Source organism: Flavobacterium laiguense, assembly GCF_003097655.1.
In the GTDB taxonomy this organism is placed as follows: Bacteria; Bacteroidota; Bacteroidia; order Flavobacteriales; family Flavobacteriaceae; genus Flavobacterium; species Flavobacterium laiguense.
The window spans coordinates 115,344-173,014 of the sequence record NZ_QCZH01000003.1 but is presented as its reverse complement, the minus strand read 5'-3'; the positions used below and the strand labels follow the sequence as shown (position 1 = coordinate 173,014).

Sequence of the window (57,671 nt, the reverse complement as noted above, 5' to 3'; positions counted from 1 at the left end):
ACGTCAGTAATACTGCTGGAATAATCTTTAAAATTAAAGGTCTTATCTAAACTTCCATCGTTATTCAATCGGATAAGGCTTTTTGTATTGTTATTTTCTTCAATAGCATTATTATGCATTAATAAAATTTTCCCGTCTACCTGAGGTAAAATTAAATAACCGTTCGGTTGGGAGTTTTGTGCATATATTTTCACAGTTGGATCTAACTTGAAAGTTGGATCATATTCGCCGTTTTGATTAATTCGGCATATATTTCGGACCACGTTATCATTATAAGTGGTGATATTTCCAACTAATAATATCTTTTGGTCTAATAATACTTTTGATTTAAAATCATAATGTTTGGAATAAGCCAGCCCATCGCGAAATAGATTCGGGCCTGAATGTGGATTAAAAGTTAAATCTATACTTCCATCAGCATTTAATCTATGAATACCTGCTCTGGTTAAACCTTGACTGTCTCTAAAGTTAGCACTAACAATTATTTTACTTCCTTGAAAATATAATGGACTTCCTAGTGATATTAAATTGGAGTATTTAAACGTGTTGTCTATAGTTCCATCATTACTTAAACGAATGAGAGTTCCATCATTAAGAGTAATGATAATTTTATTGTCATTTTGAAGGTAAGCATTTTTTACGTTAGAACTTCGACTGTCTAATGACTTTAATGTAGTATCCAGAGTCCCGTTAGGGTTTAATCTCACAATGTAGTAAGAAACAGTTTGGCCATTGGCAACAAAATTACATCCTACAACAACTATTTTTCCGTCGGACTGAACAATTACATCATTAATAGCACTATTATCACTTTGTTGAAAACCATTGGTGATAAAATGCTGTTTAGGATCAACAGTGGTATTAACTTTGAATGTAGTATCAAGTTCACCATTGCTTTTAAATCGTGCAATTTTAGGGCCAGTACTGACGATATATTTCCCATCACTTTGTGTAGTAATTGTATCAACTGATCCAAATTCTAAAACAAAAGAAGTGTCAACACTTCCGTCTGCATTTAATCGTACACAACCTCCAACAAATTTACCATTAACGTTGCTAATCCTTCCAATAAGGATAATTTTCCCATCCTCTTGATAAAGTATATCTTTTACCCACAGACCATATACAGAATTACTGGTTATTACGGGAGTTGTAAAATTGGTATTAATTGTTCCGTTTGAATTGAATGACTTTAATGTATAATCGTAGGTAAGCGTTAAAAAACTACCATCTGGTTTTGCAAAAATCTGGATGCTTTTATTAGAAAAGGAATCTTTTGTGTTAAAATTTGTATCAATGCTGCCATCAGGGTTAAGTAAAAGCACACTATAATCGGAACCAGGATTTTCAAAAACAGTCAATATTTTGCTACTTGCAAGTAAAACTCCGCCAGTCCCAATGTTTTGATGGTATATACCTGCATCTTTGACATTAAAAGTGTTGTCAAGTTCTGGTATTTGCGCCATTATTTTTAGACTAGATAATAGAAGTAATACGTAAAATTTTTTCATAATTAATTGATATGTTTTTTTTTTTTCAAAAATAAGTTTTTATTCCAATAAATCTTATGTTTATATGTTATATCTTTTATTATATGACAAAAAGGATATTTAATAAAAATCCCTCAGCTCCTAAAACAAAAAAACTGCAAAGTGTTGCCACAATGCAGTTTTAAAGATTTTAATTATGTTTATTCGTGTACCAACTCGGTTTGATTTCTAAAAACGAGTTCGTTGTCGAAGGCATCGAGTAAGATGATGCTGTCGGGTTTTACTCGACCGGCGAGGATTTCTTTGGAGAGTTGGTTGAGGACGTCTCTTTGAATTACTCGTTTTACGGGTCTGGCACCAAATTGAGGGTCATAGCCTTTCTCGGATAGATAGGCGATGGCTTCGGGTGTGGCGTCCATCGTGATGCCTTGTTGGGCAAGCATTTTGGTCACGCTTTTGAGTTGTAATCCTACGATTTGGGCAATATTGGCACTGGTCAATGGCGTGAACATTACGATTTCGTCGATACGGTTGATGAACTCGGGGCGCACGGTTTGTTTCAATAATCCGAGTACTTCGATTTTGGCGATTTCGGTGGCGGCTTCGACACTTCCTTTTAGATTTTCAAATTTCTCTTGTATGATTTCGCTTCCCATGTTGGAAGTCATAATGATAATGGTGTTTTTAAAATCGGCTAGACGTCCTTTGTTGTCGGTCAAACGGCCTTCGTCGAGTACCTGCAACAAGATGTTGAAGGTGTCTGGATGGGCTTTTTCGATTTCATCCAACAGAATCACGGAATACGGTTTTCTACGCACAGCCTCGGTCAATTGTCCACCTTCGTCATAGCCCACGTATCCCGGAGGCGCACCAACCAATCGGCTCACGCTGTGGCGTTCTTGGTATTCGCTCATGTCGATTCGGGTCATGGCGTTTTCATCGTCAAAGAGGTATTCGGCTAGTGCTTTGGCGAGCTCGGTTTTTCCCACTCCTGTTGTTCCCAGGAAAAGGAAGGTTCCCACCGGTTTTTTCATATCCTGCAATCCGGCACGGCTTCGGCGCACGGCGTCACTCACGGCTTCGATGGCTTCTTCTTGTCCCACAACTCTGTGGTGCAATTCTTCTTCTAGATGCAAGAGTTTTTCGCGTTCGCCTTGTAGCATTTTGGTCACTGGAATTCCGGTCCATTTGGCTACTACTTCGGCAATATCTTCACGGGTTACTTCTTCTTTAATCAACGAAGTTCCCGATTGGTTTTCTTGCAATTGTTTGGTAAAAACGGCTAGTCGCTCTTGGGCTTCTTTGATTTTTCCGTAACGTATTTCGGCTACCTTACCATAATCGCCTTCACGCTCGGCACGTTCGGCTTCGTATTTGAAGTCTTCGATTTCGGTTTTCACGTTTTGGATGTTATCGACTACTTCTTTTTCTGATTTCCATTTGGCGTAGATCTCGTTTCGTTCTTCTTTGAGATTAGCCAAATCCATTCCGAGTCCTTTGAGTTTACTTTCGTCTTTTTCGCGTTTTATGGCTTCAATTTCGATTTCCAGTTGCATTATTTTTCGATCCAAAACATCGAGTTCTTCTGGTTTGGAGTTGATTTCCATACGCAGTTTAGAAGCGGCTTCATCCATTAAGTCAATGGCTTTATCCGGAAGGAAACGATTGGTGATGTAGCGTTGCGAAAGCGTTACGGCAGCAATGATAGCGTCATCCTTGATTTGTACTTTATGGTGTGTTTCGTATTTTTCCTTGATTCCTCTGAGGATTGAAATGGCACTTTCGGTATCGGGTTCTTCGATGATAATTTTTTGGAAACGACGTTCGAGTGCTTTGTCTTTTTCGAAATATTTTTGGTATTCGTCTAGAGTGGTTGCTCCAATTGCTCTCAATTCGCCACGCGCCAAAGCCGGTTTCAGGATATTAGCAGCATCCATAGCGCCTTCACCACCACCAGCTCCTACAAGGGTGTGAATTTCGTCAATGAATAATACGATGTCTCCTTCGGCAGCGATGACTTCTTTGACTACCGATTTCAATCGTTCTTCAAATTCCCCTTTGTATTTGGCACCCGCAATTAAGGCTCCCATATCAAGAGAAAATACGATTTTGTCTTTCAAATTATCGGGTACGTCACCATCTACAATACGATGTGCGAGACCTTCGGCAATGGCGGTTTTACCCACTCCGGGTTCACCCACCAGCATTGGGTTGTTTTTGGTTCTTCTTGTCAGGATCTGCAGTACGCGTCGAATTTCTTCGTCACGCCCGATTACGGGATCTAGTTTTCCGTTTTTGGCGAGTTCGTTGAGGTTTTTAGCGTATTTGTTCAAAGAATTGTAATTCTCTTCGGCAGAGGCAGAGGTTACTCGCTCGCCTTTGCGCAATTCTTCGATAGCGGCTTTAAGTCCTTTTCCGGTTACCCCTTGGTCTTTTAGGATTTGGGCCACTTTGCTTTTGGAATCGAATATGGCCAGGATCAAATGTTCGACAGAAACGTATTCGTCATTCATTTTTTTGGCAATGATTTCGGCTTCGTTCAAAGCAGAATTGGCTGTTCTGGAAAGCTGTATTTCACCTCCCGAAACTTTTGGAAAACTCTGAATAGTACTGTCTAAAATTTGAAGAAACAATGGTACATTGACGTTGAGCTTTTTCAAAATAAACGGAGCCACATTCTCGTCAACTTCGAAAATAGCTTTAAAAATGTGTTCGTTTTCTATTTGCTGTTGACCCAAACTCTGAACCAATTGCTGCGAAAGCTGTATGGCTTCCTGCGATTTAATGGTAAATTTATTAATGTTCATGACTAAAGGTTTTATGTTTTTTTTATATGTTTAATAACTAACTTTGCAAACTAAATATCAAATTATATTCCACTATAAATTTACGGACAATTTGACGTTTGAATGATGATTTTCATCATATTATAAAGACAAAAAGACATAAAATACGACAAAATGAGTATATTTAATTCCTTATTCGGTAATTCCGAAGAAAAGAAAGAAACAACAAGTAAAATCAATTGGATTCCACTAACCAACTTAGGTCAGCTAAATGAGATTGTTGCTTTATCGAATGAAAAACCAGTAGCGATTTTCAAACACAGTACTCGTTGTAGCGTGAGTAGGTTTGCATTGAAACAATTTGAAAATCAATTTGATTCGGCCGATGCAACCGATACCTATTTTTTGGATTTGATTGAATACCGTGATGTTTCCAATGAAATTGCGAGCCGTTTTCAAGTGGTGCACCAATCTCCGCAACTGTTGTTGATAAAAAATGGTCAATCGGTTTATGATGCTTCGCATAGTGATATTGATGCTGAGGAATTGAAGGGGAGGATGTAGAAAAACACCAGAATTAAATGATGCTGGAGATTTTCGCCACAGATTACACAGATTCAAACGGATTGATTTTATTTAAAAAAGCCACGAATTCACGAATTAAAATAATATAATTCGTGAATTCGTGGCTTTTAAAATTGTAATGAATTTGTTAAAAAGCCAACTTCATTTTAGCTTTTATCTCCTCCAAACACAAATTATTGATACTTCCTTCATGGGTATGTTTGGTCTCTTTTGGAGATTGATACGTTCCGTTTTCCAATTGCTCGGCAACGGCTTTGTAGGCATCCCTAAAAGGCATTCCTGCAACTACCATTTCGTTTAATGTATCAACCGTAAAGAGATAATTGTATTTAGGGTCATTTAAAATATTGTCTTTTACCGTAATGTCTTTGATAGAGAAAATAGCAATATCCAAACAGGCTTTTAGGTTTTGAATTGCAGGAAACAACCCTTCTTTCAAGAGTTGTAAATCCCTGTGGTAACCGCTTGGGAGGTTATTGGTAATCAAAGTGATTTCATAAGGCAAGGCTTGGATTTTATTGCATTTACCACGAATTAATTCAAAAACATCGGGGTTTTTTTTGTGTGGCATAATACTGGAACCTGTGGTAAGATGCGATGGCAAACCGATGAAGCCAAAATTCTGACTCATATACAAACACACATCCATAGAAAATTTAGAAAGGGTGGAAGCCACACTGCTCATGGCAAAAGCAACCGTTTTTTCTGATTTTCCTCGGCTCATTTGTGCCGCAACCGAATTGTATTTTAAGGTTTCGAAGCCCAATTCCTGAGTAGTGAATGTCCTGTTGATAGGAAACGAACTTCCATAACCCGCAGCAGAACCCAATGGGTTTTGATCCACAATTTTCAAAGCGGCATTCAGCATTGTGATATCATCAATCAGACTTTCGGCATAAGCAGAAAACCACATCCCGAAAGAGGATGGCATTGCAATTTGAAGGTGCGTGTAACCCGGCAACAATACATTTTGGTGTTTTTCTGCCGATTCCATCATTAAGTCAAAAAGCGTTTTTACCTGCTCTTTCAATTCTTTGACCACATCTTTCAGATACAAATTTACATCGACCAAAACTTGATCGTTGCGGGAACGTGCGGTGTGGATTTTTTTTCCGGCATCGCCCAGTTTTACCGTCAGTAAATATTCGATTTTGGAATGTACGTCTTCAAAACTGTCCTCAATTTCGAAATTTCCGTTTGCAATGTCTTTTATGATTTCGTCTAATGCCAAGACCAAAGATTCGGTTTCAACATCTGTCAATAGACCAATTTGCCCTAACATTTTGGCGTGGGCAATGGAGCCTAAAGCATCGTATTTGGCCAAAACCAAATCGAGTTCTCTATCGTTTCCTACCGTAAAATGTTCGATTTGTTTGTCGGTTGGTATTCCTTTTTCCCAAAGTTTCATAAGATATTTGTTTTTTGTTTCGCAGAGTTTCCCAAAGGAAGCCTAAAGATTCACAAAGTTTCTATTATTCCAAAAGTTTTCTTGTTTCTCGATTGCCCTAGCCCCGATTGCTTCGCCAGTTCGCTGTCGCTCGTGTGAAGCGGAAATCCTTTTTGTGCCGTAGCGATAGCGAAGGAACAAAAAAGATTGCAGCGGATAGCGGTCCCGATAGCTATCGGGATAGCTCCTGAAAAATATTATTTTATTTCAAAAAGTCCTCCAGTATTTTGATGTACAATTGGATTCCTTCTTCGATTTCGTTTACATATATAAATTCGTCTGCCGAGTGAGACCGCAATGATTCTCCAGGGCCTAATTTCAAGGATTGACAGCTCAAAACCGACTGATCCGAAAGGGTAGGCGAGCCATAAGTCGTTCTTCCCAATGCGATTCCGGCTTGCACCAAACCGTGCGAAACGGGAATGGAGGAGGCGTTTAAGTGCATCGAACGCGGTGTGATTTGAGCGGTTAGATTCTTGTTGACAGTTTCTAAAATTTCGACATTGCTGTAACAATCATTGACGCGAATATCGACTACCAAATGGCATTCGGCGGGAACTACGTTGTGTTGTTTTCCTGCATTGATTTGGGTTACGGTCATTTTTACGGGACCTAAAACCTCGGATACTTTTTCGAATTGATAGCTATTGAACCATTGAATAACAGACATCGCATTGTAAATTGGGTTATCAAGGTTATTGTGAGCCGCGTGACTGGCGGTTCCTTTTACAACGACATCGAGTACCAATAATCCTTTTTCGGCAACGGCCAATTGCATCAAAGTAGGTTCTCCCACGATGGCGCAATCCAACTCGGGTAAATGTTTCAAAACACTGTTTAATCCATTTTTCCCACTGCTCTCTTCTTCGGCAGAAGCGACCATTACAATATTATGGGAAAGGTTTTCTTTGGCATAAAAATAAGCGAAAGTCGCCATAAGAGAAACCAGACAACCTCCTGCATCATTGCTTCCCAATCCGTACAATTTACCTTCTTTTTCGATGGCTTTAAACGGATCGTTGGTATACCCCTGATTGGGTTTTACGGTATCGTGATGGGAGTTGAGTAATAATGTAGGTCTTGATTTATCGAAATGCTGATTGTAAGCCCAGATATTGTTGTTTTCCCGTTCGAAAGGAATGTTGTTTTTGCTAAACCAATCTTCAATTAAAAGTGCTGTAAGATCTTCTTCACTCGAAAAGGAAGGAGTTTCGATTAGAGATTTTAATAACGCGATGGCTTCTTGTGTTAGGGTTTCTATGTTTTTCATGTTTTTCTTCTGAGACCTGTCAGGTTTTTAAAATCCGACAGGTCTGTTCTAGCTTTTTATAATTCAATGCTTGTGTGTATAACTTCAGCATTTTGTAACATTCTGTGGTGTCCAATTTTTATTTTTTGTACGCCTTTGGACAAACTGTTGAAACAATTGTCTAATTTAGGAATCATACCGGAATGTATGGCTTTTTCGGCTTTTAATTTGGTGTACAATTCGTGATTGATTTGTTCGATTACCGAGTTGTCATCCTCTGCATCGTACAAAACCCCCGGTTTTTCGAAGCAATAGGTTAGGGTAACTTCAAATATTTCGGATAAGGCAATAGCCAATTCACTGGCAATCGTATCGGCGTTGGTATTTAATAATTGCCCATTTCCATCGTGTGTGATGGCGCAAAAAACGGGAGTTATTCCGCTTTTTAATAACGTTTTCAATAAAGGGGTATTCACTTTTTGCACATCGCCTACAAAACCATAATCAATTGTGGGGTGGTTTCGTTTGGTTGACAGAATCAAATTACCATCGGCACCCGAAAAACCCATCGCATTGGTGTTATTCGCCTGCAATTGAGCCACTACATTTTTGTTGATCTCCCCAGCATAAATCATCACTACTACATCTAGCATAGGCTTATCAGTAATGCGGCGTCCGTCAATCATTTGTGGAACTAATCCAATACTTTGCGCCATTTTGGTAGCCGATTTTCCGCCACCGTGAACGAGAATTTTGTAACCTTCAATTTTTGAAAAATCGGTAAGGAATTGTGCCAGTTCTGTTGGATTATCGATGATGTTGCCACCTATTTTTATGATTGATAATGGAGTCATAATGATTTATGATTGTTGATTGCTGATTAACGATTTTAGATTTGTGATCACCGAAGTGTCTATTATCTATCCGTCTATCATCTATGTTCTATTTTCTTTTCTCTAATTTTTTCAAAATCTTCTGTAAAACCAATTGAGCCGAATAGGTTCTGTTATTGGCTTGTTCAATCACGATCGAATTTTCGCTGTCAATCACTTCGTCTGTTACAATTACATTACGTCTTACTGGCAAACAGTGCATGAATTTGGCATTATTGGTCAGTTTCATTTTTTCGGCAGTAATCGTCCAATTGGGGTCGGAATTGGTGATTTTACCATATTCTTTGTAATTGCTCCAGTTTTTGGCATAGATAAAATCGGCGTTTTCAAAAGCTTTATCCTGATCATACTCGATTTTGGAATCTTTGGTGATTTCAGGATTCAATTCGTAACCTTCCGGGTGCGTAATCACAAAATCCATTTCGGTTTGCAACTGCATCATTTCCACGAATGAGTTGGGTACCGCTTGCGGTAACGCTCTAGGATGTGGCGCCCATGATAAAACCACTTTTGGTCTGTGTTTGGTTTTGTGTTCTTCCATCGTGATTGCATCAGCAAGGGACTGCAGTGGGTGTCCTGTAGCGCTTTCCATATTTAGAACTGGCACGGTTGCATATTTTAAAAAACCACTCATTACCGTTTCGGCATTGTCTTTTTCTTTGTCTACCAAACCTGCAAAAGCTCTAATGGCAATAATATCGCAGTATTGAGAAACTACTTCGGCAGCTTCTTTGATATGTTCCGAAGCACCTTGGTTCATGATGGCTCCGTCTTCAAATTCCAGTGTCCAACCTTCGCTGGTAAAGTTCATCACCATAACGTTCATACCCAAATTCAAGGCTGCTTTTTGGGTACTCAAACGGGTTCTCAAACTCGAATTAAAAAACAACATTCCCAAGGTTTTGTTCTTCCCTAGTTTTTGATTTTTAAGCGGATTTTTTTTGATTTTCAATGCTTGTGTCACCCATTTTTTGAGGGAGTCGATTTCTTTTATGGAGGTGTAGTTCATAGCTTTTTTGTTTAGTTTATTCGTTTATTGGTTTAATCGATTAACCGAATTAACGATTAACCAAATGAACATTTTTATATAATCTTTGTAAAAGCAATTTCATTATTTAAAGCTTTCAACATAAAATTATCTTCTAGTCCATTTACAATCCAAGTTTCGATATTTGCGGCTTTGGCAATGGCCGCCGAATCAATTTTGGATTGCATACCGCCTGTTCCGTGAGATGATTTTACATCACCAATTTCTTTTTGCAACAGTGATAAATCGGTTACTAATTGTATAGTTTCCGGTACTTCATCATATATAGACGACTTGGTATAAATTCCGTTGGTATTGGTGGCGATAATCAGAATGTCAACGTTTAGTAAAACCGCTGCCAATGCCGCCAATTTATCGTTGTCTCCAAACTGTATTTCATCTGTTGCTACAGTATCATTTTCGTTGATAATCGGAATGTAATTGTTTTTTACCAATACATTGATGGTGTTTACGATGTTGACTTTGGACTGTTCCTTTTCAAAATCAGAATAGGAGAGTAGGCATTGTGAAATATGCAAACCCAAATCACTGAAATTTTCGTGGTAAATCCGCATCAAATGAGGCTGTCCAATGGATGCCAAGGCTTGTTTGACAAAGACTTCCTGGTCGTTATTGTCTAATTTTACAAATTGTTTGGCTGCAGCAATCGCTCCAGAACTAACAATGATGAATTCATATTCATTTTGTAAAGCAGCTATTTGCATCCCAATATCCTCAATTTTTCCTCTCGAAATATGATTGGTTTCTTTGGTTAAGGTGTTGCTACCTAACTTTAGTAATATTCTTTTTTTAGCCATTTTTATTTTTTTAAACCGCTTTTAACTACAAAGGGCACAAAGTTTTTAATAATTGAAACGTTTAAAAACGCAAAGGTCACAAAGCTTTGTGTCAATATTTTGAAATCTTTTTTCTTTGTTCTTTCTTCTTTAATCTAAATTCTAAATTCTAAAATCTGTAATCTTTTCACCGAATCTGTCCATCACCATAAATGTACCATTTATTGGTCACTAAATGCTGTAATCCGATGGGGCCTCGTTGGTGGAGTTTGTCTGTGCTTATCGCTAATTCTCCGCCAAGACCAAATTGCCCGCCATCTGTAAATCGGGTAGAGGCGTTTTGATAGACTGCTGCGGTATCTACATTTTCCATGAATTCTTGAGCAACTGCATCATTTTTGGTGATGATGGAAGCCGAATGTCCTCCACAATATTTGTTTATTTTTTCAATTGCTTCTTGATTGGAATTCGTAACTCCGATTACAATTTTATAATCCAAAAATTCTTCATACCATATTAAATCATTCTCAATGCAATCTACCTGCGTAGCTTTCGCGAAAGCGGCATCTCCTAATAGGATTACATTGAATTTCTTCAATTCGGTTACTAATTTTTCAGCAAATTCTTCCCAGTTTGGTAAATTAGTGTCGATTAATACTTTGTCTAAAGCATTACAAACCGAAATATTCGATGTCTTTCCATTGATAATAATAGAAAGTGCTTGATCTAAGTTCGCTTCCTTATCGACATACACAAAATTATTCCCACGACCGCTAACAATTACAGGGCAAGTAGCGTGTTTTTTGACAAAAGCAATTAGATTTTCGCCACCTCTTGGGACAATTAAATCTACTTTTTGAGTTGGTTTTTCCAAAAAGGCTTGGGTTTCGTTTCGGTCGTAATTGAGATATTCCACCCAATTCGTGTCTATATCATTGTCTTTTAGGGCTTGATGCCAAAGACTCACAATCGTTAAATTGGAACGTAAGGATTCTTTACCGCCTTTCAAGAGGATTTTATTCCCCGATTTGAAAGCAATACCTCCTGCTTCAACCGTTACGTCCGGTCTTGATTCATAAATAATCAATATCGTTCCGAAAGCCGATGTTTTATTGGTGATTTTGATGCCATTTTCATGTACAAAATGAAAGCGTTCCTGACCCACAGGATCTTCTTGGGCAAACAATTGACGCAACGAAAGTATCATGCCGTCAATTTTGGCATCATCTACAAGCAAGCGTTTTCCCATCGCCAAATCATCGCCTTTATAGTTCTCAAGATCTTCCTGATTGCTTTTTTTGATGTTGGTTCTTTCTTGTTCGAGCAAATGGGCCATTCGATTCAGAACTGCATTTCTTTTTTGTATGGGTAATAAATGGCTCATTATCTATTTTAGATTTTAGAGGTTAGATTTTAGAATTAAAAACTATGCTTTCAATTCCGCTAAGCTTTCTTTCAAGGCTACAATGAATGTATCAATAGCTTCCTTTTTGATGGTCAAAGGCGGAAGGATTCTCAATAGATTTTTATTGTTGGCACTTCCTGTGAAAATAAGCTTTTCAACTATCAGTTTTTTACGCAAAGGACCTACTTCAAAATCAAATTCCACGCCCAGCATTAATCCTTTTCCTTTCACTTTGACAATTTCAGGAACTTGTTTGATGGCTTCCAAGAAATAAGCGTAAACGTCATTTACATTGTCTATCAGTTTTTGATTTTCGATTACATCCAAAACGGCAATTCCGGCGGCACAAGCAAGGTGGCTTCCTCCAAAAGTTGTTCCTAACAATCCGTGGCTAGCGGTGAATTTGGGTGCAATCAGGATTCCGCCAATCGGGAAACCGTTCCCCATTCCTTTGGCAAGGCAAATAATATCCGGTTTGATGTTGTGCTGTTGAAAGGCAAAAAACTTTCCGCTTCTTCCGTAACCTGATTGTACTTCATCCAATATTAAAACTACATCGTATTGATTACACAATTTCTCTAATCCTTGGAAAAATTCGGTTGTTCCTTCATCCAATCCTCCAACTCCTTGAATTCCTTCGATAATTACGGTACAAACATCCCCTTTTTTCAATTCGGATTCTACCAAATCAATATTGTTTAAAGGCAAGAAAGTAACGACTTGTTGCGCATTGATTGGGGCAACAATTTTTTTGTTATCTGTTACTGCAACCGCTGCCGAGGTTCTTCCGTGGAAAGAGTTTTCAAAAGAAATTACTCTCGATTTTCCGTTGTGAAAAGAAGCTAGTTTCAATGCATTTTCATTGGCTTCGGCTCCAGAACTGCACAAGAATAAGCTGTATTCTTCACAACCTGAAAGTTTGCCTAATTTCTCTGCGAATTCCACTTGCAATGGATTCTGAATTGCATTCGAATAAAATCCGATATTGTCCAATTGATTTTTCAATTTGGCTACATAATCAGGTTGGGTGTGTCCTATGGAAATTACTCCGTGGCCACTATATAAATCTAAATATTCTACACCATTTTCATCTGTAATTGTGCAATCAAGCGCTTTTACAGGAGTGATGTTGTATAAAGGGTAAACGTCAAATAAGTTCATTTTTTTTTGGTTATTGGTTGATAGTTGTTGGTTGTCGGTCAAGTTTGCTGTTTCTATCAACAATCAACCGATAACCATCAACTTTTATTAAAACCCGCTTGGTTTCAAATGCAATCCTGTACTTTCGTCCAATCCAAACATCAAGTTCATGTTTTGAATGGCTTGTCCCGAGGCACCTTTTACTAAATTATCTATTACCGAAGTAATCAAAATCCGATTTCCTTTTTTCTCTAAGCTAATAATGCATTTATTGGTTTGAACCACTTGTTTCATATTGATGGCTGTAGTGGTTACGGTTACAAAAGGTTGGTCTTTATAAAAGGATTCGTATTTGGCTACTATATCTTTCAGACTTTCGCTGCAAGTTGTATATAAAGTGGCGAAAATTCCTCTTGGGAAATTACCTCTGTTCGGAATAAAAAGCAATTCGTTTGTGAAATCATTTTGCAATTGATGCAAACTTTCTGAAATTTCGCCCAAATGTTGGTGATCAAAAGCTTTGTAATGCGACATATTATTGTTTCTCCAACTAAAATGTGTCGTTTCTGATGGGCTTACACCTGCACCGGTACTTCCCGTTGTGGCATTGATGTGTACCTCTTCTTTTAATAATTTGGCATCCGCCAATGGTAATAAAGCCAACTGAATAGCAGTAGCAAAACAACCTGGATTGGCTATGTAATTTGCATTTTTAATCGCTGCTTTATTCAATTCTGGTAAGCCATAAATAAATGTTTTACCTTCGAATGTTTCGTCTTTGTTCAATCTGAAATCATTTCCAAGATCAATGATTTTGGTAGGACTCGCAAATTGGTTTTCTGCCAAAAATGTTTTTGATTTTCCGTGTCCCAAACACAAGAAAACGACATCTACATTTGGGTTCACTGTATCAGTAAAGTTCATTTCGATATCGCCCAACAAATCGTGATGTGCTACTGAAAGCGATTTTCCTGCATTGGTGGTGCTGTATACAAAATCGAGTTTGGCATTGGGATGAAACATCAATATCCTGATGAGTTCGCCAGCTGTATAACCTGATCCGCCAATGATTCCAATATTAATCATATTTTTTTATTTTTAAAACGTACTATTAATTAGTGTTTTTTATATTTTTTTAGGTCGATTTGGATAACTCCAAAAATTCCCAATATTCGCTCTTTAGCCCCGACAGAAGGGAAAATCCTTTTGTCTCGTCTTCAAACGAGACAAAAGATTGGAATGATGGCGGGAACCCATACCTCCAGAAAATGCCTAAACTTTCGCTCCTGACAATTCTTTTAAATAGCCAAATTAATCTTGTGTCAATTTGTTTACAGAGGAGAATATGTTTTGTGCATTCCCCAGAATTTTGATAAATCCTTTGGCATCGTCAGACGTCCAAGCGTTGTTCATTTCTCCATATTGTCCAAAACTAGTATTCATCAAGTCGTTTTCAGACTCAATTCCGTCAAGCGTAAAGTGATACGGTTTAAGCGAAACTATCACGGTTCCGTTTACCGTAGCTTGAGTGTCTTCGAGGAAAGCCTCGATGTTACGCATTACAGGATCTAGAAACTGACCTTCGTGAAATAACATTCCGTACCAGTTTCCTAGTTGTTCTTTCCAATATTGTTGCCATTTTCCAAGAGTGTGTTTCTCTAATAAATGGTGTGCTTTGATGATGATTAAAGGTGCTGCAGCTTCAAAACCAACTCTTCCTTTGATTCCGATAATCGTATCACCCACGTGAGTATCTCTGCCAATAGCATACGCGTTGGCTAATTTTTCTAGCACAACGATATTTTTTGTTGGAGCATCAAGAACACCGTTGATTCCCACTAATTGTCCTTTTTCAAATTGAAGTGTTACTTTCTCTTCGCCTGTTTTTTGCAATTGCGAAGGATAGGCTTCACTTGGTAAAGCTTGGTTGGAGGTCAAAGTTTCTTTCCCACCTACGCTAGTTCCCCAAAGTCCTTTGTTGATAGAATATTGTGCTTTTTCCCAAGAATAGTGCACGCCGTTTTTAGATAAATAATCCACTTCTTCCTGTCTAGAAAGTTTTAAGTCTCTGATAGGAGTGATGATTTCAATTTCGGGAGCGATGGTTTGGAAAATCAAGTCAAAACGAATTTGGTCATTTCCTGCACCTGTACTTCCGTGAGCAATGGCTTCGGCACCTACAGATTTGGCATATTTTATGGCTTCAATCGCTTGAAAAACTCTTTCAGCACTTACAGATAGGGGGTAGGTGTTGTTTTTTAATACATTACCATAAATCAGATATTTAATGGCTTTGTCATAATATTTATCAACGATAGTCAGGTTGGCGTGTTTGGCGCTTCCAAGCTCATAAGCTCTCTCTTCGATTGCTTTTAGTTCTTCGTCGTCAAAACCACCAGTGTTGATTAATACAGTATGAACTTCGTATCCTTTTTCATTTTTTAAATATTTAAGACAATACGATGTGTCTAATCCTCCGCTATATGCTAATACTACTTTTTTCATTTTTATATTTTTTTATTTGCTTTTTAAAGGCAATAATTTAATTTATTTATTTGGGTCAACTTTTTTTAAAAATAAAGCTTGTTTTATTTCTTTCAATCTATTCAATATTTTCACATTGAATGGATGTTTGGGTGGGTCTTTTGGTTTCTCTTTTGGATCGTAAAGCATACCAGTGCACAAGCACAATTTGTTGTCTTTGCTTTTTAGTATCTCATAATTGGTACAGGTTTGACATCCTTTCCAAAAACTAGGATCTGTAGTCAATTGTGAAAACGGTACCGGCTTGTACCCCAAATCCGAATTGATTTTCATAACGGCTAATCCTGTAGTGATTCCAAATACTTTTGCATCTGGATATTTTTGCAGCGAATAGTCAAATACAAATGATTTTATTTTTTTTGCTAATCCCAAATTTCTATAATCAGGATGTACAATTAAACCAGAATGAGCCACAAACTGACCGTGTTGCCAACTTTCGATATAACAAAAACCGGCAAAGATTCCGTTATTAAGTGCAATTACCGCATCTCCAGTTTCCATTTTTTTCTGGATGTATTCTGGTGTTCTTTTGGCAATTCCAGTACCTCTCAATAGGGCAGATGACTCTATCGTATCGCATATTTCTTGCGCATACTTATAATGTTCTTCCTGAGTTACTACAATAGAAATATTCATTTCAAAAGTTATATTTTAGGTTAAAAAATGCACTGTAATCAAGTTTGAAATGTTCTGGTTTAGCACTATCAAATATAAGATAAATACAAGAAAGAACAATCCAATTAGTTGGGTTACAGATAGATAAATTTTGTTTGGTGCTATTTTTTGGATGTATAAATCCAAATAAAAATGGAAATAATTTCAAAACGATAAAATAAAGGAATGAATAAATATATTACTAATACACTTTGGAAGCTATAGTTATAGCGTCCGTACTTCGGGAGAAGTCGTAGGTGTGATTATCCGAGAGATAATAGTTATATATGTTCCTGTGTTTTTCATTGGTGCAAATCTACAATTATTTTTCAAACCAAATATTAAATTTTTTGCAAAAGTCAAATTTTTAACAAATAAGGCTATTTTTGTATTAAAAAAGAAAATTCACGAGTTTAATGGTTGGTTTCGGTTGATTTTTTCTTTTTTATTGAGCTAAGAAACAGTTTTGAGTTAGGAATTGAGTTATTAGAGGTGACCTTCAATAGAGGAAGAGTTCATAAATATTGGGATTTGATTGATACCTTTTATATTTTTGATATTCCCGAGGGATTTTAAACTAATCTTTTTATTTGTGAAATTTTAAAAGGACTGTTCGCATTTCTTAACCCAAGTCAAGGAAATTGGAAAATGATGCAATTACATTTGTGAGGTTAAATAAACAATCCTTACATGAAAGCAATAGTTTATACACAATACGGTATTCCGGAGGTTCTACAACTGAAAGAAGTGGCAAAACCAATACCAAAACAAAATGAAATTCTGATAAGAGTAAGAGCTACGGCAGTCAATTCGGGTGATGTGCGATTACGAAAAGCAGATCCTTTTGCCGTTCGATTTTTTTTTGGACTTATGAATCCTAAAACCCCTATTTTAGGCAGTGTTTTTTCAGGTGAAATTGAACAAGTAGGTTCATCTGTTACACTTTTTAAAGTTGGCGACCCAATTTTTGGACATACGGACATGAGTTTTGGTACTTATGCCAACTATAAATGTTTTCCAGAAAATGGGTCAATAGCTTTAAAGCCCATAAATATAACCCATCAAGAAGCGGCTGTAATTCCGTTTGGGGGAGTTGCGGCATTACATTTTCTCAAAAAGGCATCCCTACAACAAGGGCAAAAAGTGCTTATTTTTGGCGCATCAGGATCCGTTGGAACGGCCGCTGTTCAACTTGCAAAGCATTTTGGAGCGATTGTAACAGGAGTTTGTAGCACTGCAAATATTGATTTAGTACAATCATTAGGAGCCGACAAAGTGATTGATTACACCAAAGAAGATTTTACTAAAAACGGTGAAACTTATGATGTGATTTTTGATACTGTTAATAAAATAGTAATTTCAAATAGTGTAAAGTCGCTTACTATAAATGGGAAATTGATTTTAAGTGCCGCTGGAATTTCAGAAATATTTCAAGGCGTTTGGGTATCAATGACCAATAGCAAAAAAATAAAAGTTTTGACCGGTGTAATAAGCCACACGGCAGAAGATATTCATTTTCTAAAAGAACTTATTGAAGTTGGTCAATTGAAACCTGTCATTGATAGAACCTATTCCTTAGAGCAAATTGAAGAAGCACACACTTATGTTGAAAAAGGACATAAAAAAGGGAACGTATCTATTACTTTGCAGTCATTATAAAGCGTTACCACAATTGAACAAGAGATATTAATTAACAATATAAAAATTTGAAAAGTTATGACGGATAGAATTACAAATTTTAGAATAATAGAAAAACCTAAAAAAGAAGAATACCCAGAATATTCAGAAATGTATATGGAGCTATTAAAAGATGATGGAATGGTACTTCAAAATATGAAAGACAGTTACATAAAGATTAAAAAATTTATTTACGAATTACCTGAAGAAAAGCTGTATTACAGATATGACAATGGAAAATGGACCATTAAAGAAATTTTGGTTCATATAATTGACGACGAAAGAATATTTGCATATAGAGCTTTAAGATATGGTAGAAATGACAATACTCCATTACACGGTTTTGAAGAAAATGATTATGCAAAATACTCTTACGCAAATGACAGAAGTTTAGATAGCATTTTTGAAGAATACGAGTCTGTTAGAAATGCGACATTAACATTATTTCAAAACCTGCCAGACGACGCTTTTATGAGAAGCGGTGGAGGGATTGACGATGACGGAAGCATTATTAATATCAGAACTGTAAGGGCATTGGCGTATCATCTTGCAGGTCACGAGTTAAGACACATTAAAATAATAAAAGAAAGGTACTTACATTTATCAACCGAGGAAGGGATTATATAAAAAAAGCATAATGAAAATTTATATACAGAAAAAACAACAGCAAATAAGTGTTTGTTAAATTGGAAGATTTAATACTTAACATCCGAAATTCTAACTATTATTTGAGTTTGTAATCGGCCTATTGCAATGACTTTATTTAAAGATTCCTTGCAAAGTTTAACCAACTCAAACAACTAAAATAGATCTGATAAAATATGATTATAAGAGAAGCAAATATTGACGACATAAAACAAATTCAAATTGTTAGAAATTCAGTAACAGAAAACATTTTGTCTGACCCTAATTTGGTGACTGACCAAGACTGTATAGATTATATATGCGTAAGAGGAAAAGGTTGGGTTTGTGAAATAGATAATGAAATTGTTGGATTTTCAATTGTTGACCTTAAGGACAATAATATTTGGGCTTTGTTTTTAAAACCTGAATTTGAAAAGCAAGGAATCGGTAAACAACTCCACGCCATTATGCTTGACTGGTATTTTAAGCAGACAACGAATCGTGTTTGGTTAGGAACTACTCCTAATACAAGAGCAGAAAAGTTTTACAGGAAATCTGGTTGGACTGAGATTGGGACACACGGAAAAGGTGAAATTAAGTTTGAAATGACTTATAATGACTGGGCAAGTAAGAGAACAAACCAAAATTAACGACAATGAAAGCAAATATAAGCAAAGCAGGTGATTTCGGTCTGGCAGAGACACATTCTTATGCTGAGAAAAAATATAAGAAAGATAACATTGCAAGAGAAGTAGAAAATTAATAAGACAAAATACATTTGAAATGACACTATTTTTAAATTCAGAAGGGAAAATTAAAAACATCTGGTGGGTAGTTCTGTTTTTTTTGATCCTTTCTTCATTCCTGTTTCCGCTGATTATTTTGGCCGACCGCTTTTCATTTGAGATAACAATGACTCATCAAGTCATTTTAATTTCAGTTGTTTCTATAATTTGTCAAATGTTAAGGCGTAAATCAGTAAGTGACTTGGTTGGTAAATTTAATTCAACGTGGTTTAAAGAACTTTGTATTGGACTACTGATTGGTGCTCTACTGATGATTTTGCCTGTTTCTGTTTTGACAATTTTTGGTTTTATTGATTGGCAGCTAAATATTTTTTCTTTTTCAACTATTCTTTCTGGATTTGCGATATTTCTGTCAGCAGCCATTGCCGAAGAATTGTTGTTCAGAGGCTTTATGTTTCAGCGGCTAATTCAAGCTTTTGGAAAATGGCCAGCTCAAATTATTATAGCCGCACTTTTTTTATTAACCCATATCAATAATCCTGGTATGACCGGAACAGTAAAAATCCTTGCCTCCATCAATATTTTTATAGCTTCCATTATGTTTGGTCTTGCCTATATAAAAACAAAAAGTTTAGCAATGCCTTTGGGGCTTCATTTTATGGCAAATTACATGCAAGGGACAGTTCTTGGCTTTGGCGTTAGTGGTAGCAAAGAGCCTAGTTTATTTAAACCGGTATTTGATCATGCACCAGTTTGGCTTAGCGGAGGCGATTTTGGGATAGAAGCGAGTGCTCTGGGTTTGTGTTTTGTTATTTTGATTACTGTTTTGCTTTACATTTGGCACCCATCGTATTTAGGACGTCAAATAACAACGAATATAAATTGATAGGATGAAGGAATCAATAAAACGACTTGAATTTCTTTTTATTGATTATGTAGTTCATTTAGAACATCATTTAAAACAATTAGTTAGCGGTAAACTTAAACCAACATCATAACTATGAGAGTACATTGGATAAATCACCCAGTAATTTTAAGAGGTAAATCTGTTGAATTAGTACCATTAGAAAAAGAACATTTTGAAAAATTATATAAAGCAGCAGCAGATAAAAAGCTATGGGAACTTATACCCACAGACTGTTCAAACCGAGAAACTTTTGAAACTGCCTATAATTTTTCATTGGCCGAAAGAGAAAAAGGAAATCAATATCCTTTTGTGATTTTTCACAAACAGACAAAGGAAGTTATTGGTTCAACCAGATTTTTTGAAATTTATCCGCTTGATAAAAAATTAGAAATTGGTTGGACTTGGATAATTACAAAATATTGGGGAACAGAAATAAATCTTGAATGCAAATTATTGTTATTGAGCTTTTGTTTTGAAATTTTAAAAACAAATAGAGTGCAAATCAAGACTAAGGACAATAATTTTCGGTCTAGAAAGGCAATTGAAAAAATTGGTGGAGTATTTGAAGGTGTCTTACGTAAGGACCGAGTTCAGAGTGACGGTACAGCAAGAAATGCAGTGTATTACAGCATTCTTGACAGCGAATGGGAATCAGCAAAACAAAAAATTATTAATCAAATAAATGATAAAGCCGTATGAAGAACAATTGGATTAATCACCCTATAGTATTAAAAGGAGATGAAATAGAGCTACTGCCTTTAGAAAAAGAACATTTAGAAGATTTATTTCGTGCTGCATCCAATAAAAAAATATGGGAACTAACATCTGTAGACTACTCAGTTGAAGAAATATTTTATCCAAATTTCAACAATGCAATACATGATAGAGAAAAAGGAACAGCGTATCCCTTCATTATTGTTCACAAAGATTCAAACAAAATTATTGGAACTACTAGATTTCTTGAAATATATCCTAATGACAAAAAAATAGAAATAGGTGTTACTTGGATTATGAAAGAATATTGGGGGACCACTGTAAACCTAGAATGTAAATTATTATTGCTCAGTTATTGTTTCGAAAATTTAAATACTAATAGAGTTCAATTTAGAGCAAAAGATAACAATGTACGTTCAAGAAAAGCAATTCAAAAAATTGGTGGGATTTTTGAAGGGATTTTAAGAAAAGATAAAATCGAACCAAATGGAATAGCGAGAAATACCGCTTTTTATAGTATTTTGGATAGTGAATGGGAAGATGTAAAACAAAGTATTAAAACCCAAATCGAGATAAAAGCCAACCGCTAAGCGCTGTTTGGAAATAGGGCGGGTTTAGGCTTAATTTAAAGTTGATTTAATACTTGTGAATTTAGTCATTAACCGAAAATTTAGTCTTTCTTAATCTTACAAAATGCAATACCAAAATTTTTATCGAAAACATCTCAGCTTGTTCTGAGTGATAATAATTTAAGTAAATATTAAATTCATAAATTAAAAAAATTATAAAATGACAATAGAACAAACTGTAGAGAAACAGATGCGTGCTTATGACGAGAGAGATATTGATAGTATGATGTCTGTTTTTAGTGAAGAAATTAAAGTAGTTGACTTTTCAAACAACAAAATAATTATTGAAGGCATAAACGATTGTCGAAAAATGTATGTTGAACTTTTCTTGAATTCACCGAATCTTCGAGCTGAAATAGTAAAGACTATTACTTTTGATAATAAAGTTATTGTTCAGGAATATATTCATGGACGTAATGGGAGTATTGAAAAAATCGAGCAAGTAGTTATTTTTGAAGTAAATGACGAAAAAATAAATAGGATAAATACGATAAAAAAACACGCGTAAACTATTAAAACAAACAAAAATGACAATAAAGATTGACAATACCATTAGAATAGAATTAATTAATGAAAATCATTCACAATCAATTTTTGAAATGGTTGACAAAAACAGAACACATTTAAGACCGTGGTTACCATTTGTTGACAGGATGCAAACAGTTGAATTTGCTGAAAACTTCGTACAAGGCACCATGCAAAGGAATAAGGATGGAAATGAATTTGCATTTGTTATTATTGAAAATGAAAAAGTGATTGGGAGAATAGGAGTTTATAAAATTGACAATCAAAATAAAATTGGAGAAATTGGGTATTGGATTATTGAAGGTTCACAAGGAAAAGGGATCGTTACAAAATCTTGTAAAGCAATGATTGACTTTTGTTTTTCTGATTTAGGGTTAAACAGAATTGAAATAAAGTGCGGAATTGAAAACGTTAAAAGCAAAACAATTCCAGAAAAACTAAACTTCACAAAAGAAGGAATTATTAGACAAGGCGAACAACTGTATGATAAATTTATTGACTTGAATTTATACTCCCTTTTAAAATCGGATATGATCTAAATCTTAATAATTTTTATTCTGTTCATTTTGAGCAATTCTTTTCCTAATTCGGCTCAATGATTCTGGTTTAACGCCTATGTAACTTGCTATTTGATACTGTGGGATTGTTTGAAACAATTCAGGTCTTGAATTTAAGAGCCTCACGTATCGTTGTTCGGGAGTGTCAGTGGTATAAGATGACATTAGTTCCTGCTGTTCAGCAAATACTTTTTCCATTACTTTTCTCGAAACGGTTTCTAATTTTGGAAATCTCTTGTACAAATCTTCTTCTTTTTCTCTATTACCAACGACCAAAACAGTGTCTGTGCAACATACCATAAAATGGGTTGAAGGACTATTTTGGCTAAAACTATTTATAGAAATCACCCATTGTTCTTCGGTGAAAAAATTAGTGGTTTTTTCTTCTCCATCAACTAAAAAATACTGCCTAACACATCCCTCTAAAACAAAATAGGCCTCAGTCGAAATTTGACCTTCCTTTAGTAAAATACTCCCTTTTTTGTACTTTTGAATGCACATAGTTTCAGCAATCGCAGCCGATTCTTCCTCTGACAGAGGCATAATTCCTGAAAAATATTTTAAGAGTTTGTTATCCATTGTTGCGTCATCATTTGATTTGCCAAAAAATTATGGCTTTGTACGATTCAGAGCGCTAATTTAGTACAAAAGTTCCATTAACCATTACACGCCATTTTGGTATTTTCACTTCTTAACTTTAGTCAATGAAATTTTAAAATGAGACAATTACTTTTGTGCTATAAAATAAATAAAGTTTTAGTTCTCTCCATTTTTTAAAAGTTCTTCTCCTCAATTATTGTTGTATTATATGTTTCAATGCAGTTCATCAAGATGTCGTTGGGACCATTTATCTATTCATCACTACCATAAAAATCATCTTGACTTTGTTGTCTCTGTACCACATTATCATAAGTCCTGATGAGGTGAAAACTTGCATCATCAATCAATGAAAAACCATAATCTACAACATTTACTCCCCACCGATTTAACATTGGCAAAGATTGTTCAGTAAAAACTTTATGGAACATTTCTGCTGTATTTTCTTTGAGTTTATAAATTCTTATTTCTGTAATCATTTTCTAATTTATTCTACTTGTATACATATACCAATTCCATTCACAAGTTTTTCCGTTATCAACCGAAAATGCTTGACTCCAAATCGGATTATCCAAATCGGATTTGTCCCAATGAAATAAAACAATAATATCTTTTTCGTTGAATTTGTCTTTACAATAAAATTTCCCAATATTCCCGTCAAACGAACCAACCATAGGTGAGGCAAAAGAAACTGCATTACTTTCTGCCCAATAAATGCTCCACAGATTGGTTTTCGGGTTTTGAATAATTTTCATTCAACAATGTTTCTATTATGTATCTTTGCTCTTGTGTAATTTGGCTCATGCTTTGCAATTTTTGGTCGAGGAGCAAGTAAGACTAAATTTACCATTCAGCAAAAGGGGAAAAGAATTAATTTTCTTTTCTCTTTTCTGAAAAAATTTAACCACACTGAAACTTCCAAATATTGCATTTATTAATTGAATCTAAGTTTTTTGAATAATCTTTTCTCCGATTTCAAAATTTGATTTTTTTAATAATCAAGGTGACTATTTATTGTTCTAGCTTCCTCATTTGTTCCCTTGACTTTAGAACCTTCTACAGACCATTTCTCTGGATTAATGAATTTGTTGCTGCTAAATTCAAATCGTTTCGCTTGGACTGTTACTCTTACGTAAATTGGACAGACGTCCTCATTGTTGGTTTTTGATCTCTTGATGTAAAAGAGAACTGATATAGTAGTGTTCATAAGTAGTAACCTTTTAGTTATTATTAAATTTAAACTTTCTAATAATTACAAACAAGATGTACAATTTTTGAATATGTTGTTGAACACCTTGCTGTACTGGTGGTTTTCTTTGAGAGGTGTCACTAAAATTTCAATAATTTAGAGACACCTCGGAAGACACCAAAGTTTTGAGATTTAATGAATAATTTGATTATCCTAAAACGAAAAAACCCCGCTAAATCGTTGAATTTAGTGGGGTTTGTATTCATTTGTTTTTCTACTGGCGGAGAAAGAGGCTCCGATGCCTTTATAATAATCCCAGTAAATACGGGGCTTCTTGCATTATATTTAAGAACAGGGTAACCAATAGGGTAACTCTGAGGAAGTTTCTTAAAAACTCTATGCAAATATATTAAAATTTTAGTGTGTTGCATACAATACTTCCGCAGAAAATGATTTAAGCAGTTAAAAATCAGTAAAATAAACGCCAAAAAAAAATAGGCTAAACCCGTGAATTATTGTGAATTATAAGATTATTATATAATTTTGAATCCACAGGCAAGATGTATTATTAAGCTTATCATTGTCAATACATTAGAGAAGGAGTATTTTAAATCTCTAAATAAATCAAGGAAAAAATTCATTGAAAATATCTTGATTTCCTTTTTGAGCATAAAAGGTAGAATTAATTTTCTTCAACTGGAAAGGTTCGGTGAATATTCAGAAAGCACCTATCGAAATCAATTTGAATAAAAATTTGATTTTTTTGAGTTAAACAAAAGTTTAGCTGTTCAGACTTTGAGCAACATAATTATTGGTTTTGACCCGTCCTATCTCTCCAAGTCTGGAAAGAAAACACATAGGGTTGGTTATTATTGGTCAGGGGTTGCTGGTAAAGCTAAATGGGGCTTAGAGGTTGCTGGTTTCGCAGCGATAGACCCAATTCTCAATACGGCTTTTCATCTGAATGAGTTTCAAATACCTCCAAGAGAAGAACTGGAATCGTCTGGAACATTACTTTTAGATTACTAATGCGAATCAAGAGTTGAAAAAGCAGTTGTTAACATGATAAATAGAAAGAAATATCTTTCAAATAATTTGTTTTAAAGTCTGGAAATCAGTACATTTAAGGTGTATTCGAAGCACTTTTAAACATATGATTATCCAGACTAAAGCCGTAAAATTAGTACAAATTTATTCAACAATTTGTGAACAATTTGAAAAAGATTTAAAATATACATGTCAGCGATTCAGCAATAATGACAAGCAAGATTTAACAGATCAAGAAATTATGACAATTTACTTATTTGCATTAGAAGAGGAACAGCGAATTACCGTAAAGCAAATCCACCGATTCGCTAGCGAATATTTGCATTCGTGGTTTCCAAAACTCGGCTCTTATGTTGCGTTTTCTAATCGCTTGAACCGCTTGTCAGAAACTTTCAGGAAATTGGTAACTAGCTTGATTACTGAGTATTGCCCTGACGATTGTTTTTTAGATCAAAGCTTGTTGGACTCGATGCCGATTATTACTTGTTCCGGAAAGCGTTCTGGAAAAGTTGCCAAAGACATTACAGATAAAGGATATTGTTCTACAAAAAGCATGTATTACTATGGAGTTAAACTTCATGCATTAGCTTTTAGAAGAGAAAAGACAATCCCTTTTCCTGAGGAAGTATTAATTACCCCAGCTTCTGTAAATGATTTGACCGTTTTTAAAGAAGCTTGGACAAACAAAGAAAATAGATGCTTTTTTGGGGATAAAATCTATCATCATCAAGACTTTTTTTCTGACCTTGAAAAAGAAAACAACTCAATAATGATGACACCCGTTAAGGCTGTTAAAGGAGAATGTCAAGAAATTAGAAATAGAGATAAAGCTTCAAATGACTTGTATTCAACAGCAGTATCAAGAGTTAGACAGCCTATTGAATCCTTTTTTAATTGGTTGATTGAAAAAACAAATATTCAAAGAGCTTGCAAAGTTAGATCCACAAAAGGATTATTAGTGCATCTATTTGGTAAGATAGCAGCTGCCTTTATAAACTTAATATTTTAACCCTTGATTCGCATTACTATGTAAATTTGATAACAAAAAATACAATTGAATTTAAAAATCTTACATTATAATTTTCTCAATAATGTCTCTTGACTTTTTATTTCATCAAATTTTCAGCATCATTTAATCGCAACGCAACATTATCCCAATTAATAATATTAAACAAAGCATCTACAAAATCGGTTCGTTTGTTTTTATATTTCAAATAATAGGCGTGTTCCCAAACATCTATAACTAATAACGGAATTGCTCCCCATTGTGTTAGTTTTTCGTGGTTTTCGCATTGCAAGATTACTAAATTATCGCTGTAAGGTTGATACGCTAGAATTCCCCAACCATTACCATCTACATTTTTGGAAGTAGCCGCAATTAAAACCTTCAACCTGTCGTAGCTTCCGAAACTTTTTTCAATTCGTTTTAATAAATTGCCTTTTGGCAAGGTGCTTTTATTAGTAAGATTTGTCCAAAATATAGAATGGAGAATGTGTGATGAAAAATGATAGGATAATTTTTTTGTCCAAAAATCAATAGTTTCCAAATTGTTTTCGTCCAATGCTTTTTTTATCATTTGCAAATCTTTGTTTGCGCTTTTTACCGCTCCGCCATGATGAAAAGTATAATGGAGATGCAAAGTTTCAGCATCCATGTAGGGTTCTAAAAAACTTTCGCTATATGGCAAGGTTTGCTGAATATAATTTCCATTGGCATCAACCAATTTATCAATAGAATTGTCGGCTAAATTTTCAGCAAACGCATTAGTCGTAGGTAGCACCAATGCTGCCGCACCAAATAAAGTACTCGATTTTAAAAAATCTTTTCTGTTCATAGCATTAATTTTATAATAATCCCAACAACTGCTGCAACAGCAATAATATAAGGTTCTTGAATTTTTTTGATATAAATTAAAGAAAAAATTGCCGCAATAGCAATAAGTATTGTTGGAATATCCAGAATACTTTTGGATGCAATTACACCAACTGCACCTACCAACGCGCCCACAACGGCTGCGGTAATACCATCTACAAAAGCTTTGATTGATTTATTTTGTGCGATTTTTTTAAACGATGGAGCTAAACTAATTGTAAACAAATAACACGGCAAAAAAGTCGCTAAAGCTGCAATCAATGCTCCAGGAAAACCAGCAACTAAATAGCCTATAAAACCAACGGTAATAACAACTGGACCAGGAGTAATCATCGCAACTGCTACTGCATCTACAAATTGTTGCTCCGTTAGCCAATGATTTTCTATTACAACTCCTGCGTGCAAAAAGGGCACTATCGCCAATCCGCTACCAAATACAAAGGCTCCAGCTTTTGCAAAAAAGATGGCAATTTCCACAAGAGTAGAATTGTCATAATTCCAAAAACCAATTTGCAATAAGGCAATAGAATTGGCAGTTTTAGCATTTAACCATTTTGGAGGTGCTTTGACAAACATATACAAAAGTCCAGCAAATACAAATAACAAAACTTGTTCCTGCTGTGTAACCAAGGTTACAACTATGGCAACTACAAAAAACAGCCACAATAACCAATTGGTTTTAAAAGAGGTTAAATTAAATTTACCAATAGATTTCAGCGTTAGTTTATAGGAACTCATTACGATAATACCGATAACTGCTGCTCCTACCCCATAGAAAACAGCTTGTATCCAAGACAATCCTCCGTATAATTTATAAACGATTCCTAAAAGTACTACCATTAAAAAAGAAGGCAAAACAAAAGCCAATCCTATCAACGTTGCTCCTAGAAAACTGTAATGTACAAATCCAAGATAAATCCCTAATTGTGCTGCTAATGGACCCGGTGCTAATTGTGCTAAAGCGAGACCTTCCTTGTATTCTTCTTCTGAAATCCATTTTCGCTCTTCTACTAAATCTCTGTGCATATAACCAACCAATGCTACTGGACCACCAAAACCAATGGTTCCTGATTTCAGGAAATAAAATGCTAATTCTTTTAAAGTATATTTTGGATTTTCTTTCATATTTAGATATTCAAATAGAGTGACATCATTTTGTATTAATAAAAAGCAAAACTATTGATCTTAAAAAGATATAAATAGAATGCTACTTACCTTTTGTATCTGGATTACTTTTTATTGAATTTCTCATGTAAGAAGAAGGATTTTTCCCAGTGCTCAGTTTGAATATTCTTGTGAAATGACTTTGATCTGAAAAGCCAGTCATATAGGCTATTTCGGTAAGGGTATAGGTTGAATTTTGAATAAGTGCAATTGCTTTTTCTATTCGTAACTTTCTAACGTAATCTCCAAAATTGAGGTCTTCAAAATACTTAGAAAACTCCCTTGACAAATAGGAAGGGTTCAATTCTAAGTCATTAGAAATTTTCTTTAGATCGAAAGTAAATTGGGCATCTATTTGATCCTGAATAATTGCCTTTAGCTCTTTGACCCAAGAAGGCGTTTTTTTATTAGTTGTTTTTTTCTCTTTCAGAAAGTTATGATACACTTCATGTAACAACTTTTCAAAAGGACTATTCTGCAAATGACTTTGTTTGTATAAATGCGTTGCCCAACTGTATAGCGCATCATAAATAACCATTCCAGTTTCTAACAATTTATAGTCATCGGTAATATTATACGAAAGTCCAGTAGAAATTGCAAAAAGTCCCGCTGATTCTTTTGCTATATCATGTCTGTCCGTGTCAGCACCACGTACAATATCTGCCATGATTAAAATAGCAGAATCTTCAATTTTATATTTTTTAACAAGGTAATCAAAGGTACTTTGCTCTTTGTAGTGCGTAAACTCTACATTGAGAATATCAAACGGAATAGCATGCAATTCTTTTGCTTTATCCAAAACTTCGCTGAATGGGACATAAATAAATTCAGCGTCTTTGTCTACGAAAGTTTTTATCAGCCAAGGACAGGCTATTCTATCAATTTTAGGTCTTTCTCTAGTAATCCATTTCATTTGAAATAATATAAAGGAAATTTTGCTCCTCAAATATTAAGCTAATCTACATTTATTTATCTACGTTTCAAAAAAACACTTACAAATCAATTGCTCCAAAACTAAGATCAGATATTCTTTATTTAGACAATATTTCTTTCTAAGAAATTTAAACAGGCTCTTATTGAATTCTTATATTTTTTTTAAAAAAAAATCCTCTAACGGTTTTTGGGTCGGAACTTTGTCTGAATTGTCAATACTGTCAAGTTGAGATTGAAATTTTGTCCACCAAGCCAAACCATACTTGATTTCCAAATGGTGAATCATTTTTTTGTTGTAATATTCTGTGCCATTCAATGTTGCTGTAGATACATTACAACCAAATAAATAAAAGTTAAAACCGTAGGAACTGGCCAGCTTTTGTTTTTCCTCAAAGTTCAAGGGCATTTCTCCAATTTCAACAATTTGTATTTTACCGTTTTCAATGTCTTGTCCTGCTGTCCAAGAATTGAAATCTGTAAATAGCCCGAAAACAGAATTCAGCCCAAAGCAAAGACCTCCGAGCAGTAAAATTGTCAATAGTCCGTATGTGATTTTTCGTTTCATTTTTTTATTTTTAAATAAGCCTTCCTGTTCATAATCTGGGCCGTTGTCATAAATATAAGGTTTCAATAATATGCTGTCATTTCTGTCGATTCCCACTAACTCATATTCAGAATTTATTACAAATGCCATTTCACATAAAGGACCAGAACCATTCAGGTATTTTGCCTTAATAATAATCTCTCCTTTCAAAGATTTATAACCCATTAATACTTTCCCAGATGTTGAGTCGAGATAAGAGATTAAACAATCCTTGATGCTCTTTTTTTGCCCAAAAAATTGATTTGAAAACAACAACAAGGCAAGTGCAGTCGTCATCATAATGGTAGTTGCGATTTTGAATCTAGGACAGTCAGCAGTAGTTTTATTTTTCGTTTTTTTTTATTTTTCTTTTCTTATATTTATAGTATAATATGCTGCTCCCCAAAATTGATACAGAAAAGGAGCTTGAATTAAGGTAGAATAAAAACCTTAAATTAGCAGAATTATGTCAAGAACAAGAAGAGTGTTTAGTAAGGATTTTAAATCCAAAGTAGTTTTAGAAGCCTTAAAAGAGACAGAGACTCTTGAGACGTTGGCTAAGAAATATGAAATATCAGGGTTCACTATCGAACACTTGATAACAGTTTTAACATTTTTTGATAATTTAAAGTAGATTCATTTATGGTTCGAATCCCACCGTGGTCACCAAACAGGTCAGATGGATTTTTCATACATTTGGCCTGTTTTTAATTAAAACTAACTGATTGTCAGTCTTTTAATTTTATGGTGTTTCGCAGTTGAATTTAAAAAGAATTTTATTTCATTTAAGAATAAAAATAATAAAGTTCACATGACCACACTACAAACACATGATAATCAGATATTTACATGTTTTAAATGTGTTATTTTTCATATTTGGTTCGACATGTCCCAGCATGATAGTAAATGGGGTTCGAACCACATTTTAAAGCAATAATTATCAGTCTGTTATAAAATAAAACAAACTCTTTTTATCTGTGTAAAGCGAGTAAAACCATCTTTTTTACAAAAAAGACAATTTCAGAAGCAATTCTGGGTGTAATGTTCGAACCATCAAAAGGTGTCAGAAAAATACTTAAAAATTTATCACCAGACCACAACCTAACTGCTTCCCATTATAAAAAGGCGTTAGTAATGTTGTGGTGTTTTTCTCTTTAGTGTTAAATAATTTTTTCTTGATATAAGGATTAATCCAATAAGCGACTTTCGTGCTTAAAATACCTATACCGGCACCCGCAGCAACATCTGTTAACCAATGTCTGTCGTTGTATATTCTGAAAAGCCCCGTTCCTGTGGCAACAACATAACCTGAAATCCCGTACCAAATTGATTTGTCTTTGTATTCTTGCCATAAAAATTCAGCTCCGGCAAAAGCTGTTGCAGTATGTCCTGATGGAAAAGAATTATTGGAACTTCCGTCAGGTCTTGGAACTTTCGTAATTGATTTAAGACTTAAAACAGCAGTTGACATTATGATATAGGAAGTAACCAATATTATTGAGCGATCCTTCAGATTATTTTTCCCTTTTATTCCTGCGGCATTCAGCGCATAAACCGCAACCGCAGGTGCATATTGTGAGAAATCATCAATAGTAATTTTCTCATCAATATGCTCATTTACTTCTTCTTTAATTTCAGAATTAAAATTTTTTATCTGATCGCTTTCAAGACCTATGAAACCATATCCTATTAATACAGCTGGAATAATAAGCTGTTTGTAATTGTATTTCATATTTCCCTGAGTATCCCCCTTCGAAATAGTATCTGTTTTTACTTCTTGCGCATTTATAGTTACGATACTAAACAATGAAAATAGAATGATTTTTAACATTAGATTTTTTTTATAATTATGGACTAATTCTGAATTCTTTTATTTTTTGGGCACTAAACTATGTCAAACATTACAAGTGCTTTTCATTTTTAAAAACAAAACACAATAAACTCGGTAATACCACTAACAGCAAAGGCATAGCGATTATAAAACCGCCAATTACAGCAATAGCAAGTGGTTGATGTAATTCTGAGCCTGTGCCAATTCCTATAGCCAAGGGTAATAAAGCGATAATAGCACCGAAAGCGGTCATTAATTTTGGTCGTAATCTGGTTGAAATAGAATAAATTAAAGATTGATTTGCGTTTCCGGTAATCTTGAAAGTTTCTCGGAATTGTAGAAAAGTAAAAATGGCATTCTCACTAATGATCCCAACAATCATAATAATTCCAGTGTAGCTTCCAACATTTAAAGGTGTTTTTGTAATGAAAAGCAAAATATAACTTCCTGAAATTCCTAAAACAGAAATTAAAAGTATAATTATTGCTACTCTAAAATCCCTGAATAAAAATAAAATAACACCAAAAACCAATAATGATGAAGCTATTAAAATCATTAATAATTCTTTGAAAGATTGTTGTTGTTCTTTGTAGGCTCCAGCATATTCAATATAATAACCACTAGGAAGATGAATACTATTTGTTACTTTAGTTTTTATTTCCCGCATCACACTCCCCAAGTCTCGATTATCTAATCTTCCTGTTACCACACTCATCGTTTGAAGATTCTCTCGTTCTATCACTGCAATCCCTTTTTGCACATTTATGCTTACAAGACTTGTAATTGGTATCGATTGTCCACTAGGTAAAAACAGTTGCAGTTTCTTAATATCTTCTAAACTCCTTTTTTCAGAGTAAGGATAAATCAATCGTATGGGAATTGTTTGCTCGCTTTCCAATAAATGTCCAATTACATTTCCTTCGAGCGCCGTTTGCATTTGAAATTGCAAATCGGTTGGCGTTATTCCAAATTGTGCCAATCGGGAATAGTTAGGCTGAATATTTATGGATGGTCCAGCCAAAATAATTCCGTCAAAAACATCAGCTGTTCCTTTTACTTTCTCGACAATAGCATTAACTTGCTTTGCAATTTTGTGTAATTCGGCTTGGTTGTTTCCATAAATTTTAACTTCTATCGGCTTTACCGAACTCATCAAATCACCCAACATATCACCAATCACCTGACCAAAATCAATGCGTAAAGCAGGTTGTGTAGCTTCTACTTTTGCTCTAATTTCATCAATAACATCATTACTAGTTTTGTTCCTGTCTTTTTTTAATTGAATTAAATAATCACCAAAATTGGGTTCGGTAATAAAAAATCCCATTTGCGTACCCGTTCTTCTACTATAGGCTTCTACCTCGGGAATTTGAATTATAATTTTCTCTACTTCGTTGAGCATTCTATCAGTTTCTTCCAATGATGTACCCGGAGGACTTTCATAATCAAGAACAATACTGCCTTCATCCATTTCCGGTAAAAAACCAGTTTCTAAATTAGGTACTATTAGTATAATTGAAAGTAGTAAAACAATACAAAAAGCAGTACTTATAATTGGTCTTTCAATAAAATAAGCCACCCAATTTTGAGTTTTTACTTCGTAGATTTCGTTTTGTTTCTCGATCACTGCATCTATTTTTTCTTTTTTGGAAAGCAATAAATAAACAACAGGCAGTAACAACCATGTTACAAAAAAGGAACAAACCAATGTAATAATCATTGTGTCGGTTAACACTTTAAAATAAGAACCCGCCACACCACTCATCAAAACAAATGGAATAAAAATTACGATGGTACTTAGGGATGAACCCACCATTGCCGGAAACAAATAATGAATTGCTTTTTGCAAAAGCGAAACTGTGGGTTCATCAGGATGTTCTTCGTGTGTTCTATGAATTTGTTCAACAACCACAATCGCATCATCAATAATTAAACCCAATGCCGCAGCTATCGCACCAAGTGTCATAATGTTGAATGTTTGTCCCGTGAGATACAGAATAATCAAGGTGAGTCCCAAAGTAACCGGAATAATTATCAGAATTGTGGCACTGGCTTTCACTGATTTCAAAAACAAAACGGCAACAATTATGGCTAATAATAATCCGATGAGCAAACTATCTGTAACACTTTTTACTGCATCATTTACAAAATTAGCTTGTTCATAAAACGGTTTTATACCAATACCTTTTGGAAGGATTTTTTTTAATGCTTGCAACTTTTCATTCATCGCACTCGAAAGTGAAATTAAATTAGTACTGGGTTGTTTTATAACTGCCACAAGAATACTTTCTTTACCGTTGGCATTTACTTTTATATATTCTTTAGCTTCGCGAATTTCTACCGATGCAATGTCTCTTAGAGTGACAATTCCTTTTCCGTTGTTGCGAATGACCAAGTTTTCTAATTCGTCTTTTTTATTGACTTGTGCATCAGTAATCGTGAGATACAAATAGCGATAATCAGACAAATATCCATTAGATTTTATAAAATTGGTTTCATTCATTACCTGTGTAACCGCATTCGGCGTAATGCCAAGCGTTGTCATTTTATCAAAGTCTAACGTTAACCAATATTCTTTTTCTTTGCCACCAATAATTCTAATTTCAGAAACACCTTCTATTTGGGATAAAAAAGGTTTAATTGTTAAGTTGGCAATTTTTTTGAGTTCAATCGCAGATTTGCCTTTTCCTTCAATGGCATAACCAATAACAGACAGAATTGAAGGGTTCATTTTCTCGACCGTAATTTGCGTATCTGGCGGAAGATTATTTTTGATCTGATTGATTTGTGCCTCAATTCTTGTTTTACTTAAATCTATATCCGATTTCCAATCCATAAAAGCCGAAATCTCACAACTTCCCCTACTGGTCGTACTTCTAATGGTTTTTAAATCCTGAACTTTTTTAATGGCATTTTCAAGTGGCTTTGTAACGGTAATCATCATTTTATCGATAGGCTGTTGGCCCGCATCGGCAATGATTTTTATTTTTGGAAAAGTAATCTCTGGAAATAAGCTGGTTTGCATTTTAGAATATGCAAAAAAACCACCCAAAATGATTAGGAAAATAACAGTACTTAAGCCGTTTTTATGTTTAACAAAAAAGGTATTCATCTGGATTAGTTTTTAACTATTTTGACTTTTATCGTATCTGCAACCCCGTAATTTCCGGTAAGTACTATTTTATCTTTACGAGTTAAATTTGGCGAAAGAATTTCTACTTTGTTTTCGGTTTCAATTCCTTTTTTTATAGGGATTTTTATAGCCGTATTGTTGTTAATCATTTTCATTATCCAGAAATTAGTTTCTGTTTCATCACTCAAAACTGCTGCTTTTGGCAATGAAATGGTTTTTGAACTTGAGGCTTTTTCTATTCGGACTTTTACAATTAAATTCTCCGGAATATCTTGTTTGCCCATGATCTTTAAAATGACGCTTTGTGTTTGCGAAGTTGCATCAACAGTTGGCATAAACTTTTGAACTTTTGCTTTTACAGATGTTCCGTCAGGCATAAACACCGAAAATATTTTGCCAATTGGAACTTGTTTTTTCAACTCATAAGGCAGACTTAAAATGATGGCAAAGCTGTTGGCATCGTTAATTGTAACGAGCTGGTCACCATCTTGAACATAATCTCCTTGTTGCACATTGACAGAAGTGATGTAGCCATTTGTATTTGATCTTACTTGAATTGCATTTCCAAAATTTAAACTTGGATCAATTTTATTTATGGTATTTCCTAAAACTTTTGCTTCTCTGGTTTTTATTGAAAATAATACTTTACCGTTAGAAACATAATCGTTCACGGCAACATTTACCGAATTCAAGTAACCGGTTGCATTTGCTTTTATAACATTTTTAACCAAATACGTTGCTGTTGCATTCAAATCTATAAAACTTTGAATTGCAGAAGTGTCAATTGAAGTTAAGGTTACAGGAACGCTGGCATCAATTTCTTTTTCCTCCTCATTTTTTTCTTTACAGGAAATAAAAAGAAGCAAGATTACGGTAAAAAATAGAATTGGTTTCGTCATTGAATTATTCATTAAAACTCCAATAATTTATTTCATTAATGATTTGAAGTTTGTTGCTGTTGTTTTGTGAGATATTATTTTTAATGGTTATCAAATTGCCAATTGCAATAACATAATCAGTGATTTGTGCGTCTCCAGTAAGTAATAATTTTTTATTGGCTTCTATTAATGCTTCGGAAATAATGAGTTGCGATTGTAATTGTTCTTCAATATCATCAACTTGTTTCAATTTCTGATTTAACATTAAAATTTGTTGATTGTATCGCTTTTTAAAATTGTTTTTGTAAGCCAAATTTGTTGCAATAGCAATATCATTTTTCTGATGTTGTAACGTTTTTTGGTTTCCGTCATAAATTGGAATTGATAATCCTAAACCAACACTAAAGCCAAAGTTTTTGTAAGCTTGATAAGTAAAACTCGAATTGTATCCTGCATCACCAAGCAATGCTAATGAAGGTTTATACATATTATCAATTAATTTATTTTGATTTTGAAGTTTCAAACTATCAACTTCAAATTGTTTTATAAATATAATTTTATCTTCATTTTTAATATTCTTCAATGCAATATCAGGCTTCTTCAAATGGACGAAAGTTGTATCCGTTTCCCCAGTCAAATAATTAAGTAAAGCCAAATCATTTTGGTATTGCTGTTTTAATTGTAAAAGGACTAATTCCTGCTGTTTTACCGTTGCATTAAAAATTAAATAATCGGTTTGTTTGTAAATTGAATTTTGGGTCAATTTTTTTAGTATTGTAACCTCATTTTTTAAAAGCACAGCCATTTTTTGGTTGTAAACTATTTGTTCCGAACTTTCGGAAGCAGTTATATATTGAGAAACAATTAGCTTGTTCAAATCTTTCTGCGCCATTTTTTTATTCAAAACCAAACCATCTTTTAGTAATTTGAAAGTTTCCGATTGTGAATTAATTTGGTTTCTACCAATTATTTTCTGGTTAATACTAATCAAACCCGAAACCGATTGACCATTACTCAATGCTGTATCATAACCAAATCCGTTTATGACTGGAGCATAATTTGCATTTAGGTTTCCGGTAATTTGAGGTTTATAGGTTGATTTATTTAATAAACTATCAAGAGTGGCTGATTTTATTTGGTTGTTAAAATCGATAATTAAAGGCGAATTGGTTTGTGCCTTTTCAATAAAATAGTGTAAATCCTTTTCTTGCGAAAAGGACTTAACACTTAACAAAACAAAAATGAGGCAAATCTTTAATCTCTTTGAATAAGTTTGCATAAAAAGAATTTTAACTATTTGGCATTATTTTCAACAACCAAAACCACAAAGGAGTTGGGTATAAGACTTGCGCGAGGTTTTGGGTTATCTTTTGTTGGGTCGGGTTTTATACCAAAATCAGCAGTAGGCAAATACAATTGATGCGTAGTTTTGTTCAATGCAATTGTTCTGGCCCCTTTTTGCGTTTTTACAGTTTCAAGAACTGAAAAGGTATTGGCATTTTCTTCTTTTACAACCGTAATTGTTCCTTCACCATTCGAACTAAAAATAAGTTTCTTTTTGGCATCAAATGCTACACCGTCACAACCTTCGCCAATAGGTGAAGTTTTTATAATTTTCCCATTTGAAGCATCAACAACAATCATCAAATTATTGCTACAAACCGAAAACAATCTGTTAGTTTCTAAATCTATTGCCAATCCCGAAGGTTCATCTCCAGGCGCAATACTCCATGTATTTATAACTTCTAATGTTGAAGCATTTATGGTTTTAATTTCATTTTTATCTTCAATATTTACATAAATCAAACCTTTGGTATTGGTTACCGAAAATTCTGGTTTTCCGCCAAGTGGAATAGTTTTTATCACTTTATTTGTGATAGCATCGATAACTGTTGCATCATTACTTTTGGCATTGTAGGCAAACACTTTTTTAGAAAATTTATCATACAAAACTGCATCCGGTTTTTGACCTTTAATAGAAACTTTATCAATTAATTCAAACGTATTCAAATTGACTACTGTAACCGAATTGTCTTTTCCGTTTGTAATGAATGCTTTGTTTAAATCGTCGGCAATCGCAATGCCGTGAACTCCTTTGGTATCGGGAATTGTTGTTATTGTTTTATTGGATTTTAAATCGACAACGTTGACAACGCTTCCGTGAGAAACAAATAAATGCTGATTCACTTCATCAACGGCTAGATAATCCCAGCCTTCATCACCTGAAACATTTATTTTTTTTGATACTTTATACGTTTGACTATAACTATTAGAAATATAAGCAATAATTATTAATGATAACATTATTTTTTTCATTTTAAAAAAAAAATCAAAAGTTAATTGTATTTAATTTTATAGGATAAGAGTTGCTATTTCATTTTAAATCTACAAAAAAATGGAAACGTTTGCTAAATTAAAAAGAGTTGGACGTAAAAATTAACTCTTTATGGATATTAATTCATTAAAAAAAAAGCGAAAATTATTCTTTTATTGACATACCATTTTCTTTAAAAGCAAGGCTTTTACTCTTCATACCTTTTTTTAAATCTACTTCATAAATAGTTCCATGTTTCAAACTTTCTGTTTTGTCCGCCTCCACAATTTTCCAATCACTATATTTCGATTTTACAGATGCTAAAACTGCTTTTGGCAAATTGGTAACTTTAATTTCTCTTTCCGTTTCCAGCCAGGTTCCATCTTCTGAAAAATTAGCAGAAATCTTGTTTCCTTCCAAGGTAAATTCTGCTTCCCATTCTTTTGGGCCTTCAACTCCCCAACTCACTTTTGTTGCCGTAGGAAATTTTTCAGCGAATGCTTTTTTTACTTTATCCGGTGGAGTCCCAGCAAATGCACAACTGCAAATGAATACAATTGACATAATCATTAATAATTTTTTCATTGCTATTAATTTAAAATTTATAATAGCCAAAGTTGCAAACCGATTTTGAAGAAATATTGAATTTTTAGAAACGAATCTCGAAAATGTGAAGATTATCTTTGAAATTATAAATAACATTCCATTGGTTGTTATCGGCAATTTTTTTAATTATTGATAATCCCAAACCATTTCCTTTTGAAGAAGGATTTACTTTAGAAAAACGCTCAAATAATTTATTTATTTCTAGTGATTTTGGTATACCTGTATTAGAAAAAATTAAAGAATTTTTATCCAATACAACATTTATAATACCATTTATAATATTATGATTAATCGTATTTAAGAATAAATTGCTTATCAAGATTTCAGATAAAAACGGATTTGTCCTAATTAATGTACCTGACTCTAGATTTGTTGCAATACTAATGTTCTTTGCGAATGCTTGTTCCTTGAAAAAGTCTAATTGATTAGTAATAACCACATCCAAAAATACATCTTCCAGAATGTTATATTGTTTACTTTCAATCTTGGATAAAAGCAAAAGATTTTTATTTAACCTGTTTAATCTAGTTGCAGTATCATTTAATTTGTCAAGTATTTCAAATTGTTCTTCAGTCACATCTGATCTTTGAAGTAATGTTTCCAGCTTACCTTTAAAAATAGCTATGGGTGTTTGCAATTCGTGTGCGGCATTTTCAATAAATTCTTCTTGGCTTTTGTAAATAAGTGTGTTTTTTTTTATTAATTTATTTATCGCTAGGTTTAGTCGATTGAATTCCTCAATATTATTTGTAGTTAATTTTGAATCTAAATTTTTATCTATTTCAAATCTCTCAATTTGCTCCAGTGTTTCATAAAATGGTTTCCATAGTGTGAGTGATACTCTTTTTGTAATGATGAATAAACCAATGAGAAGTATAGCTATTATTACTACAAACAATATAATAATACTTACTATCAAATCTTTCTTTTCCACTAAATTTGTTCGGGCAAAAAAGGTATAGTCTTTTCCATTAATTGTAACGGGGGAAACAAGAACTCTATATGGTTCGTTTTCTACGTCTAAAGTGTCGTAATATTTTTTATAAAAGAATGTATCTTCCTTTAAATTTTCTTGAACTTTATTGATTTTTACATTTCTATTGAGTTTATTCCAAACCTCAATATCATTTTCTTTTAATTTTGGTATTGAATTTTCAATAAATTCTTTTTTTAAAAGGACCAACCCTTCATCTGCTTCTTCAAGATATAAAAATTGAGTTACAAAATAAAATAACGGCGCAGCCAATAGCATGACTAACAGCGAAAATGACAAATAGTATTTTAAGGTTTTATGTAATAGTTTTTCAGTCATTATTCCATTTGTAACCAATGCCGTAAATCGATTTTATGTAATCGTTACTTCCAGCATCACTTAGCTTTTTCTTCAAATTTTTAATATGTGCATAAACAAAATCGTGGTTGTCTAACATATCTGCCATATCACCCGAAAGATGCTCCGCTATTGCGCTTTTTGATAAAACTTTATTTTTATTCCCAATTAGAAATAATAACAAATCAATTTCTTTCTTGGTACATTCAATTTTCTTTTCTCCAATTTTTACCGATTTAGCTAATGTATCAACTTCAATTTCATTGAATCCAATTTTATTATTTCCATTGAATTTTTTTCTTCTTACCAATGCTTGAATTCTTACCAAAAGTTCAGAAAGATGAAAAGGTTTTGTTAAGTAATCATCAGCTCCCAGATTGAAGCCCTCAATTTTAGTCTCCAAAGTTTCCTTTGCAGAAATTATAATAATTCCCTCTGATTTGTTTAGACTTTTCAACTCCTTCAGAATATTAAATCCATCACCGTCAGGAAGCATTAAATCTACTAAAATACAATCATAATCATACATAGTAATTTTATCTAAAGCAGTTTCAAATTTACTCGCCGTTTCACAATGAATATCATTTGCTTTTAGATAACTTTTTATACTGGTGGCAATATCGATTTCGTCTTCAATGATTAAAATTTTCATACTGCAAGTTAACAATTCAATTTTGAATGAAAATTGAATTTAGCAGTTTTAATAATTTGTTTTTAAACTTCTGATACCTCACTCAAAAGCTTCAAATCTTTTAGTAAAAGGTTCGAATTTTGTATCAAGGGGTCCACAAAACAGAGCAGAAGTGTCAAAAACACATCTGGTCTGTTTTTAACAATAACCAATTGATTATAAATAATTTAATTGAATGTAGCTATATACTTTAATGTACTAAAATTTTAATGTTGCATAATTTTTAGTTTTTCTACTTAAATTGAGTAAGTGTATACATTAAGAATTAAATTTTTACAAGACATATAATTATGAATTTGTTGTTGGTATATCAAAGTATATAGATACCTTTCTGAAATAAAAAAAAACACATCTCAAAAGGAAATGTGTTTTAAAAATTGAAATGTAAGCCTTCTGTTTATTGAAATTTAGCTGTAAAACCAAGATAGAAACTTCGTCCCACGGCGGGTATAATACCTGGACCAGGATATTCATCGGTTCTACGAGTGAAATAAGATTTATCAGTTAGATTATTGGCACCTAACTTGATTGCAAAATTATTTAATTTATAGGAAGCACTCCAGTCCAAAACTGTATACGAAGGAATATGACCCGCTACTGGATCTTCGCTAGTCATGACATTGGAAGCATCTCCATAAGAGTCTCCAATATAATTGTACTGTAAAGTGGTCGATAATTTACTAGTACTGAAAATTAAGCCTATACGGTTTGTGGTTTCGGCTGCTGCTTCGACTCTTTTTCCTTTAAACTCTCCTGTAGTGTATTTGGCATCTACATAGGAAAAGGAATTGAAAATACTTAAACCAAAATCAGATTGTGAATTAAAGTATTTTAGAATATTAAACTCTATATAACTTTCGATTCCTTGGTGCACACTATTGGCGATATTTTTTCGAATAGAATAATAATCCCCAGTAATTGGATCGGTTGCTAATGTTACCCCGATACGGTCGTTGTACGCCATATAAAATGCCCCAATATCAAAATTAAGATAGTTTCTAATGGTTCCTCTGTATCCTAAATCACTATTAAATCCTTTTGAATCTTTCAGGTTAGGATCTATTTTTGAACTAGTTCCAAAAGGTTCTAACTGGCTGTAATCTATCGGACGGTAGGCTTGGCTAATATTGGCATAAATACTTGTGTTTTTTCCCGGTTTTAACTCTAATCCAAGTCCTGCTAACGCAAAAGTTCTATTTCTAACTTCATCAGTAATTTGAATGTCGCCTTCTACTTCTTTATGCCCTTTGGCAGTACTTCTTAAATATTCAAATCGGAAGCCAGGAGTGATAGTGAAATTTTTGGTGATTTTAAAAATATTTTCTACAAACGGAGCCAGATTTGTGGTGGTAAAATCCAAATCATATCCCCAATCGCCCGTAATGGATAAGTCAAAATCACTATTTGTGGTTCCTTCTCCACCTCCTTGACGTTTAAACCAAGCATAACTTTGACGGACACCGCCAGCAAAAGTTGATTTTTGATTCCCCAAATAATAATTTTGGGAATAGCGTACTTCGGTTGTGGTATTGTTCATTTTTTCGATACCTACTTCTCTAGGGACATATGCTCCCGTTATTGGGTCTATATCATCTGTGGCTCCAGCTCCTCCGTCTTCATTTCTCCAAACCAAAGAACGACTGCTAAATAAATAGGTAGATTTAACACTCAAAGTGCTGTTTTCCGTAGGCGTATAATTGGCATAAGCCGTAATGATATTCCAAGGGCTTTTTAGCCAGTTTCTTGCCCTTGTAGAAGTTTTTGGATTAGCATAAAATAAACTGTCGGTTAATCCACCTGGCATTTTTATTTTATTTCGAAGCAAAGAATATTCAACACCAAAATTTAATTTTTCAGAATGGTTGTATTGTATTTTTCCAAATCCAGAAACTTGCGATTGCTGACTGTTGGGTCTGTAGCCTTCCATATTTCGGTATTGTAAAAAGCCGTAGTAACTTAATTTTTTATAGTTTCCACCAACAGAATTAAAGGAATTAAACAACCCATAGCTTCCTATTGTTTGTGAAGTAATAAATTCAAATGGTTTGTTTTTTGGGGCATCTTTGGTGACATAATTGACTAAACCGCCAAATTGTGAACCAAATTGCAACGATGCAGCACCTCGAACCAATTCGATGCGATTGACAGCTTCCATTGGTGGAATGTAATACGATTCATTATAACCATAAATATCAGCACTAACGTTGTAGCCATTTTGTCTGGTGTTCATTTCTACACTTTGGGAAGGGTTAAGTCCACGTGTTGCAATTCCGTTGGCGGTAAACCCGCTACTTTCTGTTTCTACAATATTTAAACCTGGAATTCTTCCTAGTATTTGTCTGGTATTATTGACTGCTTTATTGGCATCGAGACTGTCAACAAGAATGATTTCACTTTTTTTACCAGCATAAATGATTCCGTCTTTACTATCGGGCAAGTGACCTATACCATTTACGGTTTTAAAGCCTTTGACAATAACTTCTTTCAGGGAGTTTTCAGTGTTTTCTTGTGCTTTGATTGTTTGTAATCCAGCTAAAGCAAGAAGGGTAAACATTATTTTATTGAAATTCATATTTGTGGTTTTTGTAGTATAAAAAATCATTTTCGGTAATGATCGGTAAGAGTTTCAAGAAATACTTCTAGTTGACTTTCTTCCTGGGCAGTCATTTTTAAATTACCTAATTCGTCTCTATTTACGTTTTCAAGGACTTCTGGAGTAGCAAATTCGCTTGGATTTACATCACGAACATTATAGAAATGAATGACTTCTTTTAATGTTTTAAAGGATCCGTTATGAAAGTAAGGGGCTGAAATAGCAATGTTTCGTAACGTGGGAACTCGAAATTTTCCGTTGTGTTCAGGTTGCGAAACAATAGCTCCAATACCCAAATCAATAAAGTTGACTCCTGCAGGATTTACAGCTGTAGATTGGTTGTAGAATGGATTTTTTTCGTTTCTAGGTACTCCTATATTATCATAACTAAAATCCGTAAACAAAATTTTACCTGTTCTTTCGTCTGGCTCTAAAACGTGACATTGTGCACATTTTCCTTTTCCTTGAAAAACGGCTAATCCTTTCTTTTCATCATCCGTAAATTTGATCAACTGCTTGTTGAAATAATCAAATTTTGAGGTAAAAGAATTTACTTCTTTTGATGTTTCGAAAGCAGCTAAGGCATCCGCAACATAAGACATTAATTCCTCGTCAGACTTTGCCATACCGTATTCTTTTTCTATTTCGGAATAATAGGATGCCTTTTTTATTTTTGAAATAACATCTGCAATATCCGCATTGTTCATTTCTACTGGATTAATAAAAGGATGCCTGAGTTGCTCTTGTAAATTTGGGGATCGTCCATTAAGAAAAAGGCCTCCAATATAAGTTTCATCCTTAGTATTATAGGTACGCTCCGGAGAAAATACATTGTAAGCTAAATTTGGAGAATTGGTGTTTGAGAAAGCACCTGTTACAGCACCTTCCGAAATGTCTCTGTGCAAAGGATCGCTAAAGCCAGTTTCTGGTGCGTGACAAGAAGCACATGCTTGACCGATAGGATTGGACAGGTTTTTATCAAAGAAAATTAATTTCCCGATTGTTATTTTATTACTAACAACAGGTACATATTCGGAATCATCAGTACAACTGGATAGCATTATTAAAGCTACAGTGCTAATTAATAAGTATTTTTTATTCATTTATTTGGAATAATTAAAAATAATGGCGCAAATATAAAATTCCATTTTTATACCAGCAAGCTTATTTAGACTAAATATTAACAGTGTTTTTAAATTAATTTTAACAGTATTGAATTTCAATATTTTACAAAAAAAAATGTTTTTTTGGATAAGATTTTGCTTTATTTTTTTCAGATTCGCATCCTATTTTTACCTCAAAATCTGAAATCCCTTGTAAATACTGGGTTGCTAATTTCTGCATCGAAAATTTATCCAATTAAATACTAACGTATATAGTTGCCTAATATATTTAATAGATTAATTTTTTTGGTGTATTGAAGTATATAGTTCCCTTATCAATATAACCCAATCCAAAAGATTTATAAAGACTTAAATTAATATATTTGTCTTAAATCGTATATGATGAAAAACAATATAATTCGTGAGAAAAGACGTCTGGTATTTAATTTTAAAAGAATCACGCCTAAAATAATTAGAGATTTATCCAATATAATTGAACAAGAAATTAAATCGCTGAGCACTAATGAAACAATTGACCACTATATAATCTATTCAGTTGATGCGACTGATAATACATCTTTTGAAAGTCAATCCAATGAAATTTTCACAGAAAATCAGATTATTGAAAGCAGAGTTGTTAGAAAAGTTGTTATGAGGTTTTATACAAAAGACAATTCAAAGAATATTGAGGTACAAATGGTGCATTTAATAAATGATGAAAACTCAGAAAACTTTATTTCAGTTAGTGGAGATGAACCTAATTGGGTAAATGGAGTATTAAGTAGATTATCAGAAATTATAAATAATGCAGAAAACCAATCAAAGTTTAAAGACAGATTTAGTGGCTGGATAATATCTGCAGTTTTTGTCCTATTTAATGTTGAATACTTCAGGCTTGTCCATTTTGAAAAAACACAATATGAGCTTCTAGCAACACTTTATGTTATTGGTGTTCCAATATTATCTGCCAGTGCAGCTTTTGGGCTTCATGCTTACATTGAAAAACTGTGGCCATCAGTAGAATTACAAACAGGACCAGAATATCTTCAATTAGCCACAAAAAAAAGAAACAATATGAAGTGGCTCATGGCGACTATCTTTTTTCCTATTTTACTCGCTATTATTTATGATGTTGTTAAAAGTAGTCTATAGAAACTTAAGGCATCTGAATATACCAAATTATCCTTGAGAGTTTGTTGTCTCTTTTTTACTTAGTTTCTTAAGTTGGACTCATAAAATATTAATTAACATTTTTTTTTATTAAAAATTGAGATTGGTACAAAGTATATAGATGCCAAATTAAGGCATCTATATTCAATTGCTTATAGACATCCCCTATTTATTCTAACGAATTAAGACATCAAGAGTCCGCAGGATTCTCTTTGACACTTTTTAAAGAGCTATTTTGAACATAAAGAGTAGTGAATAAATACTCTTTTTCTTATTTTTATTATTTTAATGGTGATGAAAGTATTCGCTCATTTGAATAACAAAACGGGCTTTAAACTTCCTTTTTTCACTTATATGAGTTACTTTTGCACTTGTAAATACCTCTTATATTCACTGCTACTAAAACGATTCTTTTATAAAAAAGCGTTCCATTTAAGGAATTGCTTTAAGAACTAGATAGTTATGAAGTCGTTAAAATAAAGCGGGAATACTTTAAAAAGAAGACCTAATACTAGATTATGTTCTGATATAAAATAAGTAACATGAAAAAAAATGAGGTTTGATTCGTTTTTTTCTGAAAGTATGGTTGTCAAAATGTCTAGCTTAATATTAAAAAAATAAAATCGCGACGGATTGCTTGAACTGCCGTATAGTCGACAGACTGGGGCATGTTCTGGGCAATCGTTCGTAACCGCCGTCAACCGCCGAGCAATTGTTCTTACGCAGGAAGAACAATTGCTCGGCGGCGGGCATTAGCTCTCCATTATGGGCTGTGACTTTTGTCATTAAAAAGTAATACAGACACAATGAGTTTATCCGCAGTTTCTTTAGCTATGTTTATTTTCCAGTCGCCTGCTACCTGCAAGGCGATTAGGGATTAAAAGAAATCCATATTTTTAATTTTTATTGATTGAACTTTAAATTGTAAAGAAGATACAGGCAGGTTTACTGCCTGTATCAATTGGTTAATTAAGGATCAGTCCATTAGCACCTTTATTGGCAAAATCCAAACATAGATTAAAAGCTGACTGCGTGCGTATTTGTCCCGTGCCCCCCATCAAAAGAGAGGTTAGTTTGGCTTCATCATCCTTGTAATTTCTAACATTCTGAAAGTAACCCGTTACAGCATTATACGCCCCGAATAACGTTCCTTTAGTTGTATCCATTAATTGGGTAGGGTCGCTCATAGCATATTCAAAGGCACTATCTACCATGTTGTTAAAACAGGTAGAGAGTTCGTTTTCCTTGCCCTCTTGTATGGTTTTTAATACTTCTTTGTTGGGAACTAGGGCGGACTGTATCAGTTTTTTTACTTCGGTGTCCGTGATGCGTACTTTTGTCCAATCGTTGAAAATGGTTTCCATTTGTGCAGAAAGCATATCAGATATCCCCATAACTTTGTGAGCCTGTTCCAAACGCTGTTTGGCATTGGACGTATGGCGAATGCGTACTGTATTGGTTTTGTTATGCATTGCGGCATTAAGGGTATTGGCACATACAATGCGTATGGGAGTAAAGGCGGCAGTTATACTTCCGCTTCCGTCGTGTGAAGTGGTAAGGAAAAGATATTTTTCAATCAAATCGTCGTTACCAACCCGAATATAATCGGGTAATTTAGCCGTTATAAATGTGCGCTCCCCTTTGCCCAAAGCACCTGCGGTTTCGTATAGGATTCCGTCACCGCCCACAATACTGTCGAAAAAAGAAAAGGCATCCCTGTTTTGTACAATTTGATACTCTTTACCCACTACACCTAATACAGTATTGTTATCCGTGCGTACGGTACTAAAGTAATTGGGTACTTCGATTTGATTGTGGATGGTTTCGCCATTTAAACTGATTTCCTGTAAGCAAGGTGTAAAGAGCTTGCGTTTTTCCACTTCATAATCCAATCCTGCGTGTCCAATTGCTTCTGCACTTGTCGGATAGTCCTGTATGATTTGACCTAAATTGTGCCATGCTTTTTCCTTTACGCTAAAAAAACTGTGTTTCTCTGTTTGCTCGTTGTAATTTATATTGTGTGCCATGATGTTAAAGTTTTAAGTGATTATTAAAATTTTTTTGATTAAAAAGGCAGGTCGTCTGCTGTTTCTAAAGTCGTTCCTTGTACTGCTGGATGCGCTGCTCTATTTTCTGTCTGTTCTGCTTTTTTTGCAAATACCAAAATCTTGATGTTGTTGGTGTGAAATGTCAGACTGCCAAACGCTTTGCCCTCGGAATTGCTATAAACATTCAAACCAATGCGCCCGAAGAGTTCTACCAACGCTCCTTTTTTTAACCATTCGACGACTTTTGCACTGAGCCAGTAGGAGCAATTGATATAGGTTACAATTTCCTTTACCTCGGTGCTTCCTTTGGGTTTGTAATTGTCATTGATAGCGATGCTAAAATTGACCACCTGTTTGTCGTTGCTCACTTTGTGAACTACGGCATCTGCTGTTTATGCAAAGTAAAATATTATGTAAAGCAATTGGCTATATCTAGTATAAAGTCAATGGTTTATGAAAAAATATCACTCGATTGCTTTACATAAAATTATTAGAATCGTTTGAGCCAGCTAATCAAATTGTAGTCTGTCGTCCACACGGGCTCTTCATCTGGATTCATATTAACGTATGCCTTTTCTAATGCTGTCCGTTTCTGTTTGGAGTCTGCCCTCGCATAAATCTCTGTAGTTTGTATTGATACATGTCCGAGTATATCACGGATGTAAATAAGGTTCACTCCAGCCTGTAGTAAGTGCATCGCTTTAGAATGTCTAAGGGAATGACAACTGATTTTATCAGGAATCATCATTTTATTTTTTGCCCTGACGGCATTACTGTATTTCTGAAGAATATAATTGATTCCAGCACGGGTAAGTTTTTCCTTTCTGCTATTAAAAAAAAGAGGACACATATTAGCGGAAAGATCATTCAGCCGATGTTCTTTGATATATTGAATGAGATGTTGTGTTTGCATTTCCAGCATTGGTACTAAGCGTGCCTTATTTCCCTTTCCAATAAGCTTAATAGTACACGGTTTGTTAAGGCGTAACATAGCAGGAGTCAAATCAATAATTTCTTGTACTCTCGCTCCGCTATCATACATTAAAGCAAGAAGTGCCAGATCACGGCGACCTCTACTAGTTGTTAAATCAGGTTGCTCTAAAAGTAATTTTATCCCATCTATGGTTAGATAGTTCACACTTTTCTGTTCGATTTTCTTAAGTTTGATCGATAGAATTTTTTGGCTTTCATGCAAATTTTCTAAGCTTTCGTATTGCAAATACTTGTAGAAAGAATGAATTGCCGCCAAGCGTGAGTTTCGTGTTGAATTACTGCATTTTCGTTCTTTTTGAATCCAATCTAAAAACTCAATCACTGTTTCTTTCTTAATCTTATCAAGTGTTATTTTCTCAAGCTTAATTTGTTTCTGATCCTGAATAAAAACTAAAAGCAAAACAATGGCGTCTCGATAAGATATTATTGTATTGATACTTGCACCTCTTTCATTGGGCAGATACCTTGATATAAAATCGGATATATACTTTGAAAAATCAGTCGGTTTCATAGTTGTTGAATTTAGGGAACATGTCAAAGCATACTTTGTCTATATCTTTAAGTAAACTAGGATACATGCTCGAGGTTAATCTGACATAATGATTTGTTGAATCGAAGGATTGATGACCAAGGTAATTGGAGAGTATTGGCATCGAAGCATACAGATCTATACCAGCCTCGGCCATATTGGCAAGTGAGGTTACGGCAAACGTATGTCTCATATCATGAATACGTGGACCTTGTCCTCCGCCAACATAAGGTATGCTCGATTTTGTAAGACATTCCTTAAACCTACTTAATATAGCATTAGAGCTAGGTGAATTTCCATTAGTGTTGACAAAAAACTTTTTAATTTTTGTTTTATTCAGTGGGAGCTGGTCTCTATAATAAACATATTCTTTACAAACAGATGCCAGAGATGTTGAGATGGGAATGATTCTTTGCTTACTATTTTTACTATCCTTTACCAGTAAATAATTTTCAATTAGATTAATATCATCCTTTTCCAGTGCCAAGGCTTCGCTGATACGTATTCCCGTACTGTACAATAACCTGATTAAAACAGGAAAACAAAATAAACAGGAATTCATATTGGCTACTTGTAGTCTTAATTCGTCACAGGCTCTAAAAATAGTGTCAATTTCCTGTTGGGAATAAATGTATGGAATAAATGTGCTTTTGGGATGTGGCAGAAGTTTAGGTATATATGATTGGATACCAAAGTCACATAGGTAGGATGAAAATTGTGCAAGAAGCCTTACCCTTCTATATCTGTAAAGCTCACCTTCATTTGGTAACCTTTCAGACCATTTCCCAGCAAATTCTTTAGTAATACCTGGCGATGTTTCTTTAGTTTGCTCAGCAAAACGATCTAGTTGAGACAGGATAGTAGAAAATGTGCGGTAGACATATCCTAACTTTAACTTCATGTCAATAAATTGCTCAATGTATAAACCGTATATACTATTATAATTACTATTTTTCATAAAAAACACCTCCTTTCTGCTGATAAAATTCTTTAGCCACCAAAGGGACGTCAAGGACACATTGCCTCATTGATTTGAGGTCAACTCGTAAATAGTATCTCGTCGATTCACTATTTGCATGACCCAACACTTCTGAAATTACAGGAAGGACTGTACTTTCTTCGAGCATTCTAAATCCGAGTGTATGACGTAAAGAATGAGCTCCAAATTTCCGCTCCCTAATGTAAATATCGGTGTTCCTGAATGCTCTTAGAACAACTTTGGTCACGCAACCACTATCGGGAAAGTGTTTGTAGGGTGGTGTTGCCTTTAAGAATAGATACGATTCCTGTGATTCAGGTCGACCATATTTTAAGTACTCAATTATCGCATTTCCGACATCAAGAAGCAAAGGCAGTACTAAATTTTTCCCCGTCTTAACTTGTTTTAGTTGCAATGTACTGGTATCCCAATGCAAATTATTGAATTGTAAATTGGCGATGTCCGAAGCCCTAAGTCCTAATCTTGCGGCAAGAAGAATTATTGCATAATTTCTTTTCCCTATCCGGCTTGATCTTTCTACAGACAAGATTAACTTTTCTATTTCTTGAGTTGAGTATACGGAAGGAAGTTTGGGCTGGTTAATGCGTTTATACCTCGGAACTTTTTTAGAATAATCTACATCTAAATGAGCCTGTTGATATATATGTCTTAAAAAACTGCTGAGCACTGATAACTTGTTTGGTATTTGTACATCATCGTCAAGTTGAGCTACATATTGCAGAATAACGACGGAATTAACATCTGTAATTTTACAGATACTATTTGCATTGCAATAAGATAAAAAATGATAAAGAAATTGCTTGTAATAGCGCATACGACTAACGGATAGTCTGACTTCAGTGCTTTTGTAATACAGAAACATTTCAATTATTTTTCCGATTTCACCATTAAAGACAAGTGACTTAGAGAGAAGCCTGTCACAATTCTTAATTTTTCCCATTATCTGAAATTCAGTTAGTCGTTTAATCGCAATTAAAAAATATTGATCGTTGTCGGGAAGTTCTCGTTTGGTGCGATTGCCGAATTCTTGATCAAGAATTTGCCTTTCTACGTTTTGATCATAATACTTGATCCCTTTTGAGTCCATGACTTTTCTAAGTCGTTTCCAACAATTTCTATATCTGTCAATTGTACTTTTTGCAAAACCTGACTCAGATTTTAGATAATCGGTGGCATCCGAAATTAATTTTTCAAGATCCTTGTTTTCTTTGTTCATCATGCGAATAGTTTTAAAAGTTATTAATACCACTAAATAACAATATTATTGAGAATGATTAAGAATATTATGTAAAGTAAATTCAAGCTTTAGTATTGATAATAAGCTAATTACTAATTATTTTTTACATAATATTTTGCTTTGCATAAACAAAATTATGTGAAGCTTTACATAATGCTGTTACTCTTCCTGTAATTTCCATAACTTGATTTTTTAATGATTACTATTATTTACCTTACTTTCTCTGTAACCGTCTCACTCAAAAAATGTTTTCAAAAGAAAAAACGGAAAAAAAGAAAGCAAGATAAAAGTGGTTTAAGGATGTGAAGAGCTATAAGTCCCAGAGGGTGGCAAGTGCAACGCAGCCATTATGCGCTTGCAGCATCCTTAAGACACTATCTTAGCTGCCTTTTAGTCCGTTTCGAATGAAAATATCCTTTAAAACTTCTTAATTTTTTAGACAAAAAAAATCTGACATTCAAAATATCAGATTAAGTGGTAAATGTTTTCGGAATGTGGGAATAAGCGATCTATTATTGATAGCTACCTAATAGCTCTGCTAGAAGAATATATTTTTCAGATTATACTTTTTGCTTTGGATTATGATCGTATCAAGTTTAGTAATTGTAGTGTGAGTTCATCAGGTAATCCATTGAAATATTTTTCCAATACCTTCTGAAATACAGGATTGGTATTTTCAATATTTGCAAATAATGTCATGCATGATCGTAATTTCATATCGTCAGGAGTTCCAAATATCTGTGTTGCCGTTTTTCCGTTGAGATTTAATACTTCCTCAGAAATTTCAACCAGATGCTTACCCAGGATGGGATGCTGTAAATATGTAGTGGCTTGATTCAAATCTTTGAGCCCGTACTGTTTTGCGGTTTCACTTGAACCCAGTCCTTTAATCTGTGGAAAAATATACCACATCCAATGGGTACTCTTTTTGCCTTTTTTTATTTCTGAGAATGCTTTTAGGTACACCTGATTTTGTGCGTCTAAAAATTTGATTAATTCGTTGTTATCAGTCATTTTTCTATTTTAGGTGCTATCGGTAAACTGTATCACTAAATTAATAATTTATTTGCTATTTATTCAATTATAACGTCAGTAATTTATTATTATTTACGATTGATCTGTCTAAAAGTAAGATTGATACGGGGTATAATGTCTTTTGCCGTTTTTGGCACTTGATGCTGCCAAAAGCTTTGGGTTGTTCCTGCTATCAATAAAAGTGAACCGTGATGCAAGGGGATTTCTACCTGAGCAATATCTTTCCTGAACTTATGACGCAAGCGGAACATGCGGGTTTCACCGAAACTTACTGATGCAATAATTGCATCCTTACAAAAATTCTGTTCTAGGTCACTGTGCCATGCCACACCGTCCTTGCCATTGCAGTACAGGTTTAGCAAAACGTAGTTAGATTTAACCTGTATTTCTTTTTACACTCTTTCTCTGATGGATAGTAATTCAGGACTTATATACTGATAACCAAAAGCGAAGGCATGGTGTACAAGCGATTGAATAAAAACAAGAAAAATGTACTGGTTGTAGAATCAGACAACAGTTTTTACCCCGTTTATGAAGTCAAAGTTTCTGATATTCTCGAAATTTGGGAGTACGAGTGTAATATTGGGCGGAATGACAGTAAACAAGAAATGGCTGAAGCTGCAAGTGTGAAAGATATGTTTTTGGAGTTGAAAAGGGATATTAATGATTTGAAAATTAAGCGTTAGATAAATGAAGGGTATCCTTACAGAGGAAGACCTAAGTCAGGACTTCGAAGAGTTGGAGATATTCACGATTTGAAAATTAATCGTTAGATGTAAATGAAGGCTTATAAAGGAATTTCGAAGTGAGGACACTTCGGATAGCTACTATGTTTCTGACAAATAAAAATGATACACTTGCTGGCTTTTTTTGCTTTTGTGGGGGCCTGAGAAAGAGTGTTCAGTTTTTACTGCTTAGTAGGAATGTGTTATGAAATGGAAAGCACCGACAAAAGCAAATGCAGGTGCTTCCTATAAATTGCCAGTGATGTTTGTAGCGGAAATGATGTTATGTATAATAACTCTTTATTATTTCCTTGGATTCTGTTGGATGTACTCCGTTGCTTCTCTTTCGATATCGTAACCTGTGTTGATTTTGGTAGTGAATATCCATTCATTAATTTCTTCTCTTTTGAAGAATAGTCTTTTGCCATTTTTATAATGAGGTATCGTACCTGTAGAAGTAAATTTATAAATAGCTGAGGGACTCATTTTTAGGTAAGCTGCCAATTCTTTAATCTTCATTGGATCATTTAGCTGAGCTATTGGTCCGCCTGAATTTAGCTTGTCAATAGCTTTTTCAATTCGATCAAGTTTTTCTAAAATAATTTCAAAAATATTTTTCATTTTTACTATAAAATTAGTGAAATGTCGCTAACAAAGAATTGAGTTTAGGAATGCTTAACTAAGCGATATTTTTTGTCCAGATGAATAAGGCCTGTACTATTAGGAGTTTTGAATAATGAGGATTACGAAGATTGAGCACAGATTGAAAATCCGCCTTTACTTTGTATTGCATAAAAAAAGATAACGATTTAAAAACTGTCCTCTCGAAATCACCTTTTTTAGAAACAAACATACCATGCATCATGAGTACGATTGGAAGATATATAACGGGGCAGTATAAAACTATTTATTAGTAGAATACACAAATAATTTTCATCAAAAAAATTTCTTTTACGTAAAACCGTAAGAAATGTATATTCATAAACTGTACATTTGAACTTTCCTATTTGAGAATGAATAGATATCCCTATCAATTTGTGTAAATGGAATATAATTACGTACAGCAACTAAATACATTTTATGAAAATCCTCTACAAGATTATCTTTTTATTCATTCTAATAATTATTCCTTCAATCCCTGCTTATTCAATAAATAAAGTAGAGGAAAGTATAAAAATAAAAACAGTTGCTAGTCCGTCTGGACAAATAACGGGAGATGCAACGGTATGCTTGAATGAAACCGCTCCATTAGTAATATTAGAAGTTAAAAACGATAATAATGGACCCTATACATTTACTTATACCATAAATGGAGGAGCTCCATTAACTATTCAAACAAATAATAGTGATAAAAGTGTAACTGTTTCTCAACCAACTAATGTTGCAGGGGCTTTTACATATATTTTAACGGGGGTAAAAGATAAAGACAATAACACCGTTGCTGTTTCTAGTAGCAATACAGTTGTAATTACTGTAAATCCTTTGCCAGTTGTTGATTTTACATTTACCGATAATCAATGTTCTGGCACCGCAGTCCAATTTAACTCAAATGTTTCCGGAAATTCTCCTTTTACTTATACATGGAATTTTGGTGATTCAGACACTTCATCTCAACAAAATCCTATACACACTTATAACGCTCCACTTGGTTGCTCCACTTCTTCCTATATTGTTTCTTTGACTATTACGGACGTAAACAAATGTAGTACAACGATCCAAAAAACCATTACCATCAAGCAATTGCCCGATATTGCTTTTTCTGATACTGTTAATTCCTTTAATCCATTTAATAATTGTAATTCGGCTTCCTCCTCAAATCCAAATTTTTCTATAACTGTTGCCAACTCATCACTATCTTCTTGCATTAGCTCGTTCGCCATAAATTGGGGCGATGGAAATATTCAAAATAACATAACCTTTCCTGTAAGCCACACCTATAACCAGTTAGGTGCCTTTCAAATGGTAATTACTGCTACAGGTAGCAATGGCTGTCAAAACAGCAAGACTTATACGGTAAAAAACGAATCAAATCCAGCAGGAAGTCTCAGTAGTCCCGGTAGTACGGTAAATTTATGTGCCCCAACCCCTAATTTGGCATTTGTGATTTCAAGTTGGGGAAATAATTCGCCGAACACTCTTTATTCCATTAATTATGGTGATGGCACCCCTAATTTTAAAATTCTGCAGTCCGTATTAATGAGTTCGATTTATTATAATTCAGGTAATCCTTCTCTTTCTCAAAACTATCCGGTTCCTTATTCTTATACCGCTACTAGTTGTCCAAATGCCAGCATTACTGCCACTTTGATAATCTCTAATTCTTGTGGTTCAACTACATCAACGATTAGTCCAATAAGTATCCTTAGGCCTCCAACTTCTAAATTTACGAATCCTGCAGTTGGTTGTGTTAATTCAAGTATATTGTTTACAAATAGTTCAACTCCCTCTTTAAATCAAAACTGTATACAAGGGACTACTTATGAATGGGATTTTGGTGACGGAAAACCAGTAGTTATTATTATGAATTCTTCTTCTATTCCCAATATAAATCATACCTACACTACTACTGGCAACTTTACCGTAACATTAAAAACCCAAGGGTATTGCCCTTCATCCTCTGTTTTTACGAGTTCTATTTGTATAGAAGCTCCTTTATTACCACAATTCAATCTCGACAAAAATGAAGGCTGTACCCCACTAGCTGTTGCTACTACAAACACAACCAATTTGGTTAATTCTTGTGCTGCTCCAACTTATTTATGGAACGTCATTTATGCCAGTAGTAATTGTGGTACCTCCTCTTCATTTACATATACGAATGGTACAAGTGCCACATCTGTGAATCCAAGGTTTAATTTTGTAAATCCGGGTACTTATACTATATCGCTTTCAACAACCAACTCTTGTGGTACTGTAAAGTCACCAGTAAAAACCGTTATCGTAAAACAACCTCCAACAGTTGGCTTGCCTCCCATTTCGACAATTTGTCAAACTTCTGCTTCTACGACAATCAATCCGACAGCTATAGTTGTGAACTGTGGCACTACGGCAGTCAGTTATGAATGGAGTTTTCCTAGTGGTACCCCTGCAACTTCCTCAAGTGTCAATCCAGGAGCTATTATTTACAGTGTCCCTGGCACCTATTCTTATTCTTTGAAAGTTACAAATGAGTGCGGATCGACTACAACAACTAGTGCTGCATTTACTATAAAACCAACTCCAACCGTTAACGATGTACTAAATCAAACAAAATGTAAAGGAGCGCTTTCGGATGTAACTTTTGGTGGGACATTGGCAGGAACTGTTTATACATGGGCAAACAACAACACGAGTATTGGTCTTGTAGCAGCTGGTACCGGGAATATTGCCCCATTTACACTTTTAAATACAGGAACCACAATTTTAACAGCAACTATTACCGTGACTCCATCATTAAATGGTTGTTCAGGAACTTCGAAAACATTTACCATAACGGTACATCCGGATCCAACAGTAAATGCAGTTAGTGATAAGGTGATATGTAACAATGCTACACAAAATACTATTGTTTTTGGAAGTACAGTCGCGGGGATCACTTTTTCTTGGATCAATGACAATACCGCTAGTGGATTGGCCGCTAATGGCGCAGGCGACATTCCGAGCTTTACAGCTACAAATACAACAACAGCTCCTATAGTGTCAACGATAATGGTTACTCCTTCAAATGTTTTGGGATGTAGCGGAACTCCAAAAACATTTAAAATAACGGTTAATCCAACCCCAAGCTCATTGACATTGGGTAATCAAGAATATTGTAATGGAGCACTAACAGGTGTTGTCTCTTTTAGTAATAGCGTAACAGGAACTACCTATGCTTGGACAAATTCAAATACAGCTATAGGATTGATGGCAAGTGGGACAGGAAATATTCCGGCTTTTACAGCTACCAATTCAAGTGCTAATCCAATTTCAGGAACAATAACTGTAACGCCAACAGCCAACGGCTGTTCAGGGTCAGCACAGACTTTTATCATTACCGTTAATCCATCACCAATTGTAACTTTTTCCACAACCGATCAAACCATTTGTTCCGGCGATAGTTCCGTTTTAATTACCTTAAACAGCACCACATCGGGTGCTACTTTTAATTGGACAGCTATTCAACCTATTGGAATTACAGGGGTCGTAACTAGCGGTACCAATGTAATTCCAATTCAACTTTTAACAAACAGCACAAATGCTGCAATTGTAATTACCTATAAAGCAAAAGCGTCCATTTCTGGAGAGCCAAATTGTGCAGGAGAGTTTCTTTACACCATCACAGTAAAACCAAAACCATTTGTTGCACAGCAAACACAAACGATATGTAGTGGCGGTACTTTTACAATAGCTCCAGCAAATAATGTAGGAGGTAATATTGTACCAATCGGAACTACTTACTCTTGGCCAACACCAACTGTGACAGCAGGCGTAACCGGAGGCGCTTCAGGTGTGAATCAACCTTCAATTACTGGAATATTAACAAACCTTACAAATTCAATTCAGACTGTAACTTATGCAGTCACACCTACAACTAATGGTTGTACAGGGTTACCATTTGATATAGTGGTTGTGGTAAACCCAACACCAACTACTTTATCATTAACCAACCAGATTTATTGCAATGGAGTAATAACCCCTATAACAACTTTGAG

General features: G+C 34.4%; 52 protein-coding genes and 1 pseudogene (2 of these 53 cut by a window edge). 15 read left to right on the top strand and 38 right to left on the bottom strand.

The annotated features are described in order from the left end of the window. Together DB891_RS04890 and clpB are read right to left on the bottom strand one after the other, a co-directional pair. Positions 1-1,511 carry the 5' end (the start) of a T9SS type A sorting domain-containing protein gene (locus DB891_RS04890; protein WP_116761162.1) on the bottom strand. Its footprint begins 2,131 nt before the window's first position, so 1,511 of the gene's 3,642 nt are visible here — the first part of the coding sequence; the start codon lies at positions 1,509-1,511; its stop codon lies beyond the left edge, outside the window. A gap of 179 nt (positions 1,512-1,690) precedes the next feature. Next, positions 1,691-4,297, bottom strand: a complete 2,607-nt coding sequence (gene clpB, locus DB891_RS04885; RefSeq protein WP_116761160.1) for an ATP-dependent chaperone ClpB — start codon at positions 4,295-4,297, stop codon at positions 1,691-1,693. A 153-nt stretch (positions 4,298-4,450) separates the two neighbouring features. On the opposite strand from clpB, the gene ytxJ reads away from it, so the two are divergent. Next, complete coding sequence (ytxJ, locus tag DB891_RS04880) at positions 4,451-4,840, top strand: bacillithiol system redox-active protein YtxJ (RefSeq protein WP_116761158.1); 390 nt, start codon at positions 4,451-4,453, stop codon at positions 4,838-4,840. A 148-nt stretch (positions 4,841-4,988) separates the two neighbouring features. On the opposite strand, the gene argH is transcribed toward ytxJ, so the two are convergent. The 10 genes from argH to DB891_RS04830 all read right to left on the bottom strand — a co-directional run bounded on the left by argH (position 4,989) and on the right by DB891_RS04830 (position 15,999). Next, complete coding sequence (gene argH, locus DB891_RS04875; protein WP_116761156.1) at positions 4,989-6,269, bottom strand: argininosuccinate lyase; 1,281 nt, start codon at positions 6,267-6,269, stop codon at positions 4,989-4,991. 241 nt (positions 6,270-6,510) lie between these two features. Continuing rightward, complete coding sequence (locus DB891_RS04870; RefSeq protein ID WP_116761154.1) at positions 6,511-7,578, bottom strand: M20 family metallo-hydrolase; 1,068 nt, start codon at positions 7,576-7,578, stop codon at positions 6,511-6,513. Positions 7,579-7,634: 56 nt separating this feature from the next. Beyond that, entirely contained in the window at positions 7,635-8,411 is a 777-nt protein-coding gene (gene argB / locus DB891_RS04865; RefSeq protein WP_116761152.1) for an acetylglutamate kinase, read from the bottom strand. An 88-nt stretch (positions 8,412-8,499) separates the two neighbouring features. Beyond that, on the bottom strand, positions 8,500-9,459 hold the full coding sequence (locus DB891_RS04860) for an N-acetylornithine carbamoyltransferase (protein ID WP_116761150.1): 960 nt from the start codon (positions 9,457-9,459) through the stop codon (positions 8,500-8,502). A gap of 74 nt (positions 9,460-9,533) precedes the next feature. Beyond that, positions 9,534-10,295: a glutamate 5-kinase gene (gene proB / locus DB891_RS04855; RefSeq protein WP_116761148.1), complete on the bottom strand. Its 762-nt coding sequence runs from the start codon at positions 10,293-10,295 to the stop codon at positions 9,534-9,536. A gap of 166 nt (positions 10,296-10,461) precedes the next feature. Then, positions 10,462-11,658, bottom strand: coding sequence for a glutamate-5-semialdehyde dehydrogenase (locus tag DB891_RS04850; protein ID WP_116761146.1), 1,197 nt, complete (start codon positions 11,656-11,658; stop codon positions 10,462-10,464). A 42-nt stretch (positions 11,659-11,700) separates the two neighbouring features. After that, complete coding sequence (locus DB891_RS04845) at positions 11,701-12,840, bottom strand: aspartate aminotransferase family protein (protein WP_116761306.1); 1,140 nt, start codon at positions 12,838-12,840, stop codon at positions 11,701-11,703. Between the two features lie 87 nt (positions 12,841-12,927). Next, positions 12,928-13,905, bottom strand: a complete 978-nt coding sequence (gene argC, locus DB891_RS04840; RefSeq protein WP_116761144.1) for an N-acetyl-gamma-glutamyl-phosphate reductase — start codon at positions 13,903-13,905, stop codon at positions 12,928-12,930. Between the two features lie 225 nt (positions 13,906-14,130). Next, positions 14,131-15,324 (bottom strand): argininosuccinate synthase, encoded by a 1,194-nt coding sequence (locus tag DB891_RS04835; protein WP_116761142.1) that lies wholly within the window; start codon positions 15,322-15,324, stop codon positions 14,131-14,133. A 42-nt stretch (positions 15,325-15,366) separates the two neighbouring features. Next, positions 15,367-15,999 carry a GNAT family N-acetyltransferase gene (locus DB891_RS04830; protein WP_116761141.1) on the bottom strand — a complete coding sequence of 211 codons (633 nt, stop codon included), beginning with the start codon at positions 15,997-15,999 and terminating at the stop codon, positions 15,367-15,369. A 708-nt stretch (positions 16,000-16,707) separates the two neighbouring features. On the opposite strand from DB891_RS04830, the gene DB891_RS04825 reads away from it, so the two are divergent. The 8 genes from DB891_RS04825 (at position 16,708) to DB891_RS04790 (ending at position 22,378) form a co-directional block, all read left to right on the top strand. Continuing rightward, complete coding sequence (locus DB891_RS04825; RefSeq protein WP_116761138.1) at positions 16,708-17,676, top strand: NAD(P)-dependent alcohol dehydrogenase; 969 nt, start codon at positions 16,708-16,710, stop codon at positions 17,674-17,676. A gap of 57 nt (positions 17,677-17,733) precedes the next feature. Next, positions 17,734-18,321, top strand: coding sequence for a DinB family protein (locus DB891_RS04820; RefSeq protein WP_116761137.1), 588 nt, complete (start codon positions 17,734-17,736; stop codon positions 18,319-18,321). A gap of 194 nt (positions 18,322-18,515) precedes the next feature. Continuing rightward, positions 18,516-18,968, top strand: coding sequence for a GNAT family N-acetyltransferase (locus tag DB891_RS04815; protein ID WP_116761135.1), 453 nt, complete (start codon positions 18,516-18,518; stop codon positions 18,966-18,968). A gap of 133 nt (positions 18,969-19,101) precedes the next feature. After that, complete coding sequence (locus tag DB891_RS04810) at positions 19,102-19,950, top strand: CPBP family intramembrane glutamic endopeptidase (protein ID WP_116761133.1); 849 nt, start codon at positions 19,102-19,104, stop codon at positions 19,948-19,950. A gap of 114 nt (positions 19,951-20,064) precedes the next feature. Beyond that, a complete protein-coding gene (locus DB891_RS04805; RefSeq protein WP_116761131.1) occupies positions 20,065-20,670 on the top strand; it encodes a GNAT family N-acetyltransferase in 606 nt (201 codons plus the stop codon). Continuing rightward, positions 20,667-21,275, top strand: a complete 609-nt coding sequence (locus tag DB891_RS04800) for a GNAT family N-acetyltransferase (RefSeq protein WP_116761129.1) — start codon at positions 20,667-20,669, stop codon at positions 21,273-21,275. Before DB891_RS04805 ends, DB891_RS04800 begins: the two co-directional genes overlap by 4 nt. Before the next feature lie 199 nt (positions 21,276-21,474). Then, positions 21,475-21,822, top strand: coding sequence for a nuclear transport factor 2 family protein (locus DB891_RS04795; protein ID WP_116761127.1), 348 nt, complete (start codon positions 21,475-21,477; stop codon positions 21,820-21,822). Positions 21,823-21,841: 19 nt separating this feature from the next. Next, positions 21,842-22,378, top strand: coding sequence for a GNAT family N-acetyltransferase (locus DB891_RS04790; protein ID WP_116761125.1), 537 nt, complete (start codon positions 21,842-21,844; stop codon positions 22,376-22,378). A 3-nt stretch (positions 22,379-22,381) separates the two neighbouring features. Here DB891_RS04790 and DB891_RS04785 read toward each other — a convergent pair whose 3' ends face one another. From DB891_RS04785 to DB891_RS04770, 4 genes are all read right to left on the bottom strand, one after another. Further along, complete coding sequence (locus DB891_RS04785) at positions 22,382-22,975, bottom strand: Crp/Fnr family transcriptional regulator (protein WP_116761123.1); 594 nt, start codon at positions 22,973-22,975, stop codon at positions 22,382-22,384. 272 nt (positions 22,976-23,247) lie between these two features. After that, the gene (locus DB891_RS04780) at positions 23,248-23,424 is read right to left on the bottom strand and encodes a hypothetical protein (protein WP_189337097.1); all 177 of its coding nucleotides are present in this window, start codon (positions 23,422-23,424) and stop codon (positions 23,248-23,250) included. A 51-nt stretch (positions 23,425-23,475) separates the two neighbouring features. Beyond that, positions 23,476-23,748: a hypothetical protein gene (locus DB891_RS04775; protein ID WP_116761119.1), complete on the bottom strand. Its 273-nt coding sequence runs from the start codon at positions 23,746-23,748 to the stop codon at positions 23,476-23,478. Positions 23,749-23,984: 236 nt separating this feature from the next. After that, positions 23,985-24,200, bottom strand: coding sequence for an Arm DNA-binding domain-containing protein (locus DB891_RS04770; RefSeq protein WP_116761117.1), 216 nt, complete (start codon positions 24,198-24,200; stop codon positions 23,985-23,987). A 777-nt stretch (positions 24,201-24,977) separates the two neighbouring features. On the opposite strand from DB891_RS04770, the gene DB891_RS04760 reads away from it, so the two are divergent. Beyond that, entirely contained in the window at positions 24,978-25,211 is a 234-nt protein-coding gene (locus tag DB891_RS04760; protein ID WP_116761113.1) for a hypothetical protein, read from the top strand. Between the two features lie 124 nt (positions 25,212-25,335). Further along, positions 25,336-26,238: a transposase gene (locus DB891_RS04755; RefSeq protein ID WP_116761111.1), complete on the top strand. Its 903-nt coding sequence runs from the start codon at positions 25,336-25,338 to the stop codon at positions 26,236-26,238. A 97-nt stretch (positions 26,239-26,335) separates the two neighbouring features. Here DB891_RS04755 and DB891_RS04750 read toward each other — a convergent pair whose 3' ends face one another. From DB891_RS04750 to DB891_RS04735, 4 genes are all read right to left on the bottom strand, one after another. Continuing rightward, complete coding sequence (locus DB891_RS04750) at positions 26,336-27,064, bottom strand: superoxide dismutase (RefSeq protein WP_116761109.1); 729 nt, start codon at positions 27,062-27,064, stop codon at positions 26,336-26,338. Next, positions 27,061-28,227: a chromate transporter gene (locus tag DB891_RS04745; RefSeq protein ID WP_116761107.1), complete on the bottom strand. Its 1,167-nt coding sequence runs from the start codon at positions 28,225-28,227 to the stop codon at positions 27,061-27,063. Before DB891_RS04745 ends, DB891_RS04750 begins: the two co-directional genes overlap by 4 nt. Positions 28,228-28,309: 82 nt before the next feature. Next, a complete protein-coding gene (locus DB891_RS04740; RefSeq protein WP_116761105.1) occupies positions 28,310-29,179 on the bottom strand; it encodes a chromate resistance protein ChrB domain-containing protein in 870 nt (289 codons plus the stop codon). A gap of 171 nt (positions 29,180-29,350) precedes the next feature. Beyond that, positions 29,351-30,082, bottom strand: a complete 732-nt coding sequence (locus tag DB891_RS04735) for an FEKKY domain-containing protein (protein ID WP_116761103.1) — start codon at positions 30,080-30,082, stop codon at positions 29,351-29,353. A gap of 166 nt (positions 30,083-30,248) precedes the next feature. Here DB891_RS04735 and DB891_RS17575 point away from each other — a divergent pair, with 166 nt between their 5' ends. Next, complete coding sequence (locus DB891_RS17575) at positions 30,249-30,416, top strand: transposase (RefSeq protein WP_116761101.1); 168 nt, start codon at positions 30,249-30,251, stop codon at positions 30,414-30,416. A gap of 441 nt (positions 30,417-30,857) precedes the next feature. On the opposite strand, the gene DB891_RS04725 is transcribed toward DB891_RS17575, so the two are convergent. The 10 genes from DB891_RS04725 to DB891_RS04680 all read right to left on the bottom strand — a co-directional run bounded on the left by DB891_RS04725 (position 30,858) and on the right by DB891_RS04680 (position 44,261). Then, positions 30,858-31,613, bottom strand: a complete 756-nt coding sequence (locus DB891_RS04725; RefSeq protein WP_116761100.1) for a phosphatase PAP2 family protein — start codon at positions 31,611-31,613, stop codon at positions 30,858-30,860. Positions 31,614-31,683: 70 nt separating this feature from the next. Beyond that, positions 31,684-34,725, bottom strand: coding sequence for an efflux RND transporter permease subunit (locus DB891_RS04720; protein ID WP_116761098.1), 3,042 nt, complete (start codon positions 34,723-34,725; stop codon positions 31,684-31,686). Positions 34,726-34,730: 5 nt separating this feature from the next. Then, positions 34,731-35,645, bottom strand: coding sequence for an efflux RND transporter periplasmic adaptor subunit (locus DB891_RS04715; RefSeq protein WP_185966039.1), 915 nt, complete (start codon positions 35,643-35,645; stop codon positions 34,731-34,733). A 4-nt stretch (positions 35,646-35,649) separates the two neighbouring features. Next, the gene (locus DB891_RS04710; RefSeq protein WP_116761094.1) at positions 35,650-36,903 is read right to left on the bottom strand and encodes a TolC family protein; all 1,254 of its coding nucleotides are present in this window, start codon (positions 36,901-36,903) and stop codon (positions 35,650-35,652) included. Positions 36,904-36,917: 14 nt separating this feature from the next. Continuing rightward, entirely contained in the window at positions 36,918-37,928 is a 1,011-nt protein-coding gene (locus tag DB891_RS04705; RefSeq protein ID WP_189337096.1) for a YncE family protein, read from the bottom strand. Positions 37,929-38,103: 175 nt separating this feature from the next. Further along, positions 38,104-38,523: a PepSY-like domain-containing protein gene (locus DB891_RS04700; RefSeq protein ID WP_185966038.1), complete on the bottom strand. Its 420-nt coding sequence runs from the start codon at positions 38,521-38,523 to the stop codon at positions 38,104-38,106. 64 nt (positions 38,524-38,587) lie between these two features. After that, positions 38,588-39,856 carry a sensor histidine kinase gene (locus DB891_RS04695; protein ID WP_116761087.1) on the bottom strand — a complete coding sequence of 423 codons (1,269 nt, stop codon included), beginning with the start codon at positions 39,854-39,856 and terminating at the stop codon, positions 38,588-38,590. Then, positions 39,849-40,526, bottom strand: a complete 678-nt coding sequence (locus DB891_RS04690) for a response regulator transcription factor (RefSeq protein ID WP_116761086.1) — start codon at positions 40,524-40,526, stop codon at positions 39,849-39,851. Before DB891_RS04690 ends, DB891_RS04695 begins: the two co-directional genes overlap by 8 nt. Positions 40,527-40,962: 436 nt before the next feature. Beyond that, entirely contained in the window at positions 40,963-43,137 is a 2,175-nt protein-coding gene (locus DB891_RS04685) for a TonB-dependent receptor family protein (protein ID WP_185966037.1), read from the bottom strand. Positions 43,138-43,163: 26 nt separating this feature from the next. Continuing rightward, positions 43,164-44,261 carry a cytochrome-c peroxidase gene (locus tag DB891_RS04680; protein WP_116761082.1) on the bottom strand — a complete coding sequence of 366 codons (1,098 nt, stop codon included), beginning with the start codon at positions 44,259-44,261 and terminating at the stop codon, positions 43,164-43,166. Between the two features lie 402 nt (positions 44,262-44,663). Here DB891_RS04680 and DB891_RS04675 point away from each other — a divergent pair, with 402 nt between their 5' ends. Beyond that, on the top strand, positions 44,664-45,413 hold the full coding sequence (locus DB891_RS04675; protein ID WP_124019494.1) for a hypothetical protein: 750 nt from the start codon (positions 44,664-44,666) through the stop codon (positions 45,411-45,413). A 983-nt stretch (positions 45,414-46,396) separates the two neighbouring features. On the opposite strand, the gene DB891_RS04670 is transcribed toward DB891_RS04675, so the two are convergent. The 7 genes and pseudogenes from DB891_RS04670 to DB891_RS04640 all read right to left on the bottom strand — a co-directional run bounded on the left by DB891_RS04670 (position 46,397) and on the right by DB891_RS04640 (position 52,659). Beyond that, positions 46,397-47,458, bottom strand: coding sequence for a DUF932 domain-containing protein (locus DB891_RS04670; protein ID WP_116761078.1), 1,062 nt, complete (start codon positions 47,456-47,458; stop codon positions 46,397-46,399). A gap of 38 nt (positions 47,459-47,496) precedes the next feature. Continuing rightward, positions 47,497-47,859 (bottom strand): annotated as a pseudogene (locus tag DB891_RS04665) (single-stranded DNA-binding protein); the annotation flags it as partial. 110 nt (positions 47,860-47,969) lie between these two features. Beyond that, complete coding sequence (locus tag DB891_RS04660) at positions 47,970-48,983, bottom strand: site-specific integrase (RefSeq protein ID WP_116761074.1); 1,014 nt, start codon at positions 48,981-48,983, stop codon at positions 47,970-47,972. Then, positions 48,970-49,959: a tyrosine-type recombinase/integrase gene (locus tag DB891_RS04655; RefSeq protein ID WP_223256054.1), complete on the bottom strand. Its 990-nt coding sequence runs from the start codon at positions 49,957-49,959 to the stop codon at positions 48,970-48,972. The genes DB891_RS04660 and DB891_RS04655 overlap by 14 nt, the downstream gene beginning before the upstream one ends. Next, positions 49,949-51,220, bottom strand: coding sequence for a site-specific integrase (locus DB891_RS04650; RefSeq protein ID WP_223256053.1), 1,272 nt, complete (start codon positions 51,218-51,220; stop codon positions 49,949-49,951). Before DB891_RS04650 ends, DB891_RS04655 begins: the two co-directional genes overlap by 11 nt. Before the next feature lie 597 nt (positions 51,221-51,817). Next, positions 51,818-52,252 (bottom strand): DUF1810 domain-containing protein, encoded by a 435-nt coding sequence (locus DB891_RS04645; RefSeq protein ID WP_116761070.1) that lies wholly within the window; start codon positions 52,250-52,252, stop codon positions 51,818-51,820. 89 nt (positions 52,253-52,341) lie between these two features. Next, on the bottom strand, positions 52,342-52,659 hold the full coding sequence (locus DB891_RS04640; protein WP_317045990.1) for an alpha-ketoglutarate-dependent dioxygenase AlkB family protein: 318 nt from the start codon (positions 52,657-52,659) through the stop codon (positions 52,342-52,344). A 69-nt stretch (positions 52,660-52,728) separates the two neighbouring features. On the opposite strand from DB891_RS04640, the gene DB891_RS04635 reads away from it, so the two are divergent. Then, positions 52,729-52,959, top strand: coding sequence for a hypothetical protein (locus DB891_RS04635; protein ID WP_223256052.1), 231 nt, complete (start codon positions 52,729-52,731; stop codon positions 52,957-52,959). Positions 52,960-53,301: 342 nt separating this feature from the next. Here the strand turns inward: DB891_RS04635 and DB891_RS04630 are convergent, their stop codons facing one another. Further along, on the bottom strand, positions 53,302-53,619 hold the full coding sequence (locus DB891_RS04630; RefSeq protein ID WP_116761068.1) for a helix-turn-helix domain-containing protein: 318 nt from the start codon (positions 53,617-53,619) through the stop codon (positions 53,302-53,304). 459 nt (positions 53,620-54,078) lie between these two features. Here DB891_RS04630 and DB891_RS04620 point away from each other — a divergent pair, with 459 nt between their 5' ends. Beyond that, positions 54,079-57,671, top strand: the start of a protein-coding gene (locus DB891_RS04620; protein ID WP_116761064.1) for a PKD-like domain-containing protein. 4,531 nt of this gene lie beyond the right edge of the window; only the first 3,593 of its 8,124 coding nucleotides appear in the window; the start codon lies at positions 54,079-54,081; its stop codon lies beyond the right edge, outside the window.

Excerpts from the sequence above, each read along its gene's own strand:
- DB891_RS04650 (WP_223256053.1), bottom strand. The coding sequence starts at position 51,220 with ATGATGAACAAAGAAAACAAGGATCTTGAAAAATTAATTTCGGATGCC.
- DB891_RS17575 (WP_116761101.1), top strand. The coding sequence starts at position 30,249 with ATGTCAAGAACAAGAAGAGTGTTTAGTAAGGATTTTAAATCCAAAGTA.
- DB891_RS04680 (WP_116761082.1), bottom strand. The coding sequence starts at position 44,261 with ATGAATAAAAAATACTTATTAATTAGCACTGTAGCTTTAATAATGCTA.
- DB891_RS04705 (WP_189337096.1), bottom strand. The coding sequence starts at position 37,928 with ATGTTATCATTAATAATTATTGCTTATATTTCTAATAGTTATAGTCAA.
- DB891_RS04710 (WP_116761094.1), bottom strand. The coding sequence starts at position 36,903 with ATGCAAACTTATTCAAAGAGATTAAAGATTTGCCTCATTTTTGTTTTG.
- DB891_RS04670 (WP_116761078.1), bottom strand. The coding sequence starts at position 47,458 with ATGGCACACAATATAAATTACAACGAGCAAACAGAGAAACACAGTTTT.
- DB891_RS04695 (WP_116761087.1), bottom strand. The coding sequence starts at position 39,856 with ATGACTGAAAAACTATTACATAAAACCTTAAAATACTATTTGTCATTT.
- DB891_RS04845 (WP_116761306.1), bottom strand. The coding sequence starts at position 12,840 with ATGAACTTATTTGACGTTTACCCTTTATACAACATCACTCCTGTAAAA.
- DB891_RS04720 (WP_116761098.1), bottom strand. The coding sequence starts at position 34,725 with ATGAATACCTTTTTTGTTAAACATAAAAACGGCTTAAGTACTGTTATT.
- DB891_RS04630 (WP_116761068.1), bottom strand. The coding sequence starts at position 53,619 with ATGAAAAATATTTTTGAAATTATTTTAGAAAAACTTGATCGAATTGAA.
- DB891_RS04770 (WP_116761117.1), bottom strand. The coding sequence starts at position 24,200 with ATGAACACTACTATATCAGTTCTCTTTTACATCAAGAGATCAAAAACC.
- DB891_RS04660 (WP_116761074.1), bottom strand. The coding sequence starts at position 48,983 with ATGAAACCGACTGATTTTTCAAAGTATATATCCGATTTTATATCAAGG.
- ytxJ (WP_116761158.1), top strand. The coding sequence starts at position 4,451 with ATGAGTATATTTAATTCCTTATTCGGTAATTCCGAAGAAAAGAAAGAA.
- DB891_RS04750 (WP_116761109.1), bottom strand. The coding sequence starts at position 27,064 with ATGAACAGAAAAGATTTTTTAAAATCGAGTACTTTATTTGGTGCGGCA.
- DB891_RS04820 (WP_116761137.1), top strand. The coding sequence starts at position 17,734 with ATGACGGATAGAATTACAAATTTTAGAATAATAGAAAAACCTAAAAAA.
- DB891_RS04635 (WP_223256052.1), top strand. The coding sequence starts at position 52,729 with ATGGTGTACAAGCGATTGAATAAAAACAAGAAAAATGTACTGGTTGTA.
- DB891_RS04805 (WP_116761131.1), top strand. The coding sequence starts at position 20,065 with ATGAGAGTACATTGGATAAATCACCCAGTAATTTTAAGAGGTAAATCT.
- DB891_RS04785 (WP_116761123.1), bottom strand. The coding sequence starts at position 22,975 with ATGGATAACAAACTCTTAAAATATTTTTCAGGAATTATGCCTCTGTCA.
- DB891_RS04655 (WP_223256054.1), bottom strand. The coding sequence starts at position 49,959 with ATGAAAAATAGTAATTATAATAGTATATACGGTTTATACATTGAGCAA.
- DB891_RS04790 (WP_116761125.1), top strand. The coding sequence starts at position 21,842 with ATGACAATAAAGATTGACAATACCATTAGAATAGAATTAATTAATGAA.
- argH (WP_116761156.1), bottom strand. The coding sequence starts at position 6,269 with ATGAAACTTTGGGAAAAAGGAATACCAACCGACAAACAAATCGAACAT.
- DB891_RS04810 (WP_116761133.1), top strand. The coding sequence starts at position 19,102 with ATGACACTATTTTTAAATTCAGAAGGGAAAATTAAAAACATCTGGTGG.
- DB891_RS04715 (WP_185966039.1), bottom strand. The coding sequence starts at position 35,645 with ATGACGAAACCAATTCTATTTTTTACCGTAATCTTGCTTCTTTTTATT.
- DB891_RS04675 (WP_124019494.1), top strand. The coding sequence starts at position 44,664 with ATGAAAAACAATATAATTCGTGAGAAAAGACGTCTGGTATTTAATTTT.
- DB891_RS04850 (WP_116761146.1), bottom strand. The coding sequence starts at position 11,658 with ATGAGCCATTTATTACCCATACAAAAAAGAAATGCAGTTCTGAATCGA.
- DB891_RS04755 (WP_116761111.1), top strand. The coding sequence starts at position 25,336 with ATGATTATCCAGACTAAAGCCGTAAAATTAGTACAAATTTATTCAACA.
- DB891_RS04685 (WP_185966037.1), bottom strand. The coding sequence starts at position 43,137 with ATGAATTTCAATAAAATAATGTTTACCCTTCTTGCTTTAGCTGGATTA.
- argB (WP_116761152.1), bottom strand. The coding sequence starts at position 8,411 with ATGACTCCATTATCAATCATAAAAATAGGTGGCAACATCATCGATAAT.
- proB (WP_116761148.1), bottom strand. The coding sequence starts at position 10,295 with ATGGCTAAAAAAAGAATATTACTAAAGTTAGGTAGCAACACCTTAACC.
- DB891_RS04795 (WP_116761127.1), top strand. The coding sequence starts at position 21,475 with ATGACAATAGAACAAACTGTAGAGAAACAGATGCGTGCTTATGACGAG.
- clpB (WP_116761160.1), bottom strand. The coding sequence starts at position 4,297 with ATGAACATTAATAAATTTACCATTAAATCGCAGGAAGCCATACAGCTT.
- DB891_RS04645 (WP_116761070.1), bottom strand. The coding sequence starts at position 52,252 with ATGACTGATAACAACGAATTAATCAAATTTTTAGACGCACAAAATCAG.
- DB891_RS04800 (WP_116761129.1), top strand. The coding sequence starts at position 20,667 with ATGAAGAACAATTGGATTAATCACCCTATAGTATTAAAAGGAGATGAA.
- DB891_RS04745 (WP_116761107.1), bottom strand. The coding sequence starts at position 28,227 with ATGAAAGAAAATCCAAAATATACTTTAAAAGAATTAGCATTTTATTTC.
- argC (WP_116761144.1), bottom strand. The coding sequence starts at position 13,905 with ATGATTAATATTGGAATCATTGGCGGATCAGGTTATACAGCTGGCGAA.
- DB891_RS04690 (WP_116761086.1), bottom strand. The coding sequence starts at position 40,526 with ATGAAAATTTTAATCATTGAAGACGAAATCGATATTGCCACCAGTATA.
- DB891_RS04860 (WP_116761150.1), bottom strand. The coding sequence starts at position 9,459 with ATGAACTACACCTCCATAAAAGAAATCGACTCCCTCAAAAAATGGGTG.
- DB891_RS04815 (WP_116761135.1), top strand. The coding sequence starts at position 18,516 with ATGATTATAAGAGAAGCAAATATTGACGACATAAAACAAATTCAAATT.
- DB891_RS04830 (WP_116761141.1), bottom strand. The coding sequence starts at position 15,999 with ATGAATATTTCTATTGTAGTAACTCAGGAAGAACATTATAAGTATGCG.
- DB891_RS04870 (WP_116761154.1), bottom strand. The coding sequence starts at position 7,578 with ATGAAAAACATAGAAACCCTAACACAAGAAGCCATCGCGTTATTAAAA.
- DB891_RS04835 (WP_116761142.1), bottom strand. The coding sequence starts at position 15,324 with ATGAAAAAAGTAGTATTAGCATATAGCGGAGGATTAGACACATCGTAT.
- DB891_RS04775 (WP_116761119.1), bottom strand. The coding sequence starts at position 23,748 with ATGAAAATTATTCAAAACCCGAAAACCAATCTGTGGAGCATTTATTGG.
- DB891_RS04700 (WP_185966038.1), bottom strand. The coding sequence starts at position 38,523 with ATGAAAAAATTATTAATGATTATGTCAATTGTATTCATTTGCAGTTGT.
- DB891_RS04780 (WP_189337097.1), bottom strand. The coding sequence starts at position 23,424 with ATGTTCCATAAAGTTTTTACTGAACAATCTTTGCCAATGTTAAATCGG.
- DB891_RS04735 (WP_116761103.1), bottom strand. The coding sequence starts at position 30,082 with ATGATGACGACTGCACTTGCCTTGTTGTTGTTTTCAAATCAATTTTTT.
- DB891_RS04725 (WP_116761100.1), bottom strand. The coding sequence starts at position 31,613 with ATGTTAAAAATCATTCTATTTTCATTGTTTAGTATCGTAACTATAAAT.
- DB891_RS04740 (WP_116761105.1), bottom strand. The coding sequence starts at position 29,179 with ATGAAATGGATTACTAGAGAAAGACCTAAAATTGATAGAATAGCCTGT.
- DB891_RS04825 (WP_116761138.1), top strand. The coding sequence starts at position 16,708 with ATGAAAGCAATAGTTTATACACAATACGGTATTCCGGAGGTTCTACAA.